General features: G+C 33.4%; 40 protein-coding genes, 1 tRNA gene and 1 pseudogene (2 of these 42 only partly in view). 22 read left to right on the top strand and 20 right to left on the bottom strand.

From position 1 onward, the window contains the following. Window positions 1-663, bottom strand: partial view of a hypothetical protein gene (locus PHR76_RS00640; protein WP_300057217.1) — the 5' end (the start) only. Its footprint begins 1,083 nt before the window's first position; the window shows 663 of its 1,746 coding nt (coding positions 1-663); its start codon is at window positions 661-663; its stop codon lies beyond the left edge, outside the window. Between the two features lie 221 nt (window positions 664-884). Here PHR76_RS00640 and PHR76_RS00645 point away from each other — a divergent pair, with 221 nt between their 5' ends. Then, complete coding sequence (locus PHR76_RS00645) at window positions 885-2,033, top strand: DNA polymerase III subunit delta' (RefSeq protein ID WP_300057219.1); 1,149 nt, start codon at window positions 885-887, stop codon at window positions 2,031-2,033. A gap of 4 nt (window positions 2,034-2,037) precedes the next feature. Continuing rightward, window positions 2,038-2,421, top strand: coding sequence for a DoxX family protein (locus PHR76_RS00650; RefSeq protein WP_300057221.1), 384 nt, complete (start codon window positions 2,038-2,040; stop codon window positions 2,419-2,421). On the opposite strand, the gene PHR76_RS00655 is transcribed toward PHR76_RS00650, so the two are convergent. The 6 genes from PHR76_RS00655 to PHR76_RS00680 all read right to left on the bottom strand — a co-directional run bounded on the left by PHR76_RS00655 (window position 2,422) and on the right by PHR76_RS00680 (window position 12,278). Further along, window positions 2,422-4,692, bottom strand: coding sequence for a helix-turn-helix domain-containing protein (locus PHR76_RS00655; RefSeq protein ID WP_300057224.1), 2,271 nt, complete (start codon window positions 4,690-4,692; stop codon window positions 2,422-2,424). A 110-nt stretch (window positions 4,693-4,802) separates the two neighbouring features. Next, window positions 4,803-5,387, bottom strand: coding sequence for an OmpH family outer membrane protein (locus PHR76_RS00660; protein WP_300057226.1), 585 nt, complete (start codon window positions 5,385-5,387; stop codon window positions 4,803-4,805). 237 nt (window positions 5,388-5,624) lie between these two features. Continuing rightward, window positions 5,625-6,470, bottom strand: a complete 846-nt coding sequence (locus PHR76_RS00665; RefSeq protein WP_300057228.1) for a class I SAM-dependent methyltransferase — start codon at window positions 6,468-6,470, stop codon at window positions 5,625-5,627. A 93-nt stretch (window positions 6,471-6,563) separates the two neighbouring features. Further along, window positions 6,564-8,435, bottom strand: a complete 1,872-nt coding sequence (mnmG, locus tag PHR76_RS00670) for a tRNA uridine-5-carboxymethylaminomethyl(34) synthesis enzyme MnmG (RefSeq protein ID WP_300057230.1) — start codon at window positions 8,433-8,435, stop codon at window positions 6,564-6,566. 46 nt (window positions 8,436-8,481) lie between these two features. Continuing rightward, window positions 8,482-8,904, bottom strand: a complete 423-nt coding sequence (ybeY, locus tag PHR76_RS00675) for an rRNA maturation RNase YbeY (protein ID WP_300057232.1) — start codon at window positions 8,902-8,904, stop codon at window positions 8,482-8,484. Continuing rightward, window positions 8,901-12,278 carry a DUF4175 family protein gene (locus PHR76_RS00680; RefSeq protein ID WP_300057234.1) on the bottom strand — a complete coding sequence of 1,126 codons (3,378 nt, stop codon included), beginning with the start codon at window positions 12,276-12,278 and terminating at the stop codon, window positions 8,901-8,903. The genes ybeY and PHR76_RS00680 overlap by 4 nt, the downstream gene beginning before the upstream one ends. Window positions 12,279-12,446: 168 nt before the next feature. Here PHR76_RS00680 and gltX point away from each other — a divergent pair, with 168 nt between their 5' ends. Next, the gene (gene gltX / locus PHR76_RS00685; protein ID WP_300057236.1) at window positions 12,447-13,952 is read left to right on the top strand and encodes a glutamate--tRNA ligase; all 1,506 of its coding nucleotides are present in this window, start codon (window positions 12,447-12,449) and stop codon (window positions 13,950-13,952) included. Between the two features lie 56 nt (window positions 13,953-14,008). Here gltX and PHR76_RS00690 read toward each other — a convergent pair whose 3' ends face one another. Continuing rightward, window positions 14,009-14,665, bottom strand: a complete 657-nt coding sequence (locus PHR76_RS00690; protein WP_300057238.1) for a PorT family protein — start codon at window positions 14,663-14,665, stop codon at window positions 14,009-14,011. A gap of 72 nt (window positions 14,666-14,737) precedes the next feature. Between PHR76_RS00690 and PHR76_RS00695 the strand changes: the two genes are divergently transcribed. Further along, the gene (locus PHR76_RS00695; protein WP_300057240.1) at window positions 14,738-15,706 is read left to right on the top strand and encodes an SPFH domain-containing protein; all 969 of its coding nucleotides are present in this window, start codon (window positions 14,738-14,740) and stop codon (window positions 15,704-15,706) included. Between the two features lie 12 nt (window positions 15,707-15,718). On the opposite strand, the gene PHR76_RS00700 is transcribed toward PHR76_RS00695, so the two are convergent. The 4 genes from PHR76_RS00700 to PHR76_RS00715 form a co-directional block, all read right to left on the bottom strand. Beyond that, window positions 15,719-15,964: a DUF6327 family protein gene (locus PHR76_RS00700; RefSeq protein WP_300057243.1), complete on the bottom strand. Its 246-nt coding sequence runs from the start codon at window positions 15,962-15,964 to the stop codon at window positions 15,719-15,721. Window positions 15,965-15,967: 3 nt separating this feature from the next. Further along, complete coding sequence (locus PHR76_RS00705) at window positions 15,968-16,318, bottom strand: competence protein (protein ID WP_300057245.1); 351 nt, start codon at window positions 16,316-16,318, stop codon at window positions 15,968-15,970. 2 nt (window positions 16,319-16,320) lie between these two features. Further along, window positions 16,321-16,650 (bottom strand): YtxH domain-containing protein, encoded by a 330-nt coding sequence (locus PHR76_RS00710; protein WP_300057247.1) that lies wholly within the window; start codon window positions 16,648-16,650, stop codon window positions 16,321-16,323. A 301-nt stretch (window positions 16,651-16,951) separates the two neighbouring features. Further along, window positions 16,952-18,637 (bottom strand): glutamine--tRNA ligase/YqeY domain fusion protein, encoded by a 1,686-nt coding sequence (locus PHR76_RS00715; RefSeq protein ID WP_300057508.1) that lies wholly within the window; start codon window positions 18,635-18,637, stop codon window positions 16,952-16,954. 384 nt (window positions 18,638-19,021) lie between these two features. On the opposite strand from PHR76_RS00715, the gene PHR76_RS00720 reads away from it, so the two are divergent. The 5 genes from PHR76_RS00720 to folB all read left to right on the top strand — a co-directional run bounded on the left by PHR76_RS00720 (window position 19,022) and on the right by folB (window position 36,588). Next, window positions 19,022-21,985, top strand: coding sequence for a gliding motility-associated C-terminal domain-containing protein (locus tag PHR76_RS00720; RefSeq protein ID WP_300057250.1), 2,964 nt, complete (start codon window positions 19,022-19,024; stop codon window positions 21,983-21,985). Window positions 21,986-21,990: 5 nt separating this feature from the next. Next, on the top strand, window positions 21,991-23,952 hold the full coding sequence (locus tag PHR76_RS00725) for a PorP/SprF family type IX secretion system membrane protein (RefSeq protein ID WP_300057252.1): 1,962 nt from the start codon (window positions 21,991-21,993) through the stop codon (window positions 23,950-23,952). A gap of 8 nt (window positions 23,953-23,960) precedes the next feature. Then, the gene (locus PHR76_RS00730; RefSeq protein WP_300057253.1) at window positions 23,961-35,204 is read left to right on the top strand and encodes a T9SS type B sorting domain-containing protein; all 11,244 of its coding nucleotides are present in this window, start codon (window positions 23,961-23,963) and stop codon (window positions 35,202-35,204) included. Between the two features lie 73 nt (window positions 35,205-35,277). Next, window positions 35,278-36,216 carry a type IX secretion system membrane protein PorP/SprF gene (locus tag PHR76_RS00735; protein WP_300057254.1) on the top strand — a complete coding sequence of 313 codons (939 nt, stop codon included), beginning with the start codon at window positions 35,278-35,280 and terminating at the stop codon, window positions 36,214-36,216. 12 nt (window positions 36,217-36,228) lie between these two features. Next, the gene (gene folB, locus PHR76_RS00740; protein WP_300057255.1) at window positions 36,229-36,588 is read left to right on the top strand and encodes a dihydroneopterin aldolase; all 360 of its coding nucleotides are present in this window, start codon (window positions 36,229-36,231) and stop codon (window positions 36,586-36,588) included. Window position 36,589: 1 nt separating this feature from the next. Here the strand turns inward: folB and PHR76_RS00745 are convergent, their stop codons facing one another. Then, window positions 36,590-38,509, bottom strand: a complete 1,920-nt coding sequence (locus PHR76_RS00745) for an LTA synthase family protein (protein WP_300057256.1) — start codon at window positions 38,507-38,509, stop codon at window positions 36,590-36,592. 132 nt (window positions 38,510-38,641) lie between these two features. Here PHR76_RS00745 and PHR76_RS00750 point away from each other — a divergent pair. Next, a tRNA-Cys gene (locus PHR76_RS00750) sits at window positions 38,642-38,712 on the top strand. A 610-nt stretch (window positions 38,713-39,322) separates the two neighbouring features. Here the strand turns inward: PHR76_RS00750 and PHR76_RS00755 are convergent. The 3 genes from PHR76_RS00755 to rnr all read right to left on the bottom strand — a co-directional run bounded on the left by PHR76_RS00755 (window position 39,323) and on the right by rnr (window position 43,044). Continuing rightward, window positions 39,323-40,006, bottom strand: a complete 684-nt coding sequence (locus tag PHR76_RS00755; RefSeq protein WP_300057511.1) for a LysE family transporter — start codon at window positions 40,004-40,006, stop codon at window positions 39,323-39,325. An 88-nt stretch (window positions 40,007-40,094) separates the two neighbouring features. Then, window positions 40,095-40,763: a head GIN domain-containing protein gene (locus PHR76_RS00760; RefSeq protein WP_300057257.1), complete on the bottom strand. Its 669-nt coding sequence runs from the start codon at window positions 40,761-40,763 to the stop codon at window positions 40,095-40,097. 103 nt (window positions 40,764-40,866) lie between these two features. Continuing rightward, complete coding sequence (gene rnr / locus PHR76_RS00765; RefSeq protein WP_300057260.1) at window positions 40,867-43,044, bottom strand: ribonuclease R; 2,178 nt, start codon at window positions 43,042-43,044, stop codon at window positions 40,867-40,869. Window positions 43,045-43,335: 291 nt separating this feature from the next. On the opposite strand from rnr, the gene PHR76_RS00770 reads away from it, so the two are divergent. Then, a complete protein-coding gene (locus tag PHR76_RS00770) occupies window positions 43,336-43,572 on the top strand; it encodes a DUF2007 domain-containing protein (protein ID WP_300057263.1) in 237 nt (78 codons plus the stop codon). A 574-nt stretch (window positions 43,573-44,146) separates the two neighbouring features. Here the strand turns inward: PHR76_RS00770 and PHR76_RS00775 are convergent. Beyond that, window positions 44,147-45,295 (bottom strand): lycopene cyclase family protein, encoded by a 1,149-nt coding sequence (locus PHR76_RS00775; protein WP_300057266.1) that lies wholly within the window; start codon window positions 45,293-45,295, stop codon window positions 44,147-44,149. 224 nt (window positions 45,296-45,519) lie between these two features. On the opposite strand from PHR76_RS00775, the gene rpiB reads away from it, so the two are divergent. Both rpiB and PHR76_RS00785 read left to right on the top strand, forming a co-directional pair. Beyond that, a complete protein-coding gene (gene rpiB, locus PHR76_RS00780) occupies window positions 45,520-45,951 on the top strand; it encodes a ribose 5-phosphate isomerase B (protein WP_300057269.1) in 432 nt (143 codons plus the stop codon). Window positions 45,952-45,964: 13 nt separating this feature from the next. Beyond that, window positions 45,965-46,870, top strand: a complete 906-nt coding sequence (locus PHR76_RS00785; protein WP_300057271.1) for a cation diffusion facilitator family transporter — start codon at window positions 45,965-45,967, stop codon at window positions 46,868-46,870. A gap of 655 nt (window positions 46,871-47,525) precedes the next feature. Here the strand turns inward: PHR76_RS00785 and PHR76_RS00790 are convergent. Both PHR76_RS00790 and PHR76_RS00795 read right to left on the bottom strand, forming a co-directional pair. Then, complete coding sequence (locus PHR76_RS00790) at window positions 47,526-48,032, bottom strand: TlpA disulfide reductase family protein (RefSeq protein ID WP_300057274.1); 507 nt, start codon at window positions 48,030-48,032, stop codon at window positions 47,526-47,528. A gap of 74 nt (window positions 48,033-48,106) precedes the next feature. After that, entirely contained in the window at window positions 48,107-48,547 is a 441-nt protein-coding gene (locus PHR76_RS00795; protein WP_300057277.1) for a hypothetical protein, read from the bottom strand. A gap of 379 nt (window positions 48,548-48,926) precedes the next feature. Between PHR76_RS00795 and PHR76_RS00800 the strand changes: the two genes are divergently transcribed. From PHR76_RS00800 to PHR76_RS13115, 7 genes and pseudogenes are all read left to right on the top strand, one after another. Continuing rightward, on the top strand, window positions 48,927-49,124 hold the full coding sequence (locus tag PHR76_RS00800; RefSeq protein ID WP_300057279.1) for a helix-turn-helix transcriptional regulator: 198 nt from the start codon (window positions 48,927-48,929) through the stop codon (window positions 49,122-49,124). A 114-nt stretch (window positions 49,125-49,238) separates the two neighbouring features. Next, a complete protein-coding gene (locus PHR76_RS00805; RefSeq protein WP_300057514.1) occupies window positions 49,239-50,285 on the top strand; it encodes a hypothetical protein in 1,047 nt (348 codons plus the stop codon). Between the two features lie 189 nt (window positions 50,286-50,474). Continuing rightward, window positions 50,475-51,599, top strand: a complete 1,125-nt coding sequence (locus tag PHR76_RS00810) for a Fic family protein (protein ID WP_300057282.1) — start codon at window positions 50,475-50,477, stop codon at window positions 51,597-51,599. Between the two features lie 34 nt (window positions 51,600-51,633). Next, window positions 51,634-53,361 (top strand): SWIM zinc finger family protein, encoded by a 1,728-nt coding sequence (locus tag PHR76_RS00815; protein ID WP_300057285.1) that lies wholly within the window; start codon window positions 51,634-51,636, stop codon window positions 53,359-53,361. 84 nt (window positions 53,362-53,445) lie between these two features. Next, window positions 53,446-55,569, top strand: a complete 2,124-nt coding sequence (locus PHR76_RS00820; RefSeq protein WP_300057286.1) for a Tex family protein — start codon at window positions 53,446-53,448, stop codon at window positions 55,567-55,569. Between the two features lie 50 nt (window positions 55,570-55,619). Next, complete coding sequence (locus PHR76_RS13110) at window positions 55,620-55,772, top strand: DUF433 domain-containing protein (RefSeq protein WP_366143561.1); 153 nt, start codon at window positions 55,620-55,622, stop codon at window positions 55,770-55,772. Beyond that, window positions 55,766-55,930, top strand: a pseudogene (locus PHR76_RS13115) (DUF5615 family PIN-like protein); the annotation flags it as partial. The gene PHR76_RS13110 and the pseudogene PHR76_RS13115, both read left to right, overlap by 7 nt. A 109-nt stretch (window positions 55,931-56,039) precedes the next feature. Here PHR76_RS13115 and PHR76_RS00825 read toward each other — a convergent pair. Beyond that, complete coding sequence (locus tag PHR76_RS00825) at window positions 56,040-56,234, bottom strand: twin-arginine translocase TatA/TatE family subunit (protein WP_300057287.1); 195 nt, start codon at window positions 56,232-56,234, stop codon at window positions 56,040-56,042. 169 nt (window positions 56,235-56,403) lie between these two features. Here PHR76_RS00825 and PHR76_RS00830 point away from each other — a divergent pair, with 169 nt between their 5' ends. Next, a complete protein-coding gene (locus PHR76_RS00830; RefSeq protein ID WP_300057289.1) occupies window positions 56,404-57,273 on the top strand; it encodes a M23 family metallopeptidase in 870 nt (289 codons plus the stop codon). Between the two features lies 1 nt (window position 57,274). Continuing rightward, on the top strand, window positions 57,275-57,671 hold the beginning of the coding sequence (locus tag PHR76_RS00835) for a GH3 auxin-responsive promoter family protein (RefSeq protein WP_300057292.1). It continues 1,100 nt past the right edge of the window; 397 of the gene's 1,497 nt are visible here — the first part of the coding sequence; its start codon is at window positions 57,275-57,277; its stop codon lies off the right edge, out of view.

Below are 57,671 nucleotides of genomic sequence, written 5' to 3' on the forward strand. Positions count from 1 at the left end.
CACAAAAAGAATTGTCCAACCTGCGGCAGATCCACCAATCAGTGTTCCTTGCGTTGCTTTAACATTGGCAACGGTATAAAATCCAAACGGATTTTCTAATTCTTTTACATAATCGGTGATGTCGGCATAAACAGCATAAGGAGCCACTTCTTTAAAATTTTTATCTTTGATTCCGTCAAAAATAACTTCACCTTTAATGGGTTGATAATCATTTTTTGTGGGAAATTTTATAAGGATTTCATCAAAAGCATGTCTCTCTTTATCAAAAGCAACAAATTTATCTTCTCCTTTTTTGTAGCCACTTTCAAATTTATAAGTCGCCGACCAATATAAACCGGCATAAATAATTTTTTTTGTTTCTTCTTTTTTTAGAAAAAGTGCCGCACTACTCGAAGAAAAGGTTTCTTCAACATTGTCAATGTCAATGTATTCCATGTCCATTTCATCATTAGATGGCGTTTCAAATGATTTTTCGTTAAATGGCATGTTTGTCGAATTTTTCCGATCAATTCTATTAAGAATAGAATTCGCAATAATAGTCATGTCTCCTTTTACATTTGCTTTATATCGCTCTTTAAAGGGTGTTACTAACTGTGCGTGACTCCAACCGGAGAAAATAAAAAAAACAACTAAAAGTATGCTTTTACAACTTTTCAGATTCATATACTTCCTCATTATGAATAATATAAACCGTGGCGTTTATACAATTTTGGCCACAAAGGTAAGAAAGGCGAACGAGAATAAATTAATTTTTAGCCATTAAAGTAAGAAAATAAGGTGTTTTTGAATACATGGAAAAGAATTTGATTATTTGATTAGAATTTGAGACAAAAACTATTAAATCTTCCTCTTTTTTCAGGTAAAAAATAGTTTATATTTGCGTTATGCAGTTTTCAGAGATTATCGGACAAGAGCATCTTAAAAGCCATTTGATGCAAAGTATTCAATTGGGAAGAATTCCACATGCACAACTATTTGTAGGTCCCGAAGGTTCAGGCACTTTACCGATGGCCATTGCTTATGCCCAATATTTGTTGTGTGCCAATACCGGATCAGAAAATTCGGGAGGAAATGAGGCGTGTAATTTAAAATTCAATCATTTTGGTCATCCTGATTTACATTTTATTTTTCCAACAGTTACAACAGAAGATGTAAAAAAGAAACCTAAAAGCATGGATTTCGGAAAGGAATGGCGAGAATTTTTGAATCAAAATTATTACGGCAGTTTATTTGATTGGTATAAAATATTAGACGTTAAAAACAAACAAGGTGAAATTAGAGTAGACGACGCTCAAGAAATTTTACGGCTATTTTCTTTAAAATCGTATGAAGGTGGCTATAAAGTCATGATTATTTGGATGGCCGAAAAATTAAATATTGAGGCGTCTAATAAACTACTCAAAATTTTAGAAGAGCCTAATGACAAAACGGTTTTTATTTTGATCACTGAAAACGAAGAAGATTTGATACAAACCATTCGTTCGCGTTGCCAACTACTAGAGTTCAACCGCCTACCCGAACAATTAATTGCGGATGCCTTAGTATCACGTCAAAAACTAGATTCAAAAGAAGCTTTGAAGATTGCTCATCAAGCTCAAGGAAATTATAACAAAGCCTTAAAATTACTAAGCGATAATGACGAAGAATTGCCTTTTGAACAATGGTTTGTCATTTGGGTTCGTGCTGCCTTTAAAGCGAAAGGAAATGCTGCTGCTATTCATGAATTAATTGAATGGAGTGAGGAGATTGCCAAAATTGGTCGAGAAGCCCAAAAGAAATTTTTGACGTATTGTTTAGAAATGTTTCGCCAAGCGTTATTATTAAATTATCAAGCTACGGAATTGGTTTATTTAGAACCAAAAGTGGAAAAATTCAAACTAGAAAACTTTGCTCCGTTTGTCAATGGAAACAATATTATAGCGATTTATCAAGAATTGAATGATGCCATTTATCACATTGAACGCAATGGCAATGCAAAAATAATTTTAACGGATTTGTCTATCAAACTGACTCGTTTAATTCATAAAAAATAACCCCATGAATAATCCTGCTTCTTTTTTTATCTTATTATTGTTAACTATTACTTATTTGCAATCTAGCTATGATAAATTATTCTATTGGAAAGACAACGTCAATTGGTTAAACAGTCATTTTTCGAAAACATTTTTAAAAAATAGCGTGCCGTTTGTCTTGGCTGTAATTTTAATTTTAGAATTAATTACGGGTATTTTGGCTATTGCAGGGATGGTTCAACTGCTTTATAATGGTGAACGCGTTTACGGATTTTATGCTGCCGTATTGAGTTGTATTATTTTGGCTCTCTTGCTTTTTGGCCAACGATTAGCGAAAGATTACGATGGAGCTCGAACAATTGTTATCTACTATATTCCTTCTGTTTTAGCAGTGTTTTGGTTGAATTAATTAGTTTAAACTCGCTTTAAACAAACGCAATTCATCCCATGTGAATCGGTCGCCAACTTGTTCTTTTAAGCTATTTAAGCTTTCTTCTTTGTAGCCATAGAAAGCTTCCGTAAGTTGTTCTATCTTATCGCCTGGCATTACTTCTTGAATTTCAATTGTTCCTGCTTGAATTAATTTGCCCAAATGACCATAGATGGTTTGAGTGGTTAGCAATCGTATTTTTGCAATTTCGGAAATGGTTTTTTGTTGTTGCCACAATTCTAACGTTTCTTGCAACGTTGATTTTTTATCTGTTTTAGCTTTTTTCTTTTTCGGTAAATAATCGTACTGATTTTCTAACTCATCTTCTATTAAATCTTGATTAACCTTTTTAAAATGAGCTAGCACTTCGTTTAATTTTTCTGTTTTATAGAAGCGAATCGTGTCTGAAGAAAGGTTTACTTTATTGATTTCATCACCATTCATCATTGTTTTTAAAAGCTTAACCGCTTTTAATAATCGCAAAATAGTGGTGGTTAATTTTTCTTCTAAATCATATAGTTCTTGATAATATTCTTTCACCCGTTTAATCCGTTTGATTTCTTCCATTTTGAATAATAAATCAAACAAAATCTGGTCTAACTTCGGATAAAAATAAGCATAAGCAGCTGCCAAACGTTCTTCTATAAAAGAATAAGAAACGGTTTCGGCCAAAAACAAACGGTCTAATTGTATCCTAAATTTTTTGGAAGGTTCTACTAATTCACTGATGAGTTGTTCTTGTGCTTCTGCCCATTTCTGATGTTTTGTTTTCTCAGACTTTTCTGTATTTTCAAGATAACTAAAGCGGTGATTTCGCCATTCTTGAGCTAAGTTTACCCAATCAAAACTATTTTTAATGTACTGATGAATAAACTGTTTAGTTCCGTGTTGTAACGATTCGATTATTTTTTGTTCATCTGCTTTATTTTCAGCATATTGCATAACATTCTCATCATTAGAAATGCCATTCATTTGAATGGGTTTTAACAAAATCAAACCGTCTAATGAACGAAGTCGCGACAACGCCACATAGGCTTGACCAGGTAAAAACACTTGAGAAACATCTAAAACCGCTTTCTCAAAAGTGAGTCCTTGACTTTTATGTACCGTAATAGCCCATGCTAATTTGATAGGATAATGCACAAAAGTTCCAATTACTTCTTCATCAATTTCTTTGGTAGTGGCATTTACCGAATAGCGAATGTTTTTCCATTCGTATTTTTCTACTTCAATGGTTTTATTTTCTTCTGGGAAAAAAACTAATATTTCGGCTTCAGAAAGTGATTTGATAAAGCCCATTTTTCCGTTGAAATATTTTTTTTCTGGCGACAAATCGTTTTTAATAAACATAATTTGAGCCCCTACTTTCAATTCTAAAACCGCTTCTACTGGATAAATTTTTTCTGGAAAATCAGCTAAGATTTCTGCTTTATAATAACGTGCTTTTTCTGAAATTTCATTTAAAGAAGCATAATTTAACTGATCTGCTTTGGCATTATGCGTGGTTAGGGTGATGTAACCTTTATTCTTTTTAAGGTCAAAATCAGGCTGTACAAACTGGTTTAAAAGTGTAACATCAAGTTGCGATACTTGATTATTTCTCAAGTTATTCAAAACCCCAATAAAACGCTCGTCAGATTGTCTGAATATTTTAGATAACTCTACATATAAGGGCGGTTGTTCCTGAATAACGCGAGCATTAAAAAAGAAAATACCCCGGTAATAATTGCGTAACGTTTGCCATTCTTCGTTTTTGACAACCGGAGGCAATTGCTGTAAATCACCAATAAAAAGCAATTGAACTCCGCCAAAAGGAACATCATTTTTTCGAATTTTTCGTAAAGTAAAATCAATGGCGTCTAATAAATCAGCTCGTAACATACTCACTTCATCGATAATCAAAAGTTCCATGTTTTGGAGTACATTTTTCTTTTGACCACTCATCTTAAAGTGTTTAACGATCGTATTTTTAGTTTCGAATTTTTGATAATTGGAAATCGAAACGGAGGCTTGATATTCGGGAATAAATCCGCAAAGCGGCAGTTGAAACATTGAGTGAATAGTGACTCCGCCCGCATTTAAAGCGGCAATTCCTGTAGGAGCTACTACTACGGTGTTTTTGTGCGTAGTCTCAATAATTATACGTAATAAAGTCGTTTTCCCAGTTCCAGCTTTTCCCGTAAGGAAAATAGATTGTTGCGTTTGATTGATGAACTGAAGAACATGGCGTGCATCTTTTGTAATTTCCATTTGGCGTTTAATTTAAGAAGTGAAAATACAAAAATTTATGTAATAGCAAAAAAAGAAATAAAAAAAACCTCTCGCTTGGAGAGGTTTTAAACAATGAATTGGTTTTTTTATTATTTTTCTTCTTTCTTAGCTGTGGTATTGTCTTCTTTTTTAGCTTCGGAAGTTGAAGTTGATTTGTATTTATCGTTTAATAATTTAATCATTTCTTTCGTTACATCAAATTCATCTTTGGCATATAAAACAGAAGCAGCATCACCCGTTCCATAAATATAATCATAGCCCTTTTCTTTGCCATAATCTTTGATGAACTTCTTTACATCCTTCACAAGTGTATCCATTTCTTTTCCGCTTTCTTCTTGTAATTGACGTAAGATAGCTTGTTGCGCATAGGTTAATTCTTGTTCTTTTTTCTGTAACTCAGCTCCTTTTTGTTGAGCCCATTGTGGACCATAAGTTTGAGCATTTTTTTGAAAACTAGAAGCTTCTGTTCTAAAACGAGCTACTTCTGCCTCTAATTGTTTGCCCATTTCCTCTCCTTTTGTTTTATACTTTGCTTCAATATCTTTTGCTTCTGTATATTCCTCCATCAAAAGTGAGGTGTCTACATAAGCCGTTTTAAATACTTTTTGATCTGCCGATTTCTCACAAGAAGCTAAAGCTAAAAATAAAGCGAACACTAAAATTGATTTTTTCATTCTATTAATCTATTGTTTAAATTTTGGTAAAAGTAGTAATTCCGACTGAACTAACAAACACGTTTTTTACAACAAAAAAAGCTAGTATAATAAAAATTGATTACGAACCTGATTTTTATAAGTTACAGCAATCAGAAAAGGCTCTTTTAAAAGCGTTTTAAAGCATTATGTTTTATAAACCATAATGGCAATGGTTGTTGAGTCAAAAACGATTAGCAAATGCGTTAAATCAAGTTTCTAACTATTTTTGAAGATATAAATATGAGATGAATACTCTAAACTCTTTCTAGCCTTCAGATTAGATTGTAGTCCTATCCAAAAAGCAGCAATTGGATTCATTTTGCCTGTTTTATATTTTTCGGATAAAAGACTAACATAAAAACTATCGAACCACATTGGTTTTACCTCTTTCAGTTTTAAGTTTTGTAAAGCAAAAAGTTTTTCCATGGCCGTTTTAGAAAAATGCCATAGATGACGAGGCACATCATAAGCGGCCCAAAACTTACCATAATATGATGCATCATAAGATTTGAAGTTTGGAACTGCAATGATAATGGTTCCGTTTGGCTTGAGTAATCGCTTCAATTCTTTGATTTGCAATTCTAAATCAGAAACATGTTCTAAAACATGCCACATGGTAATCACATCGAAATAATTATCTTCTAATTCTTGGTAAGTTTCTACCAAACAGATTCCTTTTTGTTTGGAACTAATTTTAGCTTTTAGATTGGGTTCCATTCCGACTGCCTTCCATTGCTTCTTTTTTGCTTCAGATAAAAAATCACCTGTTCCACAACCAATATCTAAAACAGAACCTGAGCCAGAATGCCAATAATTAATCAATTGGACTTTTTGTTTAATGGCTCTTTTTTTTACTAATTGGTAAGCTTTTTCAAAAACACTTCTTTGACTATCAGTATGCGAAATATAATCGTCACTTTCATAATAACGAGCAAGAGCTTTGGCATCCGGTTGTGGATTCGTTTTCAACAAATCATATTCCGTCTCTAAAAGTAATTCAAATTCTTCTGCAGAAACAGAAAAATCCTTAACAACTAGATACGGTTTTTTTAAAAATTTCATGTCAAATAAATACTTTAATAGTTTGAAAGCCCTATCTACTGGGGTTATATGCAAATAGTTTCACGTGGAACAATCTAGTTAATAAGCAGTGAGCTATCGTCCCATATAAATTAATAAAATAGAAACGTCACTCGGCGAAACACCACTTATTCGTGAAGCTTGTGAAACCGTTACCGGACGAATTTTTTTAAATTTTTCTCGAGCCTCGAAGGACAACGATTTAATTTTGTCATAATCGTAATTTTCGGGTATTCGAATGTCTTCTAATCTTTTTAACTTATCGGCATTATTGCGTTCTTTTTCGATATAACCATTATATTTTACTTGAATTTCTGCCTGTTCAACCGTTTCATCATCCAACTGATGTATACTAATATATTCTTTTACTTTATCAAATTTAACTAGGTCTTCAAGGTCAATCTGTGGTCGTGAAAAAACTTTATACATTTTATCTGATTGCGTCATCGCAGCACTCCCTTTTTCTTCTAAAACCGGATTTGCCTCAACAGGAGAAAGACTAGTCTCCCGGAAGAAATTGACCATTTTTTCGGCCTCGTTAAATTTATATTCCATACGAATTAATCGTTCCTCTGAAGCTAAACCTAAATCAAATCCTTTTCGCGTTAAACGCTCATCAGCATTATCTTGACGCAATAAAGTGCGGTATTCTGCTCTCGAAGTAAACATTCGATAAGGCTCTTCGGTTCCTTTTGTAATTAAATCATCAATTAAAACGCCGATATAGGCTTCATCACGCTTTAAAATAAAAGGTTCACGTTCTTGTACTTTAAGAGCCGCATTAATACCGGCCATTAAACCTTGAGAAGCTGCTTCTTCATATCCTGTAGTTCCATTAATCTGACCAGCAAAAAACAAACCCTCCACTAATTTAGTTTCTAACGTATGTTTTAATTGTGTTGGGGGAAAGTAATCGTATTCGATAGCGTAGCCAGGGCGAAAAAACTTTACTTTTTCAAAACCTGCAACTGAACGTAAGGCTTTAAACTGAATTTCTTCTGGCAATGAAGTAGAAAACCCATTCACATAAACTTCAACGGTATTCCATCCTTCTGGCTCAACAAATAATTGGTGCCTATCTTTATCCGCAAAACGATTAATTTTATCTTCAATAGAAGGACAGTAACGCGGGCCCGTACTTTGAATTCTACCGTTAAACATTGGTGAACGATCGAAGCCTTCTCTTAGAATTGAATGAACATCTAGTGAAGTATATGTCATCCAACACGATTTTTGAATAGTTAATGGCTTGGATGAATCTAAATAGGAAAACTTATGCGGTTTTTCATCTCCTTTTTCCTCTCTCATTTTAGAATAATCTAAGGAACGACCATCAACCCGTGGTGGCGTACCTGTTTTCATTCTTCCCGCTTGAAATCCAACTTTTATTAAATCTTCAGTAATACCAAACGCGGCACTCTCTCCTGCTCGGCCTCCGCCAAACTGCTTATCTCCAATATGGATTAAACCATTTAAAAAAGTGCCGTTAGTCAACACCACTGTTTTGGCTCTAATAGTAATCCCTAATGATGTTCTTACACCAACAACACGATTATTTTCAATAACTAATCCCGCTACCATTTCTTGATAAAAATCAACATTTGGAGTTTGCTCTAATTTCCATCGCCATTCTTCTGCAAAACGCATTCGGTCACTTTGTACCCTGGGCGACCACATAGCGGGTCCTTTCGACTTATTTAGCATCTTAAACTGGATAGCTGTCTTATCTGAAACAATTCCAGAATACCCGCCTAAGGCATCAATCTCACGCACAATTTGCCCTTTTGCAATACCACCCATAGCAGGATTACAAGACATTTGTGCAATGTTTTGCAAGTTCATCGTAACCAACAAGGTTGAACACCCCATATTGGCGGCAGCGGCGGCGGCTTCTGAACCGGCATGACCCGCTCCTACCACTATAACATCATATTTTTCTAAAAACATATTTAAATTATCGTTGTTCCACGTGAAACATTTATACAGAAACTAATCACAACTGTTCCACGTGGAACAAGCCGATTTTTTCATCTTCTTTTTTTCGCATAAGAAGTGATTCCTCATCCGATTTATCTTTGTACCCACAATAATGTAAAACACCATGGGCCATCACTCTTTTTAATTCCTCTTCAAAATTAGTGTTGAAATCAGTTGCGTTATCACGAACTCTTTCAACGGAAATAAAAATATCTCCTTGTAAAAAATTTCCTTCACTGTAATCAAAGCTAATAATGTCGGTCAAAGTGTCGTGGTCAAGGTAATCGACATTGATTTTGTGCAAGTAATCATCGGCACAAAAAATATAATTGATTTCGCCTTCTTCTTTGCCTTCAGATTGAATTATAGTTGAAATCCATTTTTCATAGGAAGATTCGTTTACTAATTCAAAAGTAGTTTCGTAATTGAAATATATCATTCTCTTTTAAAGTATTCTTGTGCTTTTTGATTAAAATTTGGACGCAAAGGTAAGCTTTGTCTATTTAAAATCTCGACACTATTTAAATATTGTTGAAGTTCAGGCGATAATGGTTTGGCCTGATTAATAAACTCTTTTTTATTAGTTTCTGATTGTCGCTTAGAATCTTCGCCTTGTTGCTGGACTGCTTTTTCTAATTTGAGCATTTCATAATTGATGTTTAACATCCGCTGTAAAACTTCATTTTTAAATCCTTTATTTAATAGTTGCTTTTCGGCATCTTTCATTTGATCTAAAACTTTTTGACCTCCTGGTGTTAACCCTTGCTTTTCTAGTGCGTCTTGTAATTGCTCGCGTAGTCTTCTTTGTTCTTGATAAATTTCCATCAACTCTCTAGCATTTTCCTCACCGTCATTACTACCTTGTCCGCCTCCACCACCTTCACCAGGTTTATTTCCTTTTTGTTTTCCTTTGCTCTTTTCACCTTCTTTTCCACCTTCTTTTCCGCCAGGTTTATCCCCAGGTTTATCTCCGGGTTTGTCACCTTTTTCTCCGTCTCCAGGCTTCTCTCCTTTTTCCATTCCTTCTTTCATCTTATCAGACAAACCTTTTTGCTTTTGAATAATATCCGGCAATTGCATTCCGCCTTCCCCTTTTCCAGGTTTAGGTTTTCCTGCTCCTGAGCCAGACATTGACATTTGCATACTATTCATGATGTCAGAAAGAAAATCGGCTAAACGGTTCGATGCCGCAATGGTATATTGCTGATGTGAAACACCTTTCGGAATGAAAGCTTCTGCTAAAGATTCTAGTGATTTGTCCACATTGTAATGTACATTTCCAATCTCCTCTGTGACTTTTTCAGTAATCATGGCATTGCGAAGAGACATCGCGAATAAGCTATCGTCTACGTGCTTGAACTGTTGTTTTAAATCTTGTTGTTGCTTCAAAAACTTGTTATAAGAAGGTGCTCCCTTTTTTAAACCTTTAAACTGTTTCATTAATTCTTCCTGAGAAAAAGAGAAAGCTAATAAGTTATCTAGAATTTGACGCATCATTTTTACGTCTTCTTGCATTTGTTCCATTTCGCCACTAGCCATCTTTTCTTGCATTTGTTGGCTCATCTGTTTCATTTTCTGAGCAGCACTTTTTTGCTTAGGTTTAGCCTTTTCTTTTTGCTCTTTTTGAAGTTCATCAGCTGCCTTTTGCATATCTTCTTCGATGCTTTTTTCTTGCTTTTCGTCAGAAGGAATATCGACTGGATTTTTAAGTTCTTTATTTTCCTTTTCTAAATCACGCAGTTCCTTTTTAATCTCTTCAAACTCCTTATTAATCTCTTGCTGCTTTGCAACTGTATTTTCTTTCTCTTGTGTAGTGAGTTTCTCTTGCTTATCAGCTAATTTATCAATTTTAGAAGCAAGTTGTTCCGCTTTCTTTTCAACATAATACTTCTTTGTCAATTCAACTAACTGTTCTAAGTTTTTTGTTTGGTCTTTGGAGCTTTGTTTAATTTTGTCCATTTTTTCAAACAATTCCAAATCATTTAATTTATTATTCAACTTTTCTAATTCGTCTAATAATTTTTGGTTTTTTTCGGTTTCTTTTTCAGCATTTTCAGCTCGTTTTTGTAATTCCTTTTTGAAATCGTCTTTTTGATCAGATTTAAATTCTTCTAAGTTTTTTTGTAATTTCTTAGTAAAATCTTTCATCATTTCCTCTTGCTGCTTTTGACGTTTAATGAAATCGTCAATCTTTTGTTTATCTTTATACTCCAGGTTATTCTTTTCTTTGCCTAATTTTTGAAGTTTATCTAAATCAGACAATTGCTTGTTTTGATTTTGAAGCGACTTTTGCAAGCTATTAATGTTGTCATTTTGTTGTTTTAATTGCTCTTCCTCTCGTTCGTCTTCTGTATTAATTCTGTCAGAAAAAGTAACCGATTTAGTGCTTTTAAATTGATGCAAAGCGTCATTATCAAACACTTCAAAATAGTATTCATACGATACTCCTTCTTCTACGGGTAAATTGCCTGGAAAAGAAAAAATGAATTGGTCAAAAAGCGACTGACTAACCGGCAAAGAGGACTTTAAAGCTGCCTTTTCATTATTTTTGGGATAGTAAACCACTTGAAGTTTATAAAGCCCAATATCATCAGAAACTTGACCAATTACGATATTCTTTTCTGTTTTAAGACTGTCAGGAGCCGCCGTAACAGCAATCGATGGATATTGGTCTTTGATTACTGCCAATTGATAATTTAACTTTTCATAGTTTTTAACTTTAGAATTAGAGGTAAGAAGCTGATATTCTGTATTTTGAAAAATATTCTTACTTAATTTAAACGTTGAATTTTCTTTTGAAAAAGTTGAAAATTGATTATTTTCTACATATTGAATTTGGTTAGTAGCAACTGCTTCTATGTTCCATATAATTTTTGTTCCTTCTGGTACAATTGCATTTCCAGAACCTTTTAAAACTTCTGATTTTCGTTTTAAATATGCTGGAAACTGCAAAGTCATTTCGAAATTAGAAATAGTTGGAACGGCTACAACCGCTAATTCAAAATCGTCTGAAACAACCTCATTGGCTTGAATATGAAATTGTATGTTTTTATTAGGTTTAACAAAGCGGTACTCAAAAATTCCAACTTTGGTATTCTCCATAAAATAGGTTTCCTCGTTTACAACCAAAATTGCTTTTTCAGGTAAAACACTTCCTGTTGCTTTTATTTGAAGGATAAAGTCGTTTCCTTGTTCGGTTTGTAATTTATCGTTGAGCAACACAAATGAAAAAGGAGCTGGCGGGGTAAATTTTTCGTTATAGCGAACCATCCGATGCATACTTTCCGCAATAATATTTTGATTGCCAGAAACAAAAAAGAAAGCCAAAAATAAGATAGGGACAATCGCCCAAGGTAAAAATTTTGCGTTTTTCTTATAATTTATTGCATTTCCAAAAGGAATGGGTTGCAACGTTTTTGCTTTTTGTTCAATCGAAGCTAAAAGCAATTCCGATTGATTTCCTTCTTGAGCTAATTGCAAAAAATTCGTCAGTTTATCACTTACTTCCGAGAAGTGATTGCCAATGATGGAGGAAGCTTGTTTATAATCAATTCCTTTTTGAAGTTTATTCAACTTAAACAACGGAAATAGAATAAATCGTGCTAACAAAACCAATTCAACAGCAATAAACAACCAAAATAGAATTGTTCTTCCCGTGGGTTTTAACCATAAAAAGTATTCAATAAAAAGGGTTACTAAAAAATACAACAATCCTAAACCAACAAAGAAAATTAATCCTTTGAGTAGTTCATTCGCGTAATACTTTTTAATAAAAGCTTCTAATTTATCGTATATCAGTGATTTTGTTTCCAAATAATTGGTTCTTTGCTTATAACCGATAAAAGTACAATTTTATTTTTTAGTCAAAAGTTAAAAGTTTTCTAATGAAATTAACAGCTGTAAGCACTATTGGGATATGAATTTGACAAATTTTCACAAATAAAATTTGGAAACTGTATCTTTGCACAAATTTAAAAAAACATGTCAAAACCTGTTCGTGTACGATTTGCTCCAAGTCCAACTGGACCTTTACATATTGGTGGTGTTAGAACCGCCTTATTTAATTATTTATTCGCCAAAAAAAATAACGGTGTCTTTTATTTACGAATTGAAGATACGGACCAAAACCGCTTTGTTCCAGGAGCCGAAAATTATATTTTTGAAGCCTTGGAATGGCTTGGAATTTCGCCATCTGAAACGGTTGGAAAAAACGAAAAATTTGGTCCTTATCGCCAAAGTGAACGTAAAGAAATCTATAAAAAATATGCAGACCAATTAATTCAATCAGGTTGGGCTTATTATGCTTTTGATACTGCCGAGACGTTAGACGCTCATCGCAAACAACATGAAGAACAAGGAAAAACCTTTATTTATAACTGGCATAATCGCGAGAAATTAGATACTTCGTTAGTAATTGCTGAAGAAGAAACCGCTAAACGAATTGCCAATGGCGAAGATTTCGTTATTCGTTTTAAAACACCAGTAGATGAAACCTTGCATTTAACAGATATTATCCGTGGCGACATTAAATTTGAAACGAATTTATTAGATGATAAAGTTTTGTTTAAAAGCGATGGCATGCCAACCTATCATTTAGCCAACATTGTAGATGATCATTTGATGGAAACGTCGCATGTGATTCGAGGTGAAGAATGGTTGCCTTCGCTTCCACTTCATGCTTTACTTTACCGGGCTTTTGGTTGGGAAGCACCTGAATTTGCTCATTTACCGTTGATTTTAAAACCCGTTGGAAATGGAAAATTATCCAAAAGAGATGGTGATAAATTAGGTTTTCCCGTTTTTCCATTGGAATGGAAAACAGAAGAAGGAATATCCTCTGGCTATAGAGAAAATGGATTTTTTCCAGAAGCTGTAGTTAACTTTTTAGCTTTATTAGGATGGAATGATGGTACTGACCAAGAACTATTTTCTTTAGAAGAATTAGCAGATAAATTTGATTTAAATAGAGTTCACAAAGCGGGAGCGAAATTTGATCCGGATAAAAATAAATGGTTTAATCACCAGTATTTACAAAAGCAAAGTGATGAAGAGTTGGCGGGAAGTTTTTCTTCAATTTTAAAAGAAAGAGGAATTTCTGTTGAAAATAATAAACTAATCAAAATTGTTTCATCCATAAAAGAAAGAGCTCATTTTGTAAACGAATTTTGGGATTTAGCCGATTATTTCTTTGTTGCACCAAAATCGTATGATGAAAAAGCAGCTAAAAACTGGAAAGAAGAAACACCGACTTTGATGAAAAAAGTTATTGCTGTTTTAGAATCGATAGAAGATTTCAGTTCGATGAATATTGAAACACTTTTAAAAGAGTGGATGACAGCAAACGAGATTGGAATGGGGAAAGTTATGCAGCCGTTGCGTTTAAGCCTTGTAGGGGCTTTAAAAGGACCGCATTTGTTTGATATTATTGAAATGATTGGCAAAGAAGAAACGGTTAACAGAATGCAAAATGCAATCGACCGTTTGTAACAACTGGAATTATAATACTCAAAACGTCCGAGAAATGATATTCTTGGGCGTTTTTTTTATAAATAAAAGATAATATTTCCAGCCAAGACGCCAATATGTCCTTTTAAATCGCCATCCGCTTTAACAGAAATTCCTTCTTGTTTATTCAAATTATTCAACATGTTGGTCACCCCGTATTGATAAGAAACGTTTAATCGAACGTTTTCAAATCCGCCCGTTAAACCAATTTGAACATTAAAATTAATTGGCGTAATTTCTTTTAAATCTTTAATTTGAAGTAACTCGTTATTGGTAATAAGATAATTTTCATCTGATTTATCATATTTCAACTCACTATTGACTTGTAAAACAGGGCCCGCATCAATTGAAAAAGCACTTTCGGCAATTCGGTAGCTTAATAATAAATGTATTTGTACCGCCATCAGGCTTACGTCCACTTCTTTGGTTGAAGTTAACGTGTTGGTTTCGATAGCAAATTTATTATCGGTAAAATTCATCCCATAAACCATCGCAAAACTATTGTAGTAATTTCCACGAATGGCTAAACCGCCCGTCCAACTTGTTTTGGGTGTGACATTAAAACTATCCGTAAATAAATCCGTTTGATTAATTCCGAGACTAATCCCAATATGATTAAAATCACCTCTTCCATATTGTGCAAAAGCCACTGAAAATTGACAAAGAAAAACAACCGCAACTAAACATCTTTTCATAATTCGTCCTTAATAATGTAACAAACTTACGAGAATATTCGTATCATTACGTATAACTTAAAATTATTTTTTATGATTCCTACGTACATTATTATTGTAGTACTGGTTTTTTTACTTTTGGCATCGTTCTTCACCGTTAAACAACAAACCGCAGCGATTATTGAACGATTCGGAAAATTCAACAGTTCTAGACAGTCTGGATTACAACTAAAAATTCCAGTTATTGACCGAGTAACTGGTCGAATTAACCTTAAAATTCAACAATTGGATGTGATTATTGAAACAAAAACGAAAGATAATGTTTTTGTGAAAATGAAAGTTTCGGTTCAATTTAAGGTGATTCAAGAAAAAGTATATGAAGCTTTTTATAAATTAGAATACCCGCATGATCAAATTACGTCGTATGTATTTGATGTGGTTCGTGCCGAAGTTCCAAAATTAAAATTAGATGATGTTTTTGAACGTAAAGATGACATTGCAATTGCCGTAAAACGCGAATTGAATGAAGCAATGACATTATATGGTTATGACATTATTAATACGTTGATAACGGATATTGATCCAGATATTCAAGTTAAAAATGCGATGAACCGAATTAACGCTGCCGATCGTGAAAAAACGGCTGCCGAATATGAAGCAGAAGCAGGAAGAATTAGAATTGTAGCCAAAGCGAAAGCAGAAGCAGAAAGTAAAAGACTACAAGGACAAGGTATTGCCGATCAACGTAGAGAGATTGCTCGCGGTTTAGTAGAATCAGTTGATGTTTTGAATCGCGTAGGAATTAATTCGCAAGAAGCCTCCGCTTTGATTGTAGTGACGCAACATTATGATACGCTTCAAGCGATTGGTGCCGATGCAAATAGTAATTTAATCTTATTGCCCAATTCGCCACAAGCTGGTAGCGAAATGCTAAACAATATGGTGGCAAGTTTCACGGCGAGTAACCAAGTTGGTGAATCGATGAAACGAGCAAATAGCAATAAACGTATTGTAAAACCGAATTCGAAAGATGAGTTTGGAAGTGAACAAGAAAAGGAATAAAGAAAAAGGGGCTTAAGAGCCCCTTTTTTTATTAAAAAACCATTGTATTAAAAATGGTGAAATAAACTTTATAATTCTACTTGAACTTTTTGGAATGTTAAGATGTAATAATCCAGAAAGCAGGTTTCGGGCAGATAAACTTTCCTTTGTTCGTTGTACATGTAAAACTATTTTTTGATAATGAATTTCACGTTCAATCTTTGAAATCTCAATAGCTCGATCTAATTGTTCAAAACTGGTATAAATTTTAGGCTGCATGATTTAGTCGTTAAAAAAGATTTCTGAAAATTTGGCCATCACTTTCCCTTCAATTAATTTGTCTTTTATAAGTAAAAAAGCAATCGTTAAAAGCAAATATACACCTCCGATAATTAAAAAACCATAAGCTAAATTATCAAAGGCATGGCCAATGGCAATCGCTCCTGCAATGGATAAAAACAATAATACCATTGCTAAACAAAGTAGCATTATCAAAAACTTGAGAATAACAAAAGTCGATTTCATAGCGACTTTAAAACCCCACAATTTATAATAAGAGACGCTACTTTCTAAATAGGCTTTGGTTTCCTGTTGGATTTGCTCCACTTCCTCTTTTAATTCTTCAAACGCCATACTTATTTTTGTAATTTAGCATTCTGTGTTTTTAATTCGGCCAACTTTCGTTCTAAGAACGTAATTGCTTCTTCGGTTTTATAACTTCCATCTGACAAAGCCTGCTCAAACGAATCCTCTATAGAAGATTTGGCATTTGTTGCTTTGGTTTGAAGATAAGAAAGCACGTCTTCATATTTGTGCACGATATCTTCACCCGACTCTTGCAATTTGTTTTTTATTTTTTTCCGGGTTTCAGAACCTTTATCAGGTGCAATTAAAACTCCAACTCCAACTCCAACGGCTGCTCCTACTAAAAGGGCCAAAACCGTATCTCCAGTATTCTTTGACATGATATTTAATTTTTAAATTTATATTAATCTAAAGTTACATAAAAAATACCAATTATTCAAATTAACCTTTAAAAATTGGTTTTTATTTAAGAAAAAACGCCATAAATGCTTTCTGGTTGCTTAATTAAGTCAAAGTTGTCTTGCGGCATTTACAGAATGAGAAAACGCATTAAAAGCAAAACACAGAGCCTGTTTTTAATCTACAAAAACTATTGCTTTGTTTGTATTGATAGTTTTTGTCAATAATAATAAAATCCCGAACAAATCGGGATTTTGATAAATATAATTGATGGGTTGGAAATTAATCTTTTGAATCAACTTTTGCCCACGTATCTCTTAATCCAACCGTTTTATTGAAAACCAATTTTTCTGCAGACGAATCTTTATCCACACAATAATAACCTAATCGTTGAAATTGAAAGTGGTCTAATTCTTTAGAGCTTACTAAACTTGGTTCAACATAACCCGTAATTACTTCCAACGAGTTCGGGTTAATGTATTCTTTAAAATCTACTTCTTTATTTCCATCAGGATTTTCATGGGTAAATAATCGATCATACACTCGCACTTCTGCTTTTACCGCATGTTTTACAGAAACCCAATGAATCGTGCCTTTTACTTTTCTTTGACTAGCTTCTGAACCACTTCCAGACTTTGTATCAACATCATAGGTACAATGAATTTCAGTAATATTGCCTTCCGCATCTTTTACAACGGATTCACCTTTAATAAAATAGGCGTTTTTTAAACGTACTTCCGTTCCTAAAGTCAATCTAAAAAACTTCTTATGAGCTTCTTCTTGAAAGTCTTCTCTTTCAATATATAATTCTCTAGAAAAAGGCAATTGACGATAGGTCATGACTTCATCTTCTGGATTATTTTCTGCTTCTAGCCATTCTTCTTGATCTTTTGGATAATTAGTAATTATCAATTTAACTGGGTTTAAAACCGCCATCACGCGAGGTGCTACTTTATTTAAATCTTCGCGAACACAAAATTCTAATAAAGAAACATCGATTAAATTTTCTCTTTTTGCAATACCTATGGTTTTTGCAAAATTACGAATTGCTGCCGCTGTAATTCCACGACGTCGCATACCTGAAATCGTGCTCATACGAGGATCATCCCAACCGGTAACATGCTTTTCTTCCACTAATTGTGCTAATTTTCGTTTAGAAACAACAGTATGAGAAAGATTTCTTCGTGCAAACTCACGTTGTTTAGGTCTAACTTTTGATTCGTCATAAATTTGATTTAAAAACCAATCGTATAATTCACGATGTGGTAAAAACTCAAGCGTACAAAATGAATGTGAAACTTGTTCTAAATAGTCACTTTCACCATGAGCCCAATCGTACATTGGATAAATACACCAATCATTCCCAGTTCGATGATGATGTGCATGCATAATTCTATACATAATAGGATCACGCATTAACATATTGGTTGCACCCATACTAATTTTAGCACGTAAAACGTGAGTTCCTTTCTCGAATTCACCATTTTTCATGCGTTCAAATAAGTCTAAATTCTCTTCAATAGAGCGATTTCTATACGGAGAATCCGTTCCTTTTTGAGTTGGAGTTCCTTTTAGAATAGCCATTTCCTCTGAAGAAATACTATCGACATAGGCTTTATCTTTTTTAATTAGCTCAACTGCCCAATCGTATAGTTGTTGGAAATAATCGGAAGCATAACACTCCTTTTCCCATGAAAAACCGAGCCATTGTACATCTAGTTTAATTGCGTCAACAAATTCTTGTTCTTCTTTGGAAGGATTGGTATCATCAAAACGCAAATTTACAGGTGCTTGATAATCAATTCCTAATCCGAAATTTAAACAAATCGCACTCGCATGACCAACATGCAGATAACCATTTGGTTCTGGCGGAAAACGAAAACGGAGTTTTTCTTTTGGAAAACCATTTTTTAAATCTTCTTCGATAATTTGTTCAATAAAATTGAGTGACTTTTCTTCTGACATAATCGGGATTAATGAGCTACAAAAATACAGAAAAAAAAATCGTCCTACTGAAAATGATTTTTAAAAAAAAATCCGTTGAAATGCAATCTGTTTTTTTTATCCTCGACGAACGGTGTTAACGCTTACGGTTTTCAACAAACCAGATTACGGTAAACCACATTTCGTATTACCGTTTATCGATTTTATAGTTAAAGTTTTAGATATGAATCTTTTTATTCGTTAAATTCGAAACAGAAAAATGTTAAAAACAACTAGTTTATCATTAAAAAATAGAATTGTTCCTTTTCGTTTTTTTCGTAATTAAATGTAGTGTAGTGCCTATTTCAATTACAAAATAACAATCCGATTGCTTTTGGGGTAAAAGTAGTCCATCATAAAGAGTGTTTTATGGTTTGGAAAATTACCCTAGAAAAACTATTTTTTTCTGCTTTGCTCTCTTTGCTTTTCATAAGCAATAGCAACGGGTATGCTCAAACCATAATGATTGGGACACCTACGTTAGGATTTACACAAGCCTGTGCCTCTCCTGGATTTAATAACTACGCATTAACATTTACTGTTTTTCCACTTTCCAACCTACAAGCTGGAAATCAATTCATCATAGAATTATCTGATTCTAGTGGAAATTTTGGCTCTCCAACAACACTAACAACCACGGCCAGCACCACTTCACCCGTTTCTGTTTCGTTTGCTTTACCAACAAATACGGCTGGTGAAGCTTTTAAAATTAGAGTAAAAAGCACCGCTCCAGCTACTACTAGTCCGGTGAGTGTTTCTTTTTCTGCCTATTATGCTGTACATAACCAACCATTTTCTATTAATAATAATGTAGGAACCGTTTCTTTTTGTGACGGCGGAAACACCACCTTGCAAGTTGATAATACTGGAACAGCCGCTTCTCCTTTATTTTATACTGGATTGACTTATAAATGGTTTCGCAATTTTGCTGTTGTGCCAGGTGCGACTAGTGCTTCGTTAAATGTAACACAAGCCGGAAATTATTATGCCATTGTGGATTATGGAAGTTGTGTGATGAATTCGTATTCAAATATGGTTACTGTCAATGTAACAGCTGGAATAAACTTATCGATTACTGCTGCTGGAAATGTGGAATCTATTTGTGCTGGTTCACCTAGAACATTGACTTCTTCGCATCAAAATGCTAGTTATGTTTACCAATGGTTTAAAAATAGTGTGGCTATTACAGGAGCAACAAATGCAACTTATAATGCCACACAAGAAGGAACTTATAAATTAAGAATCACCTTTGGTGGTTGTGTATTTGAGTCGAATAGTATTTTCTTAGAATTAATCGATTTACAAATTGATTGGAATGTCAATGCTTCCGAAGTACTTATTCCAGGCGAACAACTTCAAATCAATTCCATTCATAATGCTACAGCACCAACTTTTGTATGGAAAAAAAACAATGTCGTTATTCCGGGAGCAATTACTGCAAACTATACGGTTACAGAAGCTGGAACGTATCAACTCACGGTTACAGAAACCCAAGATTGTACGTTTAGCGAGCAATTAACTGTTGTGGTTCAATACCCAATTGGTTTTTCGGCTACGATTCAAAACTCTGGCGATTATCAATCTTGTAATAGCACCACTTCTACCTTGACATTGAATTCTTTGATGGCTCAAACGACCACTGGAAATGTTGCGGTGAATTTATCGAATCCTAATTTTACCTACCAATGGTTACTTAATAACATACCGATTGCTGGAGCGACAACCACCTCATATACTATTGCTAACGCAACGCAGAATGGTTCGTATAAATTACGCATCACAATCCCAACTTTTTCACCGATTGAATCGAATGCCATTTCTATCGCATTACAAATTCAAACGCCCGTTTTAACCGCAGTAGGAACTTTATGTGGCACGAGCTCTGTACAACTAAATAGTTCCGTAACAAATGTAGTTTTTACCTATAAATGGTATAAAAACAACACGTTAATTACAGGAGCTTCTTCTCCGAGTTATAGTACCAATCAAGCAGGAAATTATCATTTAGTGGTTTCTTACGGAAGTTGTTCAGTGACTTCAAATATCATTAATTTAGAACAAAACAGCATTTCTGCAACATTAAATGTTCCGACAACAGCCATTATTATTCCCGGAGAAACAAAAGTCTTAACCGTGACGACCAACGCGGTGAACCCTAGTTTTCAATGGTATCGAAATAATGCGATTATTACTGGGGCAACATCGGCAACATTAAATGCAACAACCGATGGAACATATAAAGTAATTGTAACACAAACAACGGGTTGTAATGCGACAAAAGAAGCAAGTTGCAACCTACTATATCCAAGTTCTTTTGCCGTTACTATTGCTGCAGATGCTAATTATACATCTTGCAGTAGTGAACAAGCCACCCTTTCCATCACTAGTTTCAATGCTATTGCTGGAACAGAAACAATTTCTCTTTTAGGAAATTCATACAACTATACGTATGAGTGGTATAAAAATGGCAGTTTGGTTTTATCTTCAACTGCAATGACCTATTTGGTTTTATCTTATATAGAAAATGGAACGTATGAGCTACGCGTAGTGATTCCACAATTTAATCAAGTTATTTCAAATGAAGTGGCTATTCAATTAGGAATTGGTGAAGCGTTTGAAGTATCGGTAGAAGGTTTGTTATGTGAATCGGGCGGAAGTGTCGAACTACAATCTAACTTAACAAATCCCAACTATATAGTAGCATGGTATGCAGTTGGAAATGATACCGTTTTAGGAACTGAATCTAATTTAACCGTAACGACTCCAGGTAACTATTATTTAACCATTGCTTTTGAAGGATGTGAATATACTACAAATCCTATCGCGGTTAGTGTGACTACTTCTAACGGAATAAGTTTGAATGTTGCAGATGATTTCACAATTCTAGTAGGAAGTTCGACAGAAGTCATTGCTAGTGGTGCCGAAAATTATACTTGGTTTTTAAACAATCAAGAAATTGGTACAGGAACAAGTCTGTTGGTTTCTACTGCTGGTGAATATACCGTAATCGGAACAATCGGCGAATGTGAATTCACAAAAAACTTCAGGGTAACGAGTATGGAAAACACCAGTCTTGTTATTCCGAATATTATTTCGATAAACAATGATGGAATTAATGATTTTTGGTCTATTCCGAATGAATATGTCAACAAAGAAGAGGTAGAAGTAATCATTTATTCTCCAAAAGGAAAAGTGGTTTTTAGAGCTCGTAAATACCAAAACAATTGGCCTAATACGGGTTTAGAATATTCAAAAAAAGAGCCTGTTTTTTATTATACCATAGTTAAACAAGATGAAATTGTCCAACGCGGTTCGATTACCGTCATTGAATAAATAACATGAAATTAAACGTACTTGTCATCCTATTTTCTCTTTTGCTGTTTGCTGATATGCAAGCACAAGATGGTCCTGTGTTGACTTTTACGATTCCAACCCAAAATAATTTACTATTGAATCGTTTTTTAATCAATCCGACCTTTTCAGCCGTGCGAGAATCTGATTCTTATCTTACGCTCTATCACCGAAATCAATGGATTCAATTCAATGATTCACCGGAACTATACATGCTTTCTTATTCTGGAAAACATGGCGAAAGAGCTGGTGTAGGAATAGGAATTTATCAACAAAATATAGGGATTATTACCAGTTTTGGTGGCATTGGAAATTATGCCTATCAAATTCCATTACATGAAAAAATGACTTTGACTTTGGGATTCAATTTAGCCTATTATTCAAGTGGAGTTAACCGAAATCGAGCCGTATCTAATGAACCAGATCCTGCCTTGATGGAATTACGAAATAACTCGGTTTTGACCTTGAAACCAGGAATTAATTTTTCGTGGGGAAGTTTCGATTTAGGTGTTTATGCTGAAAACATGGTGGATTATGATTTCAAATCAAGTGAGATGATTAAAGAATACAGTGAAAAAACCTATACCAGTCATGTGGTTTATAATCATCAAATGCTAAACCAAGAAGGGCTTTTTGAAGAAGGTTACTTCCGATTAATGCTTCGCGGAAAAATGAATCAAACAGATGATTTTCAATATGGCGGTTCAATTATGGTCAATTTTCCAAAATTAGGATGGGTTCAAGCGGGTGTAGATGATTTTTTTGGTGTTGGCATTGGTGCTGGAGCTCATTTAACTCGAAAACTTTCATTAGGATATACCTATGAACAAGTAATAAAAGAGGGCTTAGTCAATTTTGGACCAACGCATGAAATTACGATTTCGTATCGCTTTGGCGGAAAAGAACATACGACAACAAGCTCTCCAAAAAAGAAAACGGCCGCTGTTTCTGCAAAAACAAAACGAACGAGAACGATTATAATTGAAGAAGAAATAGAGGAGGACGAATTGGAAGAAGAAATTTATGAAGACCTAGCCGAAGAACCAGAAGTAATTGAACCCGCTTTGAAAACCAAAAAAGGAAATGCAAAAAAGGAAACGTTTGCCAAAGTAGAGAAAGAAACTAAGAAAACAGAAGCGGTAAATGCAGAAATCAGTATAGAAAAAGCCGTAGAAATTGAAAAATTAAAAATGACTTTGGATGAAAATAACCTGAAATTATTAGAAATCATCATCAAACAAGATTCTATTGAAAACTTGAAAAAGGAAGATTTTAATCAGAGAATTGAAAACATGTTAACCTATATCAAACGATTAGAATCAACTATTGCAGAAAAAGATTGCAATTGTGAACCAAAAACGACCACGATTATTGAGGAAGAAAAAGAAAAAATTTCGACAAAAACTACTTCTAAAAGTAGTGAACCAAAAAAAGAAGAAAACATATCAACCGATTTAAATAAAAAGTTAAATGCAATGAAATCGACTACTCAAAAAGAAGCGGTTAAAATGCCAAAAACAAAGAAAACAACCCAAGAAATAACGATAGAAAACAAATTAGCAACTTTAACTAATTCCAAAAATGAAAACAAATCTACTAACTCTAAATTCACTTTATCCGATGAAGAAATTAAGGCGTATTATTCGCAACTAACCGACAAAAAAAGAGCTACTGCCAAGAAAGGAAACTATTTGCAGGTAGACAATCAAGAACCCGGATTTTACATTATTGCTAATGTATTTTCTGAACCTTCTTTTGCAGACGATTTTCTAAAAAAGTTAAAAAAGCAAGGAATAGAAGCCAGTTATTTTATCAACCAAAAGAATAATTTTAGGTATGTCTATTTAAAAAAACATTCGGATTGGAGTGAAGCCCTAATCTCCTATTACACGAATGTAGACAACACTTATTTTGAAGAAATTTGGATTATGAATATCAATATTAAATAAAACAAAAAATGAAAACGCCCCAAACGCCCCACTTAAAAACAATTGCCCTACTCAGTTGTTTTTTACTAATCAACTTGATTGCAAGTGCACAAGTTGCTGTTCCTTTTACAGTTCGATATGAACAAAATCTAAAAGGAGACATGACCCTAATTTCGAATAACATTGTTAATAGACAAGACAATTCCGACGGACCAAACGTTCCGTACAACCTAACCGGAAACTCTTCTGCCTACAATGACAACCTCAACATGCGGTATATTGATGTAGATGGCGATGCGTCCACTTTCAGTTCAAGTAGTGCTAATTTAGTGCTTCCTGCAAGTGGTTGTAACAAAATTGTCTATGCCGGATTATATTGGTCTGCAACCTATCGATTCAATAACGGTTATTCTACTTCACCTGGAGATGGTGATAACATTCGATCCAACGATTTTAACCAAATAAAATTGAAATTGCCAGGCGGAAGCTATCAAAATATTACGGGTCAAATTTTATTTGACGGATTCAACAATACTGATTTTGTAGCCAACAGTCCGTATGCTTGTTATGCTGATATTACAAGTTTAGTTACTGGATTAGCCAATCCTGAAGGAGAATATACGGCTGCTAATATTCGTGCCACACAAGGTTTTGTAAACGGCGGAGGAGTATCTGGTGGATGGACTATCTTTTTTGTCTATGAAAATCCAACAGTAACTGGAAAATTTATCACTTCCTATGACGGTTTTGCGGGTGTTAGAGCCACGATTGGTCAAACCGATATTTCCTATTCTGGTTTCACCACGTTGCCTCCACCATTTCCGGTAAGAGCAAAATTAGCTTCTGCTGCTTTAGAAGGTGACAACCGAATTACGGGTGATCAATTATTATTTAAAGCGGCTTCCAATGCAACTTTTACGCCATTAAGCAATACACTTAATGTTGCCAATAATTTCTTTAATAGTAGAATAACCGTTGACAATACTGATTTTATCACGCGAGTCCCAAATAGTTTAAATACCTTGGGTTATGACGGCGATATTATTTCGATTAGCAATCCGTTGAATAATGTGATTCCTAATAATGAAACTGCGGCTACCTTGCGAATTACCTCAACACAAGATACTTACTTTATGTTTTTCAATGCATTTAACATTGAAGTCATAGAACCAGATATTAAATTGGTAAAAAATGTTCAAGATATTAGTGGGAATGACATTGGTGGGGCCAATGTTAACCTAGGGCAAATTTTAGACTATGTAATTACCTTTCAAAATATAGGAAATGATGATGCAACTAATGCCTCTATTCGAGATATTTTGCCTATCAATACTTCCTTTATTTCTTGCGATTTGAGTGGAGCTCCGGGCGTGACTTACACTCATGATCTTGCAACAGATGAATTGTTTTTTACGTTACCCGATAATTTATTACAAATTGGTGACCCAACCTATACCATCCGAATTCGTGTACAAGTAGCAACAACTTGTAGCGAGTTGGAAGATGCTTGTTCCAATTTAATTCAAAATCAAGCCTATACCACCTACCAAGGTGTTTTAAATAGTAATGTTATTTCTAACGACCCAAGTTTTGCCGGTCTGGATAGTTGTGGATTTGGTCATCCGGGTCCGGCGAATTTCTTGGTTGATATTGATGATTGTATTTTTGCAAATGAAGCCTATTTATGCGGAACAAGTTTACTTTTAACAGCAGCAAATGGCTATGATACGTATACTTGGTATAATGAATCAGGAACAGTAATTGGCAATACACAAACCATAACGGTCAATGCAGTGGGAGTTTATACGGTTGTTAATACAGCAACTCCACCATGTATTGGTATTACACAAACGTTTACTGTTTTACTTTTTGGAGCAACGCAAACCAATCCAGTAATTCCATTTGCAGATGAAGTGGTTATTTGTCCAAATAATGGCGAACAATTGCCTTTAATTTTCCTTTGTGGAACAAATGATAGTCAATTAATTCAAACAGGGATTAGCGATGCCACAAGTATCGTTTGGGAAGTTTTAAACGAAAGTAGCTGTCCTGCTGTAGGCATTGCCAATTGTGCAAACAACAACCCAGCTTGTCAATGGAATCAAGTAGGAACGGGTGCTAACTTTAACGTAACAACCGCTGGACAATATCGATTAACCATTAATTATCAAGATGGTTGTTTTACGCGTTTCTATTTCAATGTGTTTACTAATTTGTTGGACATTCAATTTACCTCCACCAATATTCTTTGTAATACACCTGGAAATATTACGATTACGAATCTTCCGTCTGATTATCTATTTCAATTGGTTAATCAAGTAACCGGAGACATTATCGTTCCTTATCAAAATAGTCCTGTTTTTACAATTAATCAAGCTGGAGTTTATACTATTTTAATTATTCAAAATGGGGTAACAAATGGTTGTGTATTTGAATTGCCTAATATAGGCATTCAACAAAACACGTTTGAGGTAACACTCCTTACTCAAAATACAAATTGTAACGGATTTGGTAGTATTCGAGCCCAAGTAACAGGTGCTCCTCCTCAATATACCTTTACGATTACTAGTCCGATTTCTATTTCAAGCGGATTAGTTACTGATAATGATTATACGTTTAATAATTTAAACCCTGGAACATATACCATTACGGTAACGTCCGAAGATGGTTGTACATTTACAGGAACAGCGACCATTCTTGACCAAAATAATCTTGGAGTCACCGCTGTTGTAACACAAAACATAGGTTGTAACGAAGGAATAATAACCGTTACTGGAATTGGTGGAAATCCGCCTTATTCCTATGCGATTGCAACAATTGATGGTGTAGCTCAAAATCCAACGGCCAGTGATTTCCAAACAGCTGATGAGTTTATTATCACTACACCTGGAACCTATACGTTTATTGTGGTAGATGCAAATAACTGTCCAGCAACATCTAATCCGGTAACGATAACTATTTCACCTGATGTCGTTTATACGGTTGCAGTGCAAAATGTGCTTTGCTATGGTGGTACAAATGGTTCGATTATTTATACCATAACAACTACAAACGGTTTTGCGGTAACCTTTGAATTACTAGATGCCAACGGAATAGTAATTGCGAGTAATAATTCAGGAATTTTCACCAATTTACCAATTGGAAATTATTCTGTGAATATTCTTCAATCACAAGGAAGTACGTCTTGTACTTTTACAGAAGATTTTACAATCACCGAACCAAGTCCAATTACTGGAGTTGCGGAGATTACTCAAAATTTCACGTGTATAACCAATGCGGGTTCAATTGGAATTCAAACAGGAACAATTTCTGGAGGAACAGCTCCATATTTATATAGTATTGATGGTGTAACATTCGGTTCGAATACTACATTTACAGGACTAACATCAGGCAATTATACTATTTATATTCAAGATGCAAACGGCTGTGTAGTTACTACAAATACTATTGCATTAGTTGCTCCAAATCAAATTACCGATTTAACTTTTACAGCAACCGCATTAACTTGTCCAGCACAAGTTAGTACCATAACAGTCACTGTGGTGGGCGGAACAGCTCCGTTTAGTTATCAGATTATTGCTCCCACTGGACAAACAGTAAACAATGGAACAAATCCTGTTTTTACTAATTTATCAGCTGGAACGTATACTTTTGAAGTAACCGATAGCAATGGCTGTTCTTACCAAGAAACCTACACGATTCAACCACTTCCTATTATTGATGTCGTAGGACAAACTATAAGTAATGTAATTTGTTTTGGAGCGAGTGATGGAGCGGTTACTTATACCGTTTCTAGTTTAAATCCGTACAACTACCAAGTTACAACTACGGCGGGCACAATTGTGTCTTCTGGAACAAGTTCAACGTTAGGCTCTATTTCGTTAACGGGATTACCAGCTTCAACCTATACTATTTCCATTACGGATACCGTAACCAACTGTACAGATACCGCAACCGTTGTTATAAATGCACCCGCTACGGCCTTAAGCTTATCCCTTACTGTTTCGCCAATCACTTGTCTTGCCAACGGAAGTGTACTTCTAACTGCAACTGGAGGTTGGGGAAGTTATCAATACCAAATCACACAACCGAATGGAGTGATTGTTGGACCACAATCAAGTGCAACATTTACCAATTTAACACAAGCTGGAACCTACACGGTTTCGGTAAACGATATTAATGGATGTATTGTGAGCAGTACATTTAACTTAACTACGCCTTCTAATCCTGTTGCTGCTATTGCATCGTCATCCGATTTATGTTTTGACGCTAATGGGGCTACATTAGTAATTTCGGTAACAGGTGGTGTAGTTCCTTATACGTATAGCATTAACGGTAACCCTTCGCAAAATGCGAATACCTTTTCCAATTTAACACCCGGAAGCTATACTATTGTTGTGGTTGATGGCAACGGTTGTTCTACCACTATTTCTCAAACCATTCAACCGCAATTAAATGCAGCAGCTTCATTAACGAAAGGTTTGGATTGTACGACTTCTCCCAATGCAGAAATTGAAACGACAATTACGGGCGGATTAGCTCCATATACCTATCAAGTTTCATTTAATGGAGGTGTATTTGGTACTTCAAATACAGTTGTTGCAACTAACTTTAACTATCAAACGGCAACTGCTGGTACTTATCAATTTTTGATTACCGATGCACAGGGTTGTGTATTTACTACTTCTATTATAACTGTTAATCTGTTAACGCAACCTGAAATTACATCTGTTGTAGAGCTACAAAGTATTTTATGTGCCGGTGGAAATAATGGTGAAATAGAAGTTAATATCAACACTGCAATGGGTTCTGCTCCTTTTGTTTTAGAAATCATCAACACCACAACGGGAGTGAATTATGGCACCCAAACATCTGGATTAACGGCTGGAGTTTATCAAATAACTGTAACAGATGAAAATTCATGTACCGATACTTCTTCTATCACATTAACAGAGCCAAATCCAATTTCGTTTACGGTTTCAACGGTTGATATTACCTGTAATAATCCAGGTGGTACTTCGTATGGAGAAATTATTGTGCAAGGTGTGACTGGAGGGACTGCTCCTTATACGTATATCGTGAATAATAATTTTGGTTTTGTAGGAAGTTATTCAACAACCACGAATGAAAACCATTCTTTTCAAATCTTGAATTTTGGTATTTATAGTGTTGAAGTAATTGATGCAAATGGATGTAGCATGATTTATTCGAATATCATCATTGCTTCGCCGCCAAATGATTTAATTATTGACGTTTCTACTTCCACCTCAGACTGTGTGAATGGCGGAACAGCAATTATAACAGTAACTTCTGCCGTGAGTAGTGGCTCCTTTGAATTTGCGATTTTGGAATTCAATACAATTCCTTACTCTTTGAATTATCAACTTGCGGATGTAGGAACTCCTGAAACGACAACGTTTATAAACTTAATTCCTGGAGTAATCTATACCTTCGTAGTTCACGATTTAATTACGGATTGTTATTATTTCAAAACGGCTTCTGCTCCAATTAATACACCATCTAATTTAACTTCTAACTTAGATTTCGTTGGAAATGTAAGTTGTACGGGAAGCAATAATGGTTTTATAAATTTTACATTTGCCAATTATGATGCTTCTGCAACTGGTGTTTCGTATGAAATTTTTACCACACAATCCAATAACTCAACAGGAATAACAGGAACTTCTACACCACTTTCAGGAAGTCCAATTACTGTCACGAATCTTGGACCATTGGCTCCGGGAACTTATTATATACTTTTCACCGAAATTGGTGGAACATTAACAGGATGTAGTAGTGCATCGGCTCCCTTTACTATTTCAGAATCGGCAAATTTACTTCAAGTGACTGCCAATGTGAACCGAAATGACAACTGTATTCTAAACAGGGGAAGAATTACAGCGACGGGTCAATTTGGAACAGCTCCTTACCAATATCAATTGGTTATAGCTGGCGATCCAGCACCTACAGCGGGAACTTGGGCTGGTAGTGCTACCAATGTTTTCAATGTTGAAGGAGGAAATTATGTCGTTTACATTAAAGATGCGAATGGATGTATTCAAGCTGCTCCTGTTTTTGTTCCTACGGATCCAAGTCCGATAATTGCTGCAACAGTAACTAATTTATGTACCGCTACACAAGGTAACTTTATTATCGAAGTAAATTTAACTACTGCCGGAATTGCTCCATACACCTTTAGTTTAAACGGAGGAACTTATCAAACACAAACAGTACCTACTTTTACGTATACCAATTTGAATGCTGGAAATTATACAATAAAAATTAGAGATGTAAATGGCTGTACGCATACCGTAAGTGTAAGTATTCCGTTGCCTTTAAACTTAACTCCAGCCATTACAGCTCAAGTATCCTGTGTAAATAACGATGGTGTTATTACCATCACTCCATTTGGTGGAAGCGGTTCTTATACCTATGAATTACAAAACACAAGTGGAACAGTAATTATCGCAGCTCAATCAAACCCAGTTCTAACTGGTTTAGCAGCGGGAAGTTATATTGCTATTGTGAATGATACCACAACAGGATGTTCAGCTCAAGTTCCGGTAACTTTAGAAGCACCAACTCCTGTAAACTTTACAATTGCTAAAGAAGACGTGAGTTGTTTTGGTGGAACTAATGGAACAATAAGCGTTTCTTTACCAGCTTCTAATAATAATCCTACTTATACTTTTATTTTAAATGATGGCGTGAATATTCCGCTATCTCAAAATAATGGAAACTTTGCTGGTTTAGCAGCTGGCACCTATACCATCACTGTTATTTCAGGAAGAAATTGTCAATTACCGCAAACGGTTGTTATTAATGAACCAGCGGCTTTAGTTGCTGCTGCTACCGCAACCGATTTTGCTTGTAACTCATCAAATGGGGTAGAAACTTCTACTATAACCGTGACAGCTTCATTTGGAACCGCTCCTTATGTGTATAGTATTAATGGAACGAATTTCTTTTCATCCAATACTTTTACTATCATTGATAATGGAACAATACAAACCATAACGGTTACAGTTCGTGATGCTCAAAATTGTATTGCAACTAGTACGGTAATCATTAATCCATTACCAACAATTACAGCTGTCGCTACAGCTACTATTACGGCCTTAGATTGTGCCAATAACGGAATTGTAGCCATAAATGTAACGGGGGGTTCAGGTGATTTTACTTTTGAATTATTGCCGTTAGGTAGTGCTACGGCGATTACGCCTGGTGCTGGTATATTCACGGCTAATTTTCCAATAACAACGCCAGGAACGTATACTTTCCAAGTAACTGATAACGAAACTGGCTGTTATTTTATAACAACACCTTATATTGTTTCGCCTTTTAATACTATTCAAGCCGAAATAATTGCTACTAGTCCAGTAACTTGTTTTGGTGATTCAAACGGAACGCTTACCGTTTCAATACTTGGTTACACAGGAAATGTGAGTTATGAAGTAAAAGATTTACAAGGTAACACCGTAGCTTCTGGCAGTGGAACAACACTATTAAATCCATTTGTAATTACTGGTTTGTCTGGTGGAAATTATCAAGTTGTAGTGACCGCTTTGGACAGTCCTTATTGTTCAGCCGTTTCTAATTTTGCAGTAGTTTCATCGCCAAGTTCACCGTTAACACTTGTTGCAAATCAAACTGCAAACGTGACGTGTACAAATAATCTTGGTGAAATTGCAGCAAATGTTACAGGTGGGTGGGGAACGTATCAATACCAATTGGTTAACAATACCACTTCAACAACAGTTCAACCGTATGGGCCAAATTCATTATTTACAGGTTTAGCAGCTGGAAATTATACTGTTTCTGTTATTGACGCTGGTGGTTGTCTGTTAAGCACAACGGTCATTTTAATTCAGCCAAGTTTAATAAGTGCGAACTTAACGGCTACAAATACGGCTTTACTTTGTCATGGAGATACCAATGCCACGGTAACCGCAATTGCTGTGACTGGAGGTCAAGGTGTTTATCAATACATATTAAACACGTATAATGCAGCAGGAACTACTATTGTGTCATCCTCTGGAGGCCAAACTAGTCCAACTTTTGCAGGATTAGGAGCTGGAATTTATAGCATTACCATTACCGATGGATGGAACTGTGATTTTACAACGAATACGGTTACGATAACGCAACCAACGCCTGTAATGGCTAATTTATCACTTACCACTTCGTTAACGTGTTTCAACAATGCAGTGATTACGCTTTCTGCAAGCGGCGGAACTCCTCCTTACCAATACAGCACCGATGGTGTTAACTTTAACAGCACAACCACCTATAACGTTGGTCCTGGAGTTTATCAATATTTTGTTCGTGATGCTAATAATTGTACGGTGGTTCAAACCAATGCGGTAACTATTAATCTAATTCCAGATTTAGAATTAAATTTAAATTTAGATAGTGCCACAGTAAACTGTTTTGGAGAAAGTACTGCTACCATTATTGCCAACGCAACAGGTGGTTTAGGCAACTATTCTTATACACTTTTAGACACCACAAACACAATTTTAGCGGGTCCACAAGCAAGCGGAATGTTTACTAATCTTCCGGCTGGCGATTATATTGTTCGTGTAGATAGTAATGATTGTAATGAAGTTTCATCGGTTATTACTATTACCAATCCATCACAATTGATTGTATCCAATTTAGAGGTCAACCATGTACTTTGTTATGGCGGAACCAATGGAAGTGTTTCCATTCAAACTGCTGGCGGAACAGGAACCGTTCAATATGCTATTTCACCTAATTTAAATCAGTTTTTCAATACGGGAACGTTCAATAATTTAGCTCCTGGGAGTTATAATATCATCGTACAAGATCAAAACGGTTGTTTCATTTTATTAGACATCGAAATTATCGAGCCAGCTGAATTATTGGCTGAGGTTGACCTAACGAGTGTTGTTCAAAACCTTTGTTTAGGTGATAAAGATGGTTCTTTTAACGTAATAATTACTGGAGGAACTGCTCCTTATTCAACCAGTTTAAACAACCAAGACCCAGGTGCTTTTGTAGAAGGACAATTATCGTTTACAGGATTAGTAGGAGGAACGGATTACTTTATCTTCATTAGAGATGCAAATGGTTGTGAAACTATGGCATATATCTTCCTAGATGCTCCAGTTGAGGTAATTCCAGCTATTGAATCAATAGTTTACAATTGCAGCAATAATGTTCCAGGGAATATTGTTACTGTTTCCGTGAATACGGCTGCTCAAGGAAATGTTGAATATGCTTTAGATGGTGGAACTTATCAAACTTCTAATATATTTATCAATGTACCAGCTGGAAATCATACTATTTCTGTTCAACACACGAATGGCTGTACAAAAACAATTGATATCATTATAGATGACAATCAGCCATTAGTAGTTACCCTAGAAAACATTCAAAATGTATTGTGTAATGGAGCAAATACTGGAAGTGTTACTGTTTCTACTACAGGTGGAACAGGAACTATTGAATATGCAATTTCACCAGATTTGACTTCGTTTTCAACAAATAATGTGTTTTCAAATTTAATGGCTGGAACGTATACGATTCTTGTTCGTGATGCAATTGGTTGTAGCGTTTCACAAGAGCTAATTATCACGCAACCCACTATAGTAATCACTACCGTTTCTGCATTAGTTCAAGAACTTTGTACAGCTGACGGAAATGGAAGTATTACAATTTCTGTAACGGGTGGTTTAGCTCCGTATTCAACTAGTTTAAACAACAACAGTGCAGGAAGTTTTGTACCTAATCAATTTACATTTACAAACTTAACAGGAGGTCAAACCTATCAGATTTATGTGAAAGATGCCAATGGTTGCATTTCTTCTATTCCGGTGACTTTAGACGCTCCTGTTACAATTAATCCATCCGTTAATGTAACGTATAGTTGTACAGGAAACGCAGTTGGAAACACTGTTGTCGTTACGGTCAATGATGCTGTAGCGAATGCGGTAACGTATTCCTTAGATGGTGGTGTTCTTCAAAACTCAAATACATTTTCGAATGTAGCCGTTGGCAACCATACTATTTTGGTTAGACATACCAATGGATGTGAAAAAACAGTTGATTTTATCATTTCACCTTCTACGCCAATTCTAGCGTCATTTACTTCAGTGAATGTTACTTGTAATGGGGCAACAAATGGTTCTATAAACGTAAGTGCAACGGGGGGAAGTGGTGCTTTGGCCTATGCTATTTCACCAAACTTAACCAATTTTGGCCCTAGCGGCATATTTTCAAACCTAGCCGCTGGTTCATATACGGTAATCGTTCAAGATGCAATTGGATGTTCAGTTACGTTAACAATTAACGTCACCCAACCTGCTGTTTTGAATGCTTCTTTAGTAACCATGTTCCCAGATTTATGTTATGGAGACAACGTGGGAGCAGTTGAAATTGCAATCACTGGAGGAACAGCACCTTATTCGACAAGTTTGAATAACCCAAACAATTTTGTGTTAAATCAAGTCTTATTTGAAGGCTTAACAGGTGGACAATCCTACACCATCTATGTAAAAGATGCAAAAAATTGTGTTACCTCTTTAGTTGTTGCAGTTGGAGGTGGAGTTAATATTAATATGGGTATTACCATTAATTATGAATGTTTTGGAAGTGCTCAATTTAACTCGATAAAAATTAAAGTGGGTCAAGAAATTGTTGGTCAAGTTACTTATTCGTTAGATGGTGGTCCTTTTCAAACCAGTAATGTATTTACCAACTTAGCAAATGGTAATCATACCATCACTATTCTTCATGTTGATGGATGTTCCTATACCGAATCGTTTACTATTGAGAATTATATCCCACTATCCTTAACTTTAGTAGAAAGTAATTTAAATCAAATTACGGCAACTGCTTCGGGCGGAGATGGTAATTATACTTTCACGCTGAACGGAACGAATTACGGAAGTATAGATGAATTTCAAATTTTTGCTAGCGGAATTTATACGGTCATCGTAGAAGATGGAAATGGTTGTACAGCAGAAGCTCAAATCAATATGGACTTTATCGATATTACCATTCCAAATTTCTTTACACCAAATGATGATGGTGAAAATGATACATGGGTTCCAGAAAATTTAGAAGGATTTCCGAATGCTCAAATTGAAGTATTTGACCGATACGGACGAGTAATTGTTCAATTTGGAAACAAAGGAGAATGGAATGGTACATACAATGGATCGCTTTTACCTACCGGCGATTATTGGTATACCATCACCCTTGACGGTGGACGACAATTTGTTGGAAACGTAACGCTTTACAGATAAAAAATAATTAAAAATAACCAACTTCACTAACCCCAAAATAGTGAAGTTGGTTTCACCAAAAAAACCTACAACCATGAAAAAATTAGCCCCATTTTTCATTTTGCTTGCTTTTTTAAATACAAAAGCACAAGAATTAAACTTACCCGCTTTTACGCAGTATTTGGCAGATAATCCGTTTGTGATTTCGCCTGTTTATGCCGGAATTGGCGATCATGTAAAAATTAGAGCCAACGGATTAGCCCAATGGGTTGGTATCAAAGATGCTCCCAAAAATATGTCATTAGCAGCTGATATGCGAATTGCAGATCGTTCTGGAGTAGGTGTCTATTTTTATAATGACCGAAACGGAAACACGCGTCAAACCGGTGCAAAATTGAGTTTTGCTCACCATTTAGTAATCGATAAGTATGAAGATCAATATTTATCATTTGGAATCTCTTATAATTTAAATCAATTCCGAATTGAGATTGAAAATTTTACAGGCCAAGATATGGCGGTTGTGGACGATCGTCGGTTGAATAACCACAATATTGATGTCGGAACTTTATACCGTGTCAATGGTTTTTATGTAAGTGCAACTGTGGCCAATTTATTAGATAAAAATATTGATGTTTTTAACGATATAGAACCGCTTGAACTTCGTAATTATCAATTGTTTACAGGTTATAAATGGCGAAGCATGTCCAACAGTGATTTTGAAGTTGAACCTTCCCTCTTTTTTCAATATTTTGAAAGTGATAAAAGATCAACAACCGACTTGAATTTGAAGATGCGTTTTTATAACTTTGAAGATTATTATTGGGCAGGTGTTACCTATCGATTTTTGAATGATCAAATGTTAGAGCCTTTAAATATTGGTCCTATGGCAGGGTTAAAAAAGAAGAATTTCTATTTTGCCTATTCCTATCAAATTACGCTAAACAAATTGATTAATTATAATTCGGGAACGCACATGATTACTGTTGGATTAGATGTTTTCCAGGGTATTAGCAACTGTCCTTGTACCTTTTAAAAGAAGAAAAGTATGGGCACCATTCGATTACAAAACATTCGAACATTTTCGTTTCACGGCTGTTTAATTGAGGAAAGTAAAATTGGTTCTGATTATACCGTAAATTTAGAAGTAAAAACCGATATGCGTAAATCATTGGTATCCGATGATTTACACGATACGGTGGATTATGTACTTTTAAATCAAATTGTAGTAGAAGAGATGGCTATTCGTTCTAAGTTATTAGAACATGTAGCTCATCGAATCATTGTTCGAATTTTTAAAGAAATTCCTTCAATTTCAAGAATAATAATTCAAGTTTCTAAATTAAATCCGCCTATTGGTGGCGATGTAGAAGCCGTGACCATTGAAATGGAAGAGTTTAGAAATTAAATTACTTTATTTTATATTTCCTTTTTTGATATAAATTACTTGAGGCAATAATATGTGCTAAAGCATCTTTAGCGAGTTCTTCATTTAATTTAACTGGTGTAAAAATAGAATCTTTTTCTACTCTAAATTGTAACGGAGCTGCATTTGGGTTAATAATAATCACCTCATTATCAACTTTAAAAGCATAGGTTTCATGAAATAACATAATGGTTCTGCCTTTAGTTGAGTCCGGTAATTTTAGTAAATTTCTGCCAGGCATAGGCGAATTAGTAGTAATGCCCGAAAGAGCTAATAAGGTGGTTGGAATATCAATTTGACTCGCCATTTTATCATAAGTAGAACCTTTTTTTACATTAGGAGCAATGATTAAAGCGGGAATATGAAATTTATGAATTGGAACTAAACTTTTCCCAAAGGTTCTCGTGTTATGGTCGGCGATGACAATAAAAATGGTGTTTTTAAAGTACTTTTCTTTTTTAGCTAATTCAAAGAATTTGCCAATGGAATAATCGGCATATTTCATGGCATTATTGACCGTATTTTTATTTTTATCGTATAATTCAATTCGTCCATCAGGAAATTCAAAAGGATCATGGTTAGAAGTTGAGAACATCAAAGAAAAGAAAGGTTTGTCTCCTAACGAAGAAAAATAATCATTGGCTTTTGACGCTAAATCTTCATCAGAATATCCCCAAACACCTTTAAAAGCGTATTTTTTTCCATCATTATCAAAATCGGTTTCATCAATAATGTTATTAAACCCATTTCCATTAAAAAAAGAAGCCATGTTATCAAAATTAGACAATCCACCATAAATGAAACTCGTGTCATAATTCTGTTTGCCAAAGGCATCGGCTAATGTATAAAACCCTTGTTGCGAATTACTTAACTTGACGACACTCTCGGATGGATTGGGTAAAAAACCGGTTACAACCGACTCAATTCCACGAACACTTCTTGTTCCTGAACAATACAAATTGGTAAATAATAAGCCTTCTTGAGCTAATTTATCAAATTCTGGTGTGAGCGGTAGTCCATTTAAAATTCCCACATATTCAGCTCCTAAACTTTCTTGTAGAAAGATGACCACATTGTATTTTTTTCCAATAGAATCTGGTTTTTCGATATGTAAAAAAGGAACTTCATCATCAATAAAATCGGTCACATCCATATACTTTTTAACGCGATTATAAGCTTCAAATTCATCCATTCTACCATACTTCTTTACATTTCCTTCATTCTTTAAAGAATAAGCCGCAAAAGCAACTGTATAAAGCGAGTTTAGCCCAAGCGAATTGGTCATTTGGTCTGAAGAAAAAATAGCATTACTAGCATTTACAGGTCGAATCGTGGTTAAACTCGAACGAGCTCCCCAAAAAATAACAAAAGCTAAAATTGGAAAAAAGAGTAGTTTGGTTTTATAATGAGCTGGTTGTGTATAAAAAACTCTTTTTCCGTACTTGAAGGCAAAAAATAAAGCAAATCCTAAAAATAAACCCGTGATGATTAAAGAGGGTAAAAAGCTTTTTACAAGCATTCCGATAACTTCTTTTGGATAAATAAGGTAATCCAAAAACAAACGATTCGGTCGTGTATCATATTGGTTAATGAAATCTAGGGTAGCCAATTCCATAAACAAAAACAGAAAAAGAAAAAGAATAAAATAGCCATTGAAAAACCAATTCAACTTTGAAAGTACTTTTGATGGTAAAAAAGTGAGTAAAGCGGCGGGCAAAACAGCTAAATAACAAAGCATAATAACGTCAAATCGAAAACCGATGGTAAAAATTCGCCAATAATCTTCGATTAAAGTTACGCGTTCATTGAAAATAAAAAATAAAACTAATCTACTTAACGTGGTAATTATCAATCCTATTATAAAAAAATTTAGTAATGGTTTGAGGTAATTTAGTTTTTTCATTTTACTTAGGAGTCAATTAATTAGCGTGTAAAAGTAGGTGTAAAGAAATTAAAATTATTCTTTTAAAAATTAAATCTTACTTAAAATTCTTGCAATAGTGTAAAATAAATGTAAATTTGCCTTTCAATACAGGGCGTTGTGGCCGAGCGGCTAGGCACCGGTCTGCAAAACCGTCTACCCCGGTTCGAATCCGGGCGATGCCTCTAAAAACCTTCAAGGAAACTTGGAGGTTTTTTTTATGTGAAATTTTTATAAAAAATTAATTAAATGATACTACAAAACCGTCTACTCCGGTTCGAATCCGGGCGATGCCTCTAAAAACCTTCAAGGAAACTTGGCCGTTTTTTTATGTGAAATTTTTATAAAAAATTAATTAAATGATACTGCAAAACCGTCTAACCTATTTTGAATCCGGCGATACCTCTAAAATCTTCAAGGAAACTTGGCCATTTTTTTATGTGAAATTTTTAGAAAAAATTAATTAAATGACACTGCAAAACCGTCTAACCTATTTTGAATCCGAGCGATGCCTCTATAACCTTCAAGAAAACTTAGCCGTTTTTTTTCTTTCGAACTTGTTTCGGAATCTAATATGAGTTTAATTTAGAAATTGAAATGTGTTCAACTTGTGAAAGTTTGCAGTATGTTTGTCATTCTGACGAAGGAAGAATCTAAGAAAGGTAAGTAACAATTTGAATTTATTTTTTATTTCTATAACACCTAGAAAACATACCTCTGAATTTCATTTTATCCGATTAAAAATTGGCAAAAGAGTAAACAAAATGAAAATTGAATTAATTTCATAATTAGCAGCTACTCCTTCATCATTTCCAATTTTTCTTTAATCATTTCCTTTTCCTTCGGAAAGAAACCTTGAATGATTAAAAAGAAACCAAAAACCATTAAAATGACGCTAATCACGCGTTTTATTTTATAAATAATATAAGGTGTTAATCGGTTTTTTAATTGCTTGGCTAAAATTATTTTAATAATATCCGTAATTAAATAAGTGATAATTATCGAGGAAATAAATAGAATAATCCGATTGGGTTCCATATTCATTTTTGGCCCAAAAACGATAATGATTCCGACCCAAAAGCCCAGCACGCCAATGTTGATAAAATTAAGTAAAAAACCTTTAAAAAATAAACCTAAATAATTGTTTTTTGGAAGTGTATCGGCGGTTAGCTCAGGATTGAGTTTTTTATTTTTGTTGGTTTTCTCTTTAATAAAAGATATCAATCCGAAAAAAAACATAATTACACCACCAAATATAAATAAACTCGGATCGTCTTTGAGTTGTTCTAATAATTGATTCGTACTATAATAAGCAATCAAAATAAAAACAATATCACCTAAAACAACGCCAACGTCAAAAACCATAGCCGCTTTAAAACCCTTGCTGATACTCGTTTCTAATAAAACAAAGAATACAGGACCAATGGTAAAAGCTAGTAAAATTCCCCATGGAATGGCAGCAAGAATATCATTTAGCATTAAAAGTAGTTTCAAATTTTAAGTTTTGGGCTTAACCAAAACTTTATAAATGCTAATTTAAAATTTAAAATTCAAAATTAGCAACTTCTTACTTCATTTCTTTGATATTTCCACCAATTACTGTTTTTTGGTTGATTTGTTTTGGACTTCCATAAATATAGACATCGCCGCCTGCACTCACTCTAGCGTCAACAAAATCGGTTGCAAACACCTCTGCATCACCACCAGCACTCACACGAACTTTGGTTTGTTTACTACTAAATTCTTTCGCTTCTAATTCGCCACCAGAAGTAATGGTAATATCTTGATTTTCTGTGGTTCCTTTTACGGTAACTTTTCCACCAGAATTTAATTTTAAAGTCGCTCTTTGTACTTCTAAAACAATTTTAATTTCTGCTCCTTCTTTGGCACTTATTGAAAAAGCAACTGCTTTAATTGGTGTTTCACTGTTTACATAAGAACCTTCGCTGGCTTCTACATTATCTAATTTTTGATAATAAACGGTTGCTTCAATTGTTTCACCTTGTAATAATTTTTTAAATGGCATTCTGATTTTTAGCTCACCATTTTTATTGATTACTTCGACTTCACTTGCTCTTGTTCCTTTAATTTCGACTTTACTTTCATCGGATGGAATTAATTGAACAGAAATTTGATCAAATACCTTTACACCAGTAAAATCTCCAGGATTTTTAGTCGCATTTTGAGCTAATAAGGAAGAAGAAACTAGAATAAAAATGAAGATTAATTTTTTCATAAGATAATTTTATAGGTTGAATGTTGATTTGGTACAAAAACAATACCAATCCAAAGACTTGAATTAATTTTAAATGTTACAGTTTTGAAAATAAATTTTGGATTTACTCTTTTCTTCTAATAAAATGAAAATCTAATTGTTTTTTGACCAAATCAGCATTTTTTACTTTCACATAGACTTCATCACCTAATTGCAAAATACTTTTAGAAACTTCGCCTACTAAGGCATATTGCTTTTCATCAAAAACATAGTAATCTTCTTTAATTTCGCGAACTCGTACCATTCCTTCACATTTATTTTCGATGATTTCTACATAAATTCCCCATTCGGTTACACCAGAAATTACGCCCAAAAACTCTTGGTCTTTGTGGTCTTGCATGTATTTTACTTGCATGTATTTGATGGAATCACGCTCTGCTTGAGCGGCCAAATATTCCATTTCAGAGGAATGCACACATTTTTCTTCATAGACTTCTTCACTCACACTTTTACCTCGATCTAGATAATATTGCAGTAAACGATGGGCCATGATATCTGGATATCGGCGAATCGGCGAGGTGAAATGCGAATAATAATCGAAAGCTAAACCATAATGACCAATATTTTCTGTAGAATATTTAGCTTTACTCATGGTTCGAATAGCCAGGGTATCTACCAAATTTTGTTCTTTTTTACCATTGACTTCACTCAATAAATTATTCAGGGATTTTGAAATATTTTGTTTTGATTTTAAATCAATTTTATAACCAAATTTTGCAATCACGGTTTGTAAATTAATTAATTTATCTTCATTCGGTTCATCGTGAATTCTGTAAATAAACGTTTTCTTTTGTTTACCAATGAATTCAGCAACTTTTCTATTCGCTAAAAGCATGAATTCTTCAATTAAATGATTGGCATCTTTAGAAACTTTAAAGAAAACACCAATTGGTTCTGCGGCTTCATTTAAATTGAATTTTACTTCCACTTTATCAAATGAAATTGCTCCATGAGCCATTCTTTTTTGTCTAAGAATTTTGGCTAATTCATCTAATTTCAAGGTGGCTTCTACAACTTCTTCTGAAGCTTTAAAATCTTCTCCGGTTAACGAAATAGCAGCAGGAATAATTGCTTGCTTTGTTTCAATAATATGCTGAGCTTCTTCATACGCAAAACGTTGGTCTGAATAAATCACGGTTCGTCCAAACCACGAATTTAAAACTTCTGCTTTAGGCGAAATTTCAAAAACAGCCGAAAAAGTTAATTTATCTTCATTCGGATTTAACGAGCACGCATCGTTACTCAACACTTCTGGAAGCATAGGAACGACTCTATCGACTAAATAAACCGAAGTGGCTCTACTATATGCTTCTTCATCTAAAATGGTTCCTTCTTGCACATAATGCGATACATCGGCAATATGAATTCCTATTTCATAATTTCCGTTCGCTAATTTTTCAAAAGATAAGGCATCATCAAAATCTTTCGCATCTTTTGGATCGATGGTATAGGTAAATGTTTTTCGCATGTCGCGGCGACTATCAATATCGGCCTGAGTTACCTTTGTATCAATTTTACTTGCAAATACTTCTACTTCAATTGGAAAATCATAGGGTAAACCATATTCGGCTAAAATGGCATGAATTTCGGTATTGTGTTCTCCTGGTTTTCCTAAAACTTTGACTACAGAACCAAATGGTGAATCAGCTTTTGTTGGCCAATCTTCCATTTTTACTAAAACGACATCGCCGTGTTCTGCCTCGCCAATTTTATTTTTTGGAATAAAAATGTCAGTGTACATTTTGGTATTTGCCGTCGTAACAAAAGCAAAATTCTTTTGAATGTCTATCACACCCACAAATTCTGTTTTGGCTCGTTCTAACACTTCTAACACTTCTGCTTCTGGCCTTCTGGAGCTTCTACGGTTGTAGATATAGGCTTTGACTTTATCGTTATCTAAGGCGTGGTTTAAATTGATAAAAGGTACAAATACATCTTCTTCCAATTCATCACAAACAAAATAGCCTGTTTTACGCGAAGTCATATCGATGGTTCCTTCATAGTATTCCGCTTTGGAAACCATTTTGTATTTACCATTTTCTGATTCGTGAATTTTATCTTGTGCTTTTAAAATTTTTAAATCACGAATGATTTCGTTTCTACTTTTGGTATCACTTAATTCTAAAAAAGCAGCAATTTGTTTGTAATCAAAGGATTTGCTTGGCTCTTTAGACAGAATTTTAAAAATTTGTGCGGTAAAATCTTTATTTTTTTTTCCTATTTTTCTAGGTTGCTTACTCATAATTCATTTCTAATAAAGTTGAAAATTACGAAGAAGATTTCAAAAAATAGAAAATTACGAAAAGATTTATCTTAAAAATATCGTTAGTTTTTTATAAATTGTTCCGTAATCTTTTGTGTTCCATCTCGAAGACTAAGAAAATAAACACCTGTTTTAATAATCACCACTCTTTATTAAAATGAAGAAATCATGCGTATTTTGATAATAGATTTATCTATTTTTAAAAATTATCGTCTAACATAAAAAGTATTTAAAAAACCAACATTCACTATCTTTATAAAAATTTGATAAATGAAAGAGTTCATCACCGTTGCAATTTTTAATTTACCTTCAGAAATTGCAGTATTAAAATCAATTTTAGAAAACGAAGGAATTCCTTATTTTTTTGAAAATGAAACCATTGTTTCGATTGATCCTTTTGCGAGTATTGCTTATGGCGGTATTAAACTAAAAGTGCATCCAAGCGACGTAACACTTGTTCAACAAATTTTAGATAACTTGGATAGTCATTTACGAATTGTTGAATGAAATGAATCCAAACAAATTTAAAAATGAAATAAAGTTGTCAACATTCATTAAAAACAAAAACAAAAAATCTTTAAATAAATTTATTTCATGGTGGTTATTATAGCCTGTTAATTTGTACTAAAACTTTCTACTTTTAAAACTTGAAATGAATTTAGACTTAGTTTTACAAATTTATCAACAGCTTATTGTTGAATTAAAGAATTGATACTGATGCTTTTTTTACTTCTTATCAACAGTTGTTAACATCCAAAAAATAGTGAATTAGCGGCATAAGTTTTTCTATTTTAATTGTTGAAAACTAACACTTACTAGTTGATAAATTTTATGTAAATAAATCTAACTAAAGTAGTTTATTTCATTTCAATTTTTGATTAGAAAAAATTTCTTAACTTCTTCAAAATACTTCTTAAATTCTATCTTGATTTATTAACAATCAATGTTAATTTAAGTTAACCTCACTATCAAGCGATTAAGGAATTCTATTAACAATGCTATTATTTAACAATTTAATTTAGTTAAAAAATTGATTATCAATATTTTATGATACTATTCTATTTTAATACTTGTTTATTACTCAAACCAATTTCCATAAAGCACGAAAAGTTGCTTTTATAAATAACCACTTTGGTAATTGTAACATCACTTTTAAATCAGAATAAAAAGTACCTTCTTCATTCAAGAAAATAAAGATGTCTTGAATTTTATTTTTTTGAAAGAGCATCCCAAAAATTTCTGCTCCTCTTTCATTGTTTTTATATAATACTTCCAACAAGATTAAATCGTAGAACCAATACCGATTTCGTTTTGAAAACTGATTTAACTTTTTATTGGTTTTTAAAAATGAAACGAGATCTTTTGATTTTTTTACACTATTATAAAAAGTAAAACCAGTACTCGCTTTGGTCCATCCGCCAGCAGTGCCAATAAATAAAACACGAGACGTATTTTGTGAATCAAACCGAAAGCAAGACATCGGAATATTGCCCGATTCTTTCTCACTAATTTCATAATCTGTAATTCCTCTATTTTTTAAATAGCGAGCTATTTCTTGTTCATAAACTGATTTTTCTAATAATTTTTCAGAAAATAAGGTATATTCAAACAAGGCTTCATTTGGAGAAGTGGGCAAAACATACATAAATCGTGTATTTCTTTTTTGTTCTATCGTAAAATCCATAAATTTCACTACCGTATCATCAAATAATGGCTCTTTGCTTTTGATAAACCAGCCTACAAAATGTTGTTTTAAATACGGATATTTTGTTTGATGTAAAAGTCGCTTTGCATCAAACAAACTAGTGAGTAAAAAGGAAGCGGTGTAATTCGATTGTTTACCTTGCACCAAAACAGACTCGAAATTGGTTTGCCAATCGATAATCTCATCTGTAAACAAACTAAAATTACTTTTTTGAGCGATCAAATCATAAACCAAATCATAAAAATCTTTACTCCGAATCATTTTATAAAAAAATGGATTCATGTTGAAAACGGCTTCAAAATCATGATTTCCAATAAAAGCAGTATCCCATTTTTTGGATAAAATAGTAGTAAACTCGCCATTTTCCTCTTCCCAAAAACACCAGGTGCGGTCGTTTTTATTTTTAAGCTCTTTATCAATAATCGCAATGGATTTATTATCAAACCAAGGGTCATTTGCCATTCGATAAGCGGTGAGTAATCCAGCTAAACCAGAACCAAGAAGGATATAATCGTATTTTTTCATATAGATAATAGACTGCTAATTTGCTATTTTATTTAATCAATGAATCAGCGGTAAAAATTAAAATGTATTATTAAATTTTTTAAAAATCGATTCCAGAATAGGGAAGTGCGGTCCAAAAAACAATGGATTATCATTAAAGTAACAAACCTGACCGTTAAATTTCATCCTTACCTTATTGATTTTGATTATTTTTGTAAAGATAAAAAATAACAACACAACTACTCATGAAAATAGCCATTGGAAATGATCACGCTGGTCCAGACTACAAAAAAGCAATTATTGAATTTTTAGAAAAACAAGATCACGAGGTCATCAATTACGGAACCGACTCGGAGGCAAGTGTGGATTATCCTGATTTTGGTCATCCCGTTGCTATTGATGTTGAAACTAAAAAAGTAGATTTCGGAATCGTGATTTGTGGCAGCGGAAACGGCATTGCAATGACCGTTAATAAACACCAAGGCGTTCGTGCTGCTTTGTGTTGGACCAAAGAAATTGCCGAGTTAGCACGACTACATAATGACGCCAATGTGATTAGTATTCCAGCTCGATTTACCTCAATTCCGCAAGCGGTTGCCATGGTTGAAACGTTTTTAAACACTGCATTTGAAGGCGGAAGACATCAAAATCGTGTCAATAAAATTGCTTGTCAATAAATCTAAAAACTAAATGTCCACCAATCCCAAAATCCATAAGCATCATGTAGAAGGAAAGAATTTATTCTATTCTATTCTGCTTAATTCTGTGATTACTATTGCCCAAGTTATTGGCGGAATCATTTCGGGCAGCTTAGCGTTGATTTCGGATGCGTTGCACAATTTTTCGGATGTACTTTCTTTAATTTTTAGCTTAGTAGCTCATAAATTATCCAGAAGAAAAGCTTCTACAAGTCAAACTTTTGGATTCAAGAGAGCGGAACTAATTGCTGCGTTTATCAATGCTTCTACGTTAATTATTGTAGCTTTTATTTTAATTTATCATGCGGTATTTAAATTAATGAAACCTGAGCCAATTGACTCCGATTTGGTTATTTGGTTAGCCTTTTTAGGAATTGCGGTCAATGGGTTTTCTGTTTTATTATTACGAAAAGATGCGGCTCATAACTTAAACATGAAATCGGCTTATTTACATTTATTAACCGATATGATGGCTTCTGTTGCTGTATTAACTGGTGGATTATTAATGAAATATTACCAAATTTATTGGGTTGACAGCGTGATGACCTTGCTTATTGCCGCTTATCTAATTGTTGTTGGTTTTGATTTATTTTTAAAATCTACCAAAATGCTAATGCTTTTTACGCCAGATTATTTAGATATTAAAGAAATTGTTCGCGAAGTGCATAAGATTGAAGGAGTAAGGAAGTTGCACCACATTCATGTGTGGCATTTAAATGAAGAAGAATTGCATTTGGAAGCTCATTTGGATTGTGCTGAAAATATCAAAATGAGTGAATTTAATAGTTTATTAGACGAAATTGAAGAAGTACTTTATGAAAAATTCAACATCAATCATGTGAATATTCAACCCGAATTTCAAAAAGTGGATCCAAAAGATTTTATTGTGCAGGATTAGTTTTTTATAAGAAGTTTCAATTTTCCTATATAATTATCTAATAAACTTATTTATATCAGCATAAATTTTTTCATAAGTCAAAAACTTAGATACATAAATAATATCAGCATTTTTATTAAATAAAATTAAATTATCAGAGCCATAAATTATTTCAGACTCATATTTTTCATTGATTAATTCTTTGATAAAACCTTGGAAATTTTTATAATTTGATTTTTTTACCGTTTTAACAATAATTTCACCAAACGAATAATTAAATAAATATCCTTCAAAATTATATTTTTCTTTAAATTTATTTTTAAATTTTTGTAAATCAGCATTTCGATCTTTTGAAAGAATAATGATTAATAAGTTAATATTATTAACATGAGTAAACTCAATTATATTTTGGAAATTCTTTTACACAAGGAGCACACCAATCGGTATATGTATAGATTATACTAAACTCTTTATTAGAATTTTTAATAATTTCTATTATCTCATTTTCAGTTACTTTATCCTCAACCTTAGTATTTTGTGAATTTGTAAAACCATAATTGAGACAAAAAAGCATTATAAATAAATGTTTCATATTTGAAGAATATTTTATTTTCATACCTTTTTTACCAAAAAAAAATTTTTACAATGTGAAAGTAAAAGGAAAAAAACATAATGCCTATTTATTTTCATCAATAAATTTTATGATTTCAATTAAATTTACTTTGCCATCGAATCGTTTTAATATTTTTCCATTTTTAAGAACAATTGTTCTTGGCAGTTCATCAATTATTATAGTCTTATTATCATTAAAAAAATCTTTTAGTGATTTTTTATATTTATAGTCGACAACAGAAGTTTCCTCCCAAGAGAAATTATTTTTAGTATGAGCCTCAATAGCTTTTAGTGTATCTTTATCATAAGAAAAAGATATAAAATTTATTTCTGTAGGATACTTCTTTTTTAGATTATTTAATAAAGGAATTTCCTCAAGGCAAGGTTTGCACCATGACGCCCAAAGATTGATTACAACTAATTCTTCTTTTTTAATAAAATTCGAATAGGTATAACTGTTTTCAACGTCATTATTAAAATTATATTCTACATTAAATTTATCATTATTTAATACAAAAAACAAACTTGTAAAGAATAGTATTAAAAATATAATAATTATAGTTTTTTTCATTTTTATGATATTTGTTAATGTTTAGTTATACCATCATCAAATTTTTTGATGATGGTATTATAAGGATTTTAAATTTATGAAGGATTGATAATAATGTTAACTTTTATAAATCTACCATTACTTCCATTTTCAATATTATATTCACCGTCAACCACTTTAAAAGTTTGCCCTTCATCTGAACCTATAGAACTTTTACTTATCTTTATTTTGGTAAGTTTTTTTTGATTAATTTCATCCAAAACACTTATATCTAGTTTTTCTACATCAATATAACCAAAATCTTGAATATTTTGCTTTGTTCTATTTCCCCAAGAGCAGTCATATTTTGGAGAATGAGCTGAAGTACTCCAACAACAGACAGTGGTACTAACCGAAATAATACCAAAACTTATACCAACATCAAAACATCTTACTTTAAAATTTTCTTTCTTGACTTCAATTTTCTTTAAATCTTCTTTAGCAGAAACAAAATGTCCAATTAAAATAAATAGTAAAATATAACAATTCTTTTTCATAATTTTGTATTTATTAAGTTAATGGCAGTCTTACTATGTCGTCGAAAACATTTTAAAAGTAAGGCTGCTTTTTTTTGTTTGTTTACTCGTTCAAATTGTTGTTTAACAAACTTCAATATACAACAACTCGTTTCTAAAAAGTACCCACAAAAAACTAGAAAAGCATTTTTTGTTTAGTGTTACAAGTGGATGGTTAGTCCTTTTAAACCCTTATAAATTTAATTATTCCAAATGTAAGTAGTTAAAAATGAAAAACCTAGTCAGAATCTGACTAAAATCAACACCCAAAATTTGTAGGAATCATTTTTTTTTTTTCTACTTTTGGAAGGCCAAAAACATATTAGCCAAAAACATTTAATTCATGTTTTAATTCAGTGCTATGTCATCCAATACCTTACAAAAAATCCGTAAATTTAGAAATGAAAAAAATTTGTCACAAGAAGTTGTGGCAGAACAAATTGGTTGCTCCCAAAGTCTTTATGCCAAACTCGAAAACGGCAAAGTAAAGATTAGTTTAACGACGCTTCAAAAAATAGCCACCGTTTTAGGGGTAAATATTTCAACATTACTCGATTGAAATTAATTTTATTTGCTCAGAATTTCAAAAAGTGGATCCAAAAGATTTTATTGTGCAGGATTAGTTTTTATATCCTACTAAAAAAAGCTATATTTCAGTACAATAAAAACCATGATGAACGAAGAAAAACCACAATTTAAGAAACAATATTTTCCAATTAATGCCAATTTGAAAAGCTATCTCGAAAAGTACAAGCGATTGACCAAAACCACAATTTTTTATGATGATTTGCTTCGTTTTCAAGGAAGTATTGCTGTTTTTGACAAAGACAATAAAGATACGCTGTGGGTTCGTCTTTTTTATAACGAATTTGAAAAAGTTGAACTTGATACAAGCTTAAAAAAAATATACACCTTGTTGCATTCGGATGGAGATGAAGGTAGCATGGAATACTTAAACGTCGATTATATTGATTTTTGCACGTTTGGAAATTCAAAGCCATTTCGGGTTAAAATTAGAAATATTTTAAACGATAATTACACGCATTTTTACATCAAAAAAGCAGATGCTTCTCGAATTTTCGGTTTAGAATTAGAACATATTATTTCACCTAATAGCATCAATTTTTTAGTTTTTGAAGATACCTTGATCGAGGAACATATTGTTGGCATTCCGGGCGACATCTTTTTAGAAACTAACTTAAAAGAATGCACCGAACATGAAAAAACACAAATTGCCAAAGAGTTTGTAAAATTTAATGAACGTTGTATGATTGGGCTTTTGGGCGACATGCGTTCGTATAATTTTGTGGTTATTCCGATTTATGATTTTGACCAACGTATTTTTAGAATTAGAGCCATCGATTTTGACCAACAAAGTTATGAAGGCAGTTTTAAATTGTATAAACCGCATCTTTTTAAAGAGAATTTTAAATTTTCGGAATTGGTGCAAAATAAATTAAATCCAAAATCAATTGTTCAATATCAAATAGAAGAACGTTCCATCATTGTAAAACGTTTAATCGACACCAAAACAAGATTTAAACGATTAATTGACGCCATGAAAGCAACTAAATTAGCACCACTTGAACATATTCAACAACTGCAAGATGAAATTTATGAAGTTACGTTAGACATTGAATTCAAAAAAGCCAATTCGATGGGCGAAATTGTTCAAGCCGCCCTCAACTTTATGATTAGAAATTATAAAGTGGAAGATTAGAAATAAAATTTACTGAACTTAATTCAGCATACAATGAACCAAATCCAATTCATAGAAACAGTAAAATGTAAAATTAAATCACTTGTTATTATAAATAAAATAGATTTTCTAAAATAAGCTACCTTGTTATTATATATTTTTGTTAAATTATAAAATAAGACTATATTTGTTATCATAAACAGCGTAAAAATGAAACACTTTACAGCAGGTTATTCTCAAAACCAAGGATATTATAGCAGTTTTCAACCTAATTTCATCAATAGAAAATGGCTGTTAGATGATATGGAAATACAACAACTACTTTCAAAAGCGGACAGGCAAATTGGCCGTTTGGATATGTATTCAGAATATATTCCAAATATAGATATGTTTATTAGTATGCACGTTTTGAAAGAGGCAACACAAAGCAGTAAAATTGAAGGAACACAAACTAATATTGAAGAAGCATTACTAGATATTGAAGATATTGGTTTCGACAAAAGGGATGATTGGGAAGAAGTTCAAAACTATATTGAGGCAATGAATAATGCTATCAAAAAATTAGAAAAGCTACCTTTTTCTTCAAGATTAATAAAAGAAACGCACAAAACTCTTTTACAAGGTGTGAGAGGGAAAAATAAATTACCAGGAGATTTTAGAACAAGTCAAAATTGGATAGGAGGTGCTTCTGTTGCCGATGCAACATTTATTCCACCCATTTATTCTACTATAAACGAATTAATGAGTGATTTAGAAAAATTTGCCCATAATGAAGAGTTTTACATGCCCGACTTATTAAAAATTGCATTAATTCATTATCAATTTGAAACAATTCATCCTTTTTTAGACGGAAATGGTCGAGTTGGTCGCCTACTGATAACGTTATATCTGGTAGATAAAACCATATTAAAAAAACCAATTCTGTATTTATCTGATTTTTTCGAAAGAAACAGACAATATTATTATGATAATTTAATGAACGTAAGGACAAAAAATGACTTAAAGCAATGGTTTAAATTCTTTTTAGTTGGCATAATTGAAACAGCTAAAAATGGAATAGCAACTTTTGATGCAGTGTTAAAATTAAAAAAAGAAGTTGAAGAAAAAATACAAAAAAATAGAAGTAGAACAAATCATTTATTACTTATTATGGAATTTTTGTATCAAAAACCAATTGTTAATGCCAATAAAATTGTCGAAATAACCAAAGTTTCTCAAGCAACTGCCTATAAAATTTTAGATGAATTAGAAGCCATGGAAGTTCTAAAAGAAATAACAGGAAGCAAAAGAGGAAAAACCTATATGTTTGATCATTATATTAAACTTTTCAGTTAACAATGCATGTAAGTTTCACAATTTAAACAATAAAATGACACTATTAGATTTTGAAAAACAAATAGACACAACCATTTTAAACCGTGGGAAAGATTATTTCAACAGTGAAAGTATCGATTATTTAGAACAAATTGAAAAAGGATATTGGGTAGCAAACGTAGTTGGAAGTGACGATTATAATGTAGAAATCTGGATTGAAACCAAAAATACGATTAAAAAATATGCATGTGACTGTGCATTTGATCAAGGCGGCGTGTGTAAACATATTGTTGCAGTTTTATATGCTATTTCAAAAACACACACAATAGAATTAAAATCAGAAACTACATCAAAAAAACTAACTTTTAATACAATATTAAAAAATATTGAACTAAAAGATTTTCAAGAATTTGTGTTGTATTATTCTAAAAAAAACAGAGATTTTAAGCAGGAATTTGAATTCTTTTTTACTCAAAAAAGCACATCGGTTGATATGGAAAAAGTGTATGCCGATAGGATAAAAAGCATTATTAAAAAACACACTTCAAGAGGTTTTATAGATTATTCTTCTTCAAATAGATTAGGAAAAGAACTTGATTCGCTTTTAGAAACTGCAAATCAAAATGTTATTAAGAAAAATTATCGAGATGCAGTAGTTACCTATCAAGTAATTATCAAAGAAGTAAGCAAGGTTTTTGAATATTGTGATGATAGCAATGGTTATATTGGAGGCTGTGTTGAGTCAGCAATTAACGAATTAAATAAAGTGGTAAATGCGCCAGTCTCATTTGAATTTAAAGAGAAAATGTATGAGTTCTTTACTAATGAATTGAAAAAAGAAATTTATTTTGATTATGGAGATTTTGGTTATCATCTTGTAGAAGCTTACGAAGATTTTTGTATCGCTACTCAAAAAACGGATGCGTTTTTAGCATTTTTAGAAACAAAAATTCAATCAAACAAAAATGATGATTATGAGAAAAGGTTTTTAATTCAAAATAAAATTTCTTTTTTAACCAGGATTGGAAAACAAGATCAGGTTCTAAGTTTAATTCAAGAAAACCTTCAAATTCCAGAAATTCGAAAATTAGAAGTGGAAAAAATGATTAAAAAACAAGAGTATAAAACTGCAAAAAAGTTGATTGCCGATGGAATAAAAATTGCCGAAGAAAAAAAACATCCAGGAACAGTTTCTGATTGGGAAAAAAGACTTTTGGAAATAGCTATTTTAGAAAAAGATATTGAAAAGGAACGATTTTTTTCTCAAAAATTTGCATTTGACCGTGGCTTAAATACTACTTATTACCAACAATGGAAAAATACTTTTTCAAAAGAAAATTGGACTAAAACTATTGAAGAATTAATTTTAGGGATTACAAATTTGATTAACAAAAAAAACAAAAAAAACAATTATTTTGGAAAAGAGCATCTATATGCCGATTTGCTTTATCATTTAGGACCTATTTATGTTCAAGAAAATTATCTGGATAGACTTTTACTTTTGGTTCAAAAACAAGATAAAATTTCTAACGTTTTGTCATATTATTCACATCTTAAAATCGAATATCCTCGCGAATTACTTGATAAACTTATTCCGCTTCTCGAAAACGAAGCAGATAGAAGTTCATCAAGGAGTGGGTATAATGAATTAGCAAGAAAAATGAAGTCAATTATAAACGATTATCCAAAAGATAAGGAAAGAATTCTTGAAGTCGCAAGAAAATTAAAACAGAAATATCCTCGTCGTCCAGCAATGTTAGAAGAGCTTAATAAATTGTTTTAGTTTCCTGCAAGGTTTGCAAAACCTTGTAGGTATTATCATCAACACTTCATGACTAAATATTAAAGCAAAATTATTACAAACAAAATGAACCAAATCCAATTCATCAAAACAGTTGTAAACACTGTTGATAAAAATATTGAAGCTACTTTACAATTACTTTCAGAAGATTGTACGATTCCGTTTATTTCACGGTATCGAAAAGACGTAACCGGAAATTTAGATGAAGTACAAATTGAGAATATTGCCAAACTTTCCAAGCAATATGACGAAATCGTCAAACGAAAAGATTCCATTCTAAAAACAATTGAGGAACAAGGCCAATTAACTTCAGAATTAAAATCAAAAATTCAAAACAGTTTCGATTTACAAGAAATTGAAGATTTGTATTTGCCTTATAAAAAGAAGAAAAAAACCAAAGCCGATGTTGCTCGTGATAACGGATTAGAACCATTAGCAAAAATTATAATGGCTCAAAATTATAATGAAATTGACTTTGAAGCCTCAAAATTTATTTCCAAAAACGTCGTAAACGAAGAGGAAGCCTTGCAAGGAGCAAGAGACATTATTGCCGAATGGATTAATGAAAATATTTTTATAAGAAAAAATCTTCGTCGCCTTTTTCAAAGAAAAGCTACTGTAACTACAAAAGTGGTTAAAAAGAAAGCGGAAGAAGAAGATGCTCAAAAATTCAAGCACTATTTTGATTGGTCAGAACCCATTTCAAAAGCACCATCGCATCGATTATTAGCCATGCTTCGTGCCGAAAATGAAGGTTTCATTAAATTAAAAGTCGAAATTGATAACGAAGAAGCGATTGATTTCATAGAAGAAAATACGCTAAAAGGTAGAAATGCATCTACGGAACAAGTCAAAATTGCCATCAAAGACAGTTACAAACGCTTATTAGAACCAGCAATTTCAAACGAAACCTTACAAGAAGCCAAAGCAAAGGCTGATGCTAAAGCGATTGAAGTTTTCGCTGGAAATTTAGGCCAACTATTATTAGCTCCACCTTTGGGAGAAAAACGAATTTTAGCCATCGACCCAGGGTATAGAAGTGGTTGTAAAGTCGTTTGTTTGGATGAAAAAGGAGATTTGCTTTACAACGAAACGATTTATCCACACACACCTCAAAACGAGTCCGGCATGGCGATGAAAAAAATCCGTTCCATGGTCAATGCCTATACTATTGAAGCAATTTCTATTGGAAATGGAACGGCAAGTCGGGAAACGGAATTTTTCATCAAAAAAATTGCTTTTGATAAACCCGTTCAAGTATTTGTTGTTTCAGAAGCGGGTGCATCGGTTTATTCAGCCTCAAAAATCGCACGCGAAGAATTTCCAAGCTATGATGTCACTGTTCGTGGTTCCGTTTCGATTGGTCGACGACTTTCTGATCCATTAGCGGAATTAGTAAAAATCGACGCCAAATCCATTGGCGTTGGGCAATACCAACACGATGTTGACCAAACCAAACTAAAAGAAGAATTAGATAATACCGTCGTTCGATGTGTGAATTCTGTTGGAATAAACATCAACACGGCAAGTAAATCGTTGTTGAGTTATGTTTCTGGAATCGGCGAAAAAATGGCCGAAAACATTGTCGCTTATCGTTCAGAAAATGGTCCATTTGAAGATAGAAAACAGCTCAAAAAAGTACCACGATTAGGCGAAAAGGCGTACCAACAAGCTGCGGCATTTATCCGAATTAAAGATGGAAAAAACCCGTTAGATAATTCAGCCGTGCATCCAGAAGCGTATAAAATTGTCGAAAAAATGGCAAAAGATTTGAAAATTTCGGTAGAAGATTTAATCGGAAATAAAGAAAAAATCAGCCAAATAAAACTAGAAAACTACATCACAACTGAAATAGGAATTCTAGGATTGAAAGACATCGTAAAAGAACTAGAAAAACCAGGTTTAGATCCTAGAAAATCGGCTAAAGTTTTCGAATTCGATCCCAACGTAAAAACCATAAAAGATTTAAGAACAGGTATGATTTTACCCGGGATTATCAATAATATCACCGCTTTTGGCTGTTTTGTAGATGTTGGCATCAAAGAAAGTGGCTTGGTTCATATTTCTCAACTAAAAGATGGTTTTGTTTCCGATGTCAACGAAGTGGTCAAATTACACCAGCATGTGCAAGTCAAAGTAGTAGAAATCGACGAAGAACGAAAACGAATTCAGTTGACGATGGTGTTGTAAATAATTTGTATTTGAGTAAAATACTATCATCGAGTAAAATCGGCTAAAATATTACCAAACATCCTGAAATTAGAAACGGAAAACCTTGTATTATAAACACAAGAATAACTATTTCAGATATTTTATCGTATTTGGCATTAGGAATGACGATAGATGAAAACTTGTCTTGGCGTTTGGTTAAAAATTATCTAACGCTTTTTTAAAAGAAAATCACGTTTCTTCTTTATCAATAAGTCAACCAGCGTCGGATGTTTCAATTTGGAATTATGCAAAAGAAGAAGGTTATACAATTGTAAGTCAAGATGATAATTTTGAAAAAATAATCCATTTAAAAAAAGCACTACCAAAATTTATTTATTAGAACAATTTTCATTCAAAAAATTATCCAAGAAGTTATAAAAAACAAAAAATCCCAAATTGCAACACAAAAGTATTGGAATTTGGGATTTTATAATTTGGAATTTTCTAAATTATTTCTCTTCCTCTTTTTTAGAGTCTGCAGGTTGATCTTCTTTAGCGGCATTTTTAAATTCTTTAATTCCGCTTCCAAGTCCTTTCATTAATTCTGGAATTTTTTTACCTCCAAAAAGTAATAAAATCACTACGATGATTAATCCAATTTGCCAAGGACCTACCATACCTAAGAATATAGCTAATGCATTCATATATTTTAAATTGAGACCACAAAGGTAAAAATAAAAAGCGTACTTGTTTCTATTCCTAACAATTCTTAACTAAAATCTGCGTTAAAATGAACTATTTTTAATTAAAACAGTCTAATTCACGCTTTTCAACGTAGGTTTAATTCCTATATTTGTATACTAAAATTCAATTATGGCTGGAAAACGACTCAAAAGACAGCGACTTAAAAAGCAATTGTTCACAAAAAACAGGTTGGTTATTTTGAATGAAGAAACCTTTGAGGAAATTTTTTCACTAAAATTGAACCTTATGAATGTTTTTGTGGTGTTGACTATTTCTGCCATTCTATTAATTTCTATAACCACTTATATCATTGCTTTTACTCCTTTACGGGAATTTATTCCAGGTTATGCATCCAATAAGTTAAAAAAAGATGCGACTATTTTAGCTGTAAAATCTGATTCTTTAACGGTTGAAATTCAAAAAAACGAATTGTACATTGCTTCCATCAAAAAAATACTGACCGGCGACTTAGAATATGCAAAATTTAATAAAGATTCTATTTTAGCTTCTGAAAATCCTGCGAATTCAAAATTAAATTTGAACCCCACTCCTGAAGAGAAAAAACTGCGGGAACAAGTTGCTTTAGAAGATAAATACAACCTTTTTGAAAAAGCCCAATCTAAAGTAAACTTGGTATTATTTCCGCCTGTTCGCGGACATATTACCGAGAAATACAATTCAAAAAATAACCATTTGGCAGTTGATATTGCGGTGGCAAAAGATACGCCAATTAAATCGGTGGCTAACGGAAGCGTCGTCTTTGCAGAATGGACACCTTCAACGGGAAATGTTATCATTATCAAACATAGAGACGCCATTTTATCAGTTTATAAACACGCTGCTTCTTTAACTAAAACCCAAGGCGACGTAGTGCGAACAGGCGAAGTTATTGCTTTAGCGGGCTCAACGGGTAAAGAATCCACCGGAATTCACCTCCATTTTGAATTATGGAAAGACGGTTTTGCCATCGATCCTTCCCAATTTATAGATTTTGAATAATATGAGTATCAAAGCAATCGCCGCTAAGTTATTAGCCAAGAAAATAAATTCAGATACCCAAAAATGGGCTTCTAACCCTGTCGAAACACAACAAAAAGTTTTGGCTAGTTTGATTAAAAAAGCGGCAGAAACGAATTTTGGAAAAGACCATGATTTTGCAACTATTAAATCACATTACGATTTTGTTTCCAAAGTTCCAGTGCGAGATTATGAGGCGTTAAAACCCTATGTTGATTTGGTTGTAGAAGGAAATGAAAACATTTTATGGCCAGGAAAACCAGTTTATTTTGCCAAAACTTCGGGCACTACTTCGGGAGCAAAATACATTCCGTTAACAAAGGAATCAATTCCCTTTCATATTCAAGCCGCTCGAAATGCTATTTTGAGTTATATTCACG

This window comes from Flavobacterium sp. (assembly GCF_028689845.1).
GTDB lineage: Bacteria > Bacteroidota > Bacteroidia > Flavobacteriales > Flavobacteriaceae > Flavobacterium.

Bases quoted from the DNA above. Each gene is read 5' to 3' on its own strand.
- PHR76_RS00720 (WP_300057250.1), top strand. From the start codon at position 19,022: ATGGTTTGGAAAATTACCCTAGAAAAACTATTTTTTTCTGCTTTGCTC.
- PHR76_RS00790 (WP_300057274.1), bottom strand. From the start codon at position 48,032: ATGAAAAAAACTATAATTATTATATTTTTAATACTATTCTTTACAAGT.
- PHR76_RS00830 (WP_300057289.1), top strand. From the start codon at position 56,404: ATGGCTGGAAAACGACTCAAAAGACAGCGACTTAAAAAGCAATTGTTC.
- PHR76_RS00695 (WP_300057240.1), top strand. From the start codon at position 14,738: ATGATTCCTACGTACATTATTATTGTAGTACTGGTTTTTTTACTTTTG.
- PHR76_RS00735 (WP_300057254.1), top strand. From the start codon at position 35,278: ATGAAAAAATTAGCCCCATTTTTCATTTTGCTTGCTTTTTTAAATACA.
- PHR76_RS00800 (WP_300057279.1), top strand. From the start codon at position 48,927: ATGTCATCCAATACCTTACAAAAAATCCGTAAATTTAGAAATGAAAAA.
- PHR76_RS00690 (WP_300057238.1), bottom strand. From the start codon at position 14,665: ATGAAAAGATGTTTAGTTGCGGTTGTTTTTCTTTGTCAATTTTCAGTG.
- PHR76_RS00665 (WP_300057228.1), bottom strand. From the start codon at position 6,470: ATGAAATTTTTAAAAAAACCGTATCTAGTTGTTAAGGATTTTTCTGTT.
- PHR76_RS00655 (WP_300057224.1), bottom strand. From the start codon at position 4,692: ATGGAAATTACAAAAGATGCACGCCATGTTCTTCAGTTCATCAATCAA.
- PHR76_RS00785 (WP_300057271.1), top strand. From the start codon at position 45,965: ATGTCCACCAATCCCAAAATCCATAAGCATCATGTAGAAGGAAAGAAT.
- mnmG (WP_300057230.1), bottom strand. From the start codon at position 8,435: ATGTTTTTAGAAAAATATGATGTTATAGTGGTAGGAGCGGGTCATGCC.
- ybeY (WP_300057232.1), bottom strand. From the start codon at position 8,904: ATGATATATTTCAATTACGAAACTACTTTTGAATTAGTAAACGAATCT.
- PHR76_RS00745 (WP_300057256.1), bottom strand. From the start codon at position 38,509: ATGAAAAAACTAAATTACCTCAAACCATTACTAAATTTTTTTATAATA.
- PHR76_RS00810 (WP_300057282.1), top strand. From the start codon at position 50,475: ATGAAACACTTTACAGCAGGTTATTCTCAAAACCAAGGATATTATAGC.
- gltX (WP_300057236.1), top strand. From the start codon at position 12,447: ATGTCAAAACCTGTTCGTGTACGATTTGCTCCAAGTCCAACTGGACCT.
- PHR76_RS00755 (WP_300057511.1), bottom strand. From the start codon at position 40,006: ATGCTAAATGATATTCTTGCTGCCATTCCATGGGGAATTTTACTAGCT.
- PHR76_RS00700 (WP_300057243.1), bottom strand. From the start codon at position 15,964: ATGCAGCCTAAAATTTATACCAGTTTTGAACAATTAGATCGAGCTATT.
- PHR76_RS00725 (WP_300057252.1), top strand. From the start codon at position 21,991: ATGAAATTAAACGTACTTGTCATCCTATTTTCTCTTTTGCTGTTTGCT.
- PHR76_RS00825 (WP_300057287.1), bottom strand. From the start codon at position 56,234: ATGAATGCATTAGCTATATTCTTAGGTATGGTAGGTCCTTGGCAAATT.
- rpiB (WP_300057269.1), top strand. From the start codon at position 45,520: ATGAAAATAGCCATTGGAAATGATCACGCTGGTCCAGACTACAAAAAA.
- PHR76_RS00660 (WP_300057226.1), bottom strand. From the start codon at position 5,387: ATGAAAAAATCAATTTTAGTGTTCGCTTTATTTTTAGCTTTAGCTTCT.
- rnr (WP_300057260.1), bottom strand. From the start codon at position 43,044: ATGAGTAAGCAACCTAGAAAAATAGGAAAAAAAAATAAAGATTTTACC.
- PHR76_RS00705 (WP_300057245.1), bottom strand. From the start codon at position 16,318: ATGGCGTTTGAAGAATTAAAAGAGGAAGTGGAGCAAATCCAACAGGAA.
- PHR76_RS00710 (WP_300057247.1), bottom strand. From the start codon at position 16,650: ATGTCAAAGAATACTGGAGATACGGTTTTGGCCCTTTTAGTAGGAGCA.
- folB (WP_300057255.1), top strand. From the start codon at position 36,229: ATGGGCACCATTCGATTACAAAACATTCGAACATTTTCGTTTCACGGC.
- PHR76_RS00645 (WP_300057219.1), top strand. From the start codon at position 885: ATGCAGTTTTCAGAGATTATCGGACAAGAGCATCTTAAAAGCCATTTG.
- PHR76_RS00775 (WP_300057266.1), bottom strand. From the start codon at position 45,295: ATGAAAAAATACGATTATATCCTTCTTGGTTCTGGTTTAGCTGGATTA.
- PHR76_RS00650 (WP_300057221.1), top strand. From the start codon at position 2,038: ATGAATAATCCTGCTTCTTTTTTTATCTTATTATTGTTAACTATTACT.
- PHR76_RS00805 (WP_300057514.1), top strand. From the start codon at position 49,239: ATGAACGAAGAAAAACCACAATTTAAGAAACAATATTTTCCAATTAAT.
- PHR76_RS00730 (WP_300057253.1), top strand. From the start codon at position 23,961: ATGAAAACGCCCCAAACGCCCCACTTAAAAACAATTGCCCTACTCAGT.
- PHR76_RS00820 (WP_300057286.1), top strand. From the start codon at position 53,446: ATGAACCAAATCCAATTCATCAAAACAGTTGTAAACACTGTTGATAAA.
- PHR76_RS00770 (WP_300057263.1), top strand. From the start codon at position 43,336: ATGAAAGAGTTCATCACCGTTGCAATTTTTAATTTACCTTCAGAAATT.
- PHR76_RS00795 (WP_300057277.1), bottom strand. From the start codon at position 48,547: ATGAAAAAGAATTGTTATATTTTACTATTTATTTTAATTGGACATTTT.
- PHR76_RS00760 (WP_300057257.1), bottom strand. From the start codon at position 40,763: ATGAAAAAATTAATCTTCATTTTTATTCTAGTTTCTTCTTCCTTATTA.
- PHR76_RS00815 (WP_300057285.1), top strand. From the start codon at position 51,634: ATGACACTATTAGATTTTGAAAAACAAATAGACACAACCATTTTAAAC.